This is a genomic window from Clostridium frigoris (assembly GCF_018861865.1).
Taxonomy (GTDB): Bacteria; Bacillota; Clostridia; order Clostridiales; family Clostridiaceae; genus Clostridium_AD; species Clostridium_AD frigoris.
The window spans coordinates 1-47,685 of sequence record NZ_JAHLDV010000027.1; the positions used below are offsets into that span (position 1 = coordinate 1).

The 47,685-nt window shown below is 29.9% G+C and carries 40 protein-coding genes; 20 read left to right on the top strand and 20 right to left on the bottom strand.

The window, feature by feature from the left end:
• Positions 1 to 117: 117 nt before the first annotated feature.
• The 5 genes from KPL37_RS11870 to KPL37_RS11890 all read right to left on the bottom strand — a co-directional run bounded on the left by KPL37_RS11870 (position 118) and on the right by KPL37_RS11890 (position 4,149).
• Complete coding sequence (locus KPL37_RS11870) at positions 118 to 402, bottom strand: hypothetical protein (RefSeq protein ID WP_216149599.1); 285 nt, start codon at positions 400 to 402, stop codon at positions 118 to 120.
• Between the two features lie 134 nt (positions 403 to 536).
• Positions 537 to 1,874, bottom strand: a complete 1,338-nt coding sequence (locus KPL37_RS11875) for a PTS sugar transporter subunit IIC (RefSeq protein ID WP_216149601.1) — start codon at positions 1,872 to 1,874, stop codon at positions 537 to 539.
• 28 nt (positions 1,875 to 1,902) lie between these two features.
• The gene (locus tag KPL37_RS11880; protein ID WP_216149603.1) at positions 1,903 to 3,312 is read right to left on the bottom strand and encodes a GH1 family beta-glucosidase; all 1,410 of its coding nucleotides are present in this window, start codon (positions 3,310 to 3,312) and stop codon (positions 1,903 to 1,905) included.
• Between the two features lie 150 nt (positions 3,313 to 3,462).
• Positions 3,463 to 3,771, bottom strand: coding sequence for a PTS sugar transporter subunit IIB (locus KPL37_RS11885; protein WP_216149605.1), 309 nt, complete (start codon positions 3,769 to 3,771; stop codon positions 3,463 to 3,465).
• Positions 3,772 to 3,819: 48 nt separating this feature from the next.
• Entirely contained in the window at positions 3,820 to 4,149 is a 330-nt protein-coding gene (locus KPL37_RS11890; protein ID WP_216149607.1) for a PTS lactose/cellobiose transporter subunit IIA, read from the bottom strand.
• A gap of 284 nt (positions 4,150 to 4,433) precedes the next feature.
• Here KPL37_RS11890 and KPL37_RS11895 point away from each other — a divergent pair, with 284 nt between their 5' ends.
• The 8 genes from KPL37_RS11895 to KPL37_RS11930 all read left to right on the top strand — a co-directional run bounded on the left by KPL37_RS11895 (position 4,434) and on the right by KPL37_RS11930 (position 13,762).
• Positions 4,434 to 7,100, top strand: coding sequence for a sigma-54-dependent transcriptional regulator (locus tag KPL37_RS11895; RefSeq protein ID WP_216149609.1), 2,667 nt, complete (start codon positions 4,434 to 4,436; stop codon positions 7,098 to 7,100).
• Between the two features lie 263 nt (positions 7,101 to 7,363).
• Positions 7,364 to 8,164: a histidinol-phosphatase HisJ family protein gene (locus KPL37_RS11900; protein WP_216149611.1), complete on the top strand. Its 801-nt coding sequence runs from the start codon at positions 7,364 to 7,366 to the stop codon at positions 8,162 to 8,164.
• A 28-nt stretch (positions 8,165 to 8,192) separates the two neighbouring features.
• Positions 8,193 to 9,281, top strand: a complete 1,089-nt coding sequence (locus tag KPL37_RS11905; protein ID WP_216149613.1) for an ABC transporter substrate-binding protein — start codon at positions 8,193 to 8,195, stop codon at positions 9,279 to 9,281.
• 83 nt (positions 9,282 to 9,364) lie between these two features.
• Entirely contained in the window at positions 9,365 to 10,210 is an 846-nt protein-coding gene (locus KPL37_RS11910) for an ABC transporter permease (protein WP_216149615.1), read from the top strand.
• 4 nt (positions 10,211 to 10,214) lie between these two features.
• Positions 10,215 to 11,018: an ABC transporter permease gene (locus KPL37_RS11915; protein WP_216149617.1), complete on the top strand. Its 804-nt coding sequence runs from the start codon at positions 10,215 to 10,217 to the stop codon at positions 11,016 to 11,018.
• Position 11,019: 1 nt separating this feature from the next.
• Positions 11,020 to 12,036, top strand: a complete 1,017-nt coding sequence (locus KPL37_RS11920; protein ID WP_216149619.1) for an ABC transporter ATP-binding protein — start codon at positions 11,020 to 11,022, stop codon at positions 12,034 to 12,036.
• 67 nt (positions 12,037 to 12,103) lie between these two features.
• Positions 12,104 to 12,916 (top strand): alkaline phosphatase family protein, encoded by an 813-nt coding sequence (locus tag KPL37_RS11925; RefSeq protein WP_216149621.1) that lies wholly within the window; start codon positions 12,104 to 12,106, stop codon positions 12,914 to 12,916.
• A 54-nt stretch (positions 12,917 to 12,970) separates the two neighbouring features.
• On the top strand, positions 12,971 to 13,762 hold the full coding sequence (locus tag KPL37_RS11930; protein ID WP_216149623.1) for a DeoR/GlpR family DNA-binding transcription regulator: 792 nt from the start codon (positions 12,971 to 12,973) through the stop codon (positions 13,760 to 13,762).
• Between the two features lie 140 nt (positions 13,763 to 13,902).
• Here KPL37_RS11930 and uhpT read toward each other — a convergent pair whose 3' ends face one another.
• The 7 genes from uhpT to KPL37_RS11965 all read right to left on the bottom strand — a co-directional run bounded on the left by uhpT (position 13,903) and on the right by KPL37_RS11965 (position 20,515).
• A complete protein-coding gene (gene uhpT, locus KPL37_RS11935) occupies positions 13,903 to 15,309 on the bottom strand; it encodes a hexose-6-phosphate:phosphate antiporter (RefSeq protein WP_216149625.1) in 1,407 nt (468 codons plus the stop codon).
• Positions 15,310 to 15,349: 40 nt separating this feature from the next.
• Entirely contained in the window at positions 15,350 to 16,396 is a 1,047-nt protein-coding gene (locus KPL37_RS11940; RefSeq protein WP_216149627.1) for an ABC transporter substrate-binding protein, read from the bottom strand.
• A gap of 23 nt (positions 16,397 to 16,419) precedes the next feature.
• Positions 16,420 to 17,247, bottom strand: coding sequence for a DUF3919 family protein (locus KPL37_RS11945; protein ID WP_216149628.1), 828 nt, complete (start codon positions 17,245 to 17,247; stop codon positions 16,420 to 16,422).
• A 101-nt stretch (positions 17,248 to 17,348) separates the two neighbouring features.
• Positions 17,349 to 18,770 (bottom strand): sensor histidine kinase, encoded by a 1,422-nt coding sequence (locus KPL37_RS11950; protein ID WP_484793063.1) that lies wholly within the window; start codon positions 18,768 to 18,770, stop codon positions 17,349 to 17,351.
• A gap of 26 nt (positions 18,771 to 18,796) precedes the next feature.
• Positions 18,797 to 19,471: a response regulator transcription factor gene (locus tag KPL37_RS11955; RefSeq protein WP_216149631.1), complete on the bottom strand. Its 675-nt coding sequence runs from the start codon at positions 19,469 to 19,471 to the stop codon at positions 18,797 to 18,799.
• A gap of 46 nt (positions 19,472 to 19,517) precedes the next feature.
• Positions 19,518 to 20,156 (bottom strand): DUF1129 family protein, encoded by a 639-nt coding sequence (locus KPL37_RS11960; protein WP_216149633.1) that lies wholly within the window; start codon positions 20,154 to 20,156, stop codon positions 19,518 to 19,520.
• Between the two features lie 5 nt (positions 20,157 to 20,161).
• Complete coding sequence (locus KPL37_RS11965; RefSeq protein WP_246578253.1) at positions 20,162 to 20,515, bottom strand: PadR family transcriptional regulator; 354 nt, start codon at positions 20,513 to 20,515, stop codon at positions 20,162 to 20,164.
• A 161-nt stretch (positions 20,516 to 20,676) separates the two neighbouring features.
• On the opposite strand from KPL37_RS11965, the gene KPL37_RS11970 reads away from it, so the two are divergent.
• Positions 20,677 to 22,044, top strand: coding sequence for an amino acid permease (locus KPL37_RS11970; RefSeq protein WP_216149635.1), 1,368 nt, complete (start codon positions 20,677 to 20,679; stop codon positions 22,042 to 22,044).
• A 53-nt stretch (positions 22,045 to 22,097) separates the two neighbouring features.
• On the opposite strand, the gene KPL37_RS11975 is transcribed toward KPL37_RS11970, so the two are convergent.
• On the bottom strand, positions 22,098 to 22,742 hold the full coding sequence (locus tag KPL37_RS11975) for a cytidylate kinase-like family protein (protein ID WP_216149637.1): 645 nt from the start codon (positions 22,740 to 22,742) through the stop codon (positions 22,098 to 22,100).
• A 335-nt stretch (positions 22,743 to 23,077) separates the two neighbouring features.
• Between KPL37_RS11975 and KPL37_RS11980 the strand changes: the two genes are divergently transcribed.
• Entirely contained in the window at positions 23,078 to 23,575 is a 498-nt protein-coding gene (locus tag KPL37_RS11980; protein WP_216149639.1) for a cupin domain-containing protein, read from the top strand.
• A gap of 188 nt (positions 23,576 to 23,763) precedes the next feature.
• Here KPL37_RS11980 and KPL37_RS11985 read toward each other — a convergent pair whose 3' ends face one another.
• Complete coding sequence (locus tag KPL37_RS11985) at positions 23,764 to 28,275, bottom strand: AAA domain-containing protein (RefSeq protein ID WP_216149641.1); 4,512 nt, start codon at positions 28,273 to 28,275, stop codon at positions 23,764 to 23,766.
• A gap of 299 nt (positions 28,276 to 28,574) precedes the next feature.
• Here KPL37_RS11985 and KPL37_RS11990 point away from each other — a divergent pair, with 299 nt between their 5' ends.
• From KPL37_RS11990 to KPL37_RS12000, 3 genes are all read left to right on the top strand, one after another.
• Positions 28,575 to 29,375 carry an acetoacetate decarboxylase family protein gene (locus KPL37_RS11990; protein ID WP_216149643.1) on the top strand — a complete coding sequence of 267 codons (801 nt, stop codon included), beginning with the start codon at positions 28,575 to 28,577 and terminating at the stop codon, positions 29,373 to 29,375.
• Between the two features lie 23 nt (positions 29,376 to 29,398).
• On the top strand, positions 29,399 to 30,172 hold the full coding sequence (locus KPL37_RS11995) for an SDR family NAD(P)-dependent oxidoreductase (RefSeq protein ID WP_216149645.1): 774 nt from the start codon (positions 29,399 to 29,401) through the stop codon (positions 30,170 to 30,172).
• A gap of 178 nt (positions 30,173 to 30,350) precedes the next feature.
• The gene (locus KPL37_RS12000) at positions 30,351 to 31,898 is read left to right on the top strand and encodes a PucR family transcriptional regulator (RefSeq protein ID WP_216149647.1); all 1,548 of its coding nucleotides are present in this window, start codon (positions 30,351 to 30,353) and stop codon (positions 31,896 to 31,898) included.
• A 204-nt stretch (positions 31,899 to 32,102) separates the two neighbouring features.
• On the opposite strand, the gene nfsB is transcribed toward KPL37_RS12000, so the two are convergent.
• The 5 genes from nfsB to KPL37_RS12025 all read right to left on the bottom strand — a co-directional run bounded on the left by nfsB (position 32,103) and on the right by KPL37_RS12025 (position 36,935).
• Positions 32,103 to 32,756, bottom strand: a complete 654-nt coding sequence (gene nfsB / locus KPL37_RS12005) for an oxygen-insensitive NAD(P)H nitroreductase (protein ID WP_216149649.1) — start codon at positions 32,754 to 32,756, stop codon at positions 32,103 to 32,105.
• A 67-nt stretch (positions 32,757 to 32,823) separates the two neighbouring features.
• Positions 32,824 to 33,987, bottom strand: coding sequence for an iron-containing alcohol dehydrogenase (locus tag KPL37_RS12010; protein WP_216149665.1), 1,164 nt, complete (start codon positions 33,985 to 33,987; stop codon positions 32,824 to 32,826).
• A gap of 154 nt (positions 33,988 to 34,141) precedes the next feature.
• A complete protein-coding gene (locus KPL37_RS12015; RefSeq protein WP_216149667.1) occupies positions 34,142 to 34,576 on the bottom strand; it encodes a MarR family transcriptional regulator in 435 nt (144 codons plus the stop codon).
• A 210-nt stretch (positions 34,577 to 34,786) separates the two neighbouring features.
• Positions 34,787 to 35,386: a type 1 glutamine amidotransferase domain-containing protein gene (locus KPL37_RS12020; protein WP_216149669.1), complete on the bottom strand. Its 600-nt coding sequence runs from the start codon at positions 35,384 to 35,386 to the stop codon at positions 34,787 to 34,789.
• A gap of 334 nt (positions 35,387 to 35,720) precedes the next feature.
• Positions 35,721 to 36,935, bottom strand: a complete 1,215-nt coding sequence (locus tag KPL37_RS12025; protein ID WP_216149671.1) for a DUF5780 domain-containing protein — start codon at positions 36,933 to 36,935, stop codon at positions 35,721 to 35,723.
• 317 nt (positions 36,936 to 37,252) lie between these two features.
• On the opposite strand from KPL37_RS12025, the gene KPL37_RS12030 reads away from it, so the two are divergent.
• The 7 genes from KPL37_RS12030 to KPL37_RS12060 all read left to right on the top strand — a co-directional run bounded on the left by KPL37_RS12030 (position 37,253) and on the right by KPL37_RS12060 (position 46,555).
• Positions 37,253 to 38,116, top strand: a complete 864-nt coding sequence (locus tag KPL37_RS12030) for a glucosaminidase domain-containing protein (protein ID WP_216149673.1) — start codon at positions 37,253 to 37,255, stop codon at positions 38,114 to 38,116.
• A gap of 216 nt (positions 38,117 to 38,332) precedes the next feature.
• Positions 38,333 to 39,772 (top strand): PTS system trehalose-specific EIIBC component, encoded by a 1,440-nt coding sequence (treP, locus tag KPL37_RS12035; protein WP_216149676.1) that lies wholly within the window; start codon positions 38,333 to 38,335, stop codon positions 39,770 to 39,772.
• 37 nt (positions 39,773 to 39,809) lie between these two features.
• Positions 39,810 to 41,489, top strand: a complete 1,680-nt coding sequence (gene treC / locus KPL37_RS12040; RefSeq protein ID WP_216149678.1) for an alpha,alpha-phosphotrehalase — start codon at positions 39,810 to 39,812, stop codon at positions 41,487 to 41,489.
• Positions 41,490 to 41,593: 104 nt separating this feature from the next.
• Positions 41,594 to 42,304, top strand: a complete 711-nt coding sequence (treR, locus tag KPL37_RS12045; protein ID WP_216149680.1) for a trehalose operon repressor — start codon at positions 41,594 to 41,596, stop codon at positions 42,302 to 42,304.
• A gap of 53 nt (positions 42,305 to 42,357) precedes the next feature.
• Entirely contained in the window at positions 42,358 to 42,837 is a 480-nt protein-coding gene (locus KPL37_RS12050; protein WP_216149682.1) for a PTS sugar transporter subunit IIA, read from the top strand.
• Positions 42,838 to 43,274: 437 nt separating this feature from the next.
• Entirely contained in the window at positions 43,275 to 45,878 is a 2,604-nt protein-coding gene (gene adhE / locus KPL37_RS12055; RefSeq protein WP_216149684.1) for a bifunctional acetaldehyde-CoA/alcohol dehydrogenase, read from the top strand.
• Between the two features lie 41 nt (positions 45,879 to 45,919).
• Complete coding sequence (locus KPL37_RS12060; protein ID WP_216149686.1) at positions 45,920 to 46,555, top strand: redox-sensing transcriptional repressor Rex; 636 nt, start codon at positions 45,920 to 45,922, stop codon at positions 46,553 to 46,555.
• Positions 46,556 to 46,880: 325 nt separating this feature from the next.
• Here KPL37_RS12060 and KPL37_RS12065 read toward each other — a convergent pair.
• On the bottom strand, positions 46,881 to 47,685 hold an 805-nt coding region (locus KPL37_RS12065; protein WP_216149688.1), incomplete at its 5' end, for an IS256 family transposase.

Here is a 47,685-nt window from a genome sequence, read left to right on the forward strand (position 1 = left end):
CTGATAATTATAAATTAGGGATAAAAGTTGCAACTGTTATACCCTGTATTTTATCAGCAGGTGCTCTTTTTTTCAAAGTTCATTTTAATTCATAACAGGAATGCTCCTTATTTTATTCTATTTATATAATCTATTTATAAAATTATTAACCTTCTTAATAGTAAATACTTCTTTTCTAGATAACCCTCTGTCAATTTGTTGATTATGCATTTTCATATCAATATATATAGGCTGTGGTGAAATATGTTTTTCTAAGTCAATAAGAAAGTAATTATATTTTTCTTGTTCAGTTCCAACAAATTTAAAATCAAAGTAATCAGTATAATTAGTTGAGAAATAATATAATATAGTAAAATCATCTTCATATCCCTTTACTAATAATTTATACATTTTTGTGTTCATACTTTTCCCTTCTTAATATTCGTATACATATATGAGCTGTAATCTTTATGATGGTTTTATGATATTTACCCGATATTTCTTATTAAGCAACAATATTTTATAAGAAATATCCGGCCAAAAATTAAATATTGTATTTACATATTTAAATCATTATTTTTTTCTAAAGCAACTGCTTCTTGTTCTGACTTATAGTTAATAGCATCTTGTTTCATAAAGAATGGGAAGTATGCCACACATGACCCTGCTATTATTGTTAATTGCCATAATGCACCCTTCCAACCTTGGAGAATAAAACCTGATATTATTGGAGGAGTTGTCCATGGAACTTCTACAGCAGAAAAAGGAGTTAAAATACCAAATTTTATTAAAAAATAAGTTCCTAGTGCTGTGAACACTGGTGTTAATACAAATGGTATAAACATAAATGGATTCATAACTATTGGGAATCCAAAGGTAACAGGTTCATTTATATTAAATAAAGCTGGTACTAGTGCCAATTTACCTAAAGTTTTTGATTGCCCTGATTTTCCTTTTACAATCATTGCAAGTACAAGTCCTAAGGTTATTCCAGAGCCTGTCATAGTTAAAGTATTCATAAATTGATTAGTTACTATATGCGCACCATTTGCAATAGTTAAAGCACTTCCACTATTAATAATTGCTTGATTCGCTAGCTCATTTGCAGTTAATAATCCTGTCATTACACCACCAACAATCATTGCTCCATGCACACCAAACCACCATAACAAAGGAGTAGCTATTGCAATAAGTAGAGCTCCTCCTAGAGAGTCCGTCGCGCCTTGTAATGGAATTTGTAATACTTTATATATCCATTCAATAAATGTTGTATCTAAAGCATATTTAAAGAACATAAAAACAAACATAGTACCAAGCATAATTACTGCAGCTGGTATTAAAGCTGCAAATTGATTAACAACACCTTGTGGTACTCCTTCTGGCATTTTGATTGTAATTTTCTTAGTTAAGAACCAAGAATATACTGCACCAATTATTAGGCCAACTATAATAGCTGTAACCATACCTTGACCACCTGTCCAGGTTTTATCAATTACATTTTCTACTACTACACTTTTATTATTAATTATAGCAGTAGCAGTAGATTTATTAATACCTAAAAATGTTACTAATGCTAATATTGCAGCAGTTAATGGCTCGTGGCCCTCATTTTTCGTGTAAGCATATGCTATACCCATTGTGGCAGCCATTGCCATTATTGCAAAAGATACACTATAAATTTGCATTAGTGGCATAGTCCAGTTCACACCAAAAATACTTGCTACCCAATCATTAAAAGGTTTATAAGGTATTTGTGCAAGCAATAAGAAAACAGACCCTACCAAAGTTAATGGCAATGTGTACAAGATTCCATCCTTTAATGCAATAACACCCTTAAGATTAACAAATTTCATTACTACAGGTATTACTTTATCCATTAATTTTTCATTCTCCATAATATGTTCCCCCTATATTATTAATAATTTAAAGATTTTCTCCTCTTTCCTCTATTATCTGTTTATACCAATAACCAGATAATTTTATCTTCCTATCTAAATTATTTTTATGATCTACATATATAAATCCGTATTGTTTCTTGTAGCCATTTAACCAACTAAGTAAATCAGTTGAAGACCACGCATAATATCCTTTAAGATTTATGCCCTCGGCTATAGCCTTTTTTATAGCTACTAAATGTTCTTCAATATATTTTATTCTAGGAACATCTACCACTTCATCTTGGATAATCACATCTTCATCACCTAGCCCATTTTCTGTGATATATATTTTTATGTCACCATAATTTGCTTTGAACATTTTTAGTCCCTCTAGGAATGCATCTGGTGCTATTTCCCAACCCCATTTTGTATACTTTTTATCATTCATTTTTACGGTTTTATATACACCATCAAAGGATACATTACCAGGTGCTCCTGTGGAATTATCTCTTGATGACTCTTTTGAATTTTCGAATTTAATATTTTTCATTACCCTTTGAGGTTGATAATAATTTAAGCCAATAAAATCATTATCATCTGCAGCGATTTTTATAATATTAAGTTCCTCTTGTGTCCACTCTGGGGTTAAATTATTTTCATTTAGGTATTTAACTACGTACTGTGGATACTCCCCTTTTAATACCGGATCATAATACCAAGCTATTCCATATTGATTTGCATGATATGCTGCGAATTCATTATCTGGATTGTTATCTATACTAAATGCAGGACTAAAAACATGAGTTATTCCTATTTCACCAAACTGCCTTAAGTTTTTATAAGCAACTACCGCTTTAGCATGAGCAGTAAACACATTATGTGTTGCTTGAAAGTATTTTTTTAAATCATTTTTAATGCCTGGTGGATGTGCACCAGCTAAATATCCCAAACTACAAAAGACAATGGTTTCATTAAATGTAATCCAATGCTTAACCCTATCTCCAAAAGCCTTATAACATACATTCGCATATTTAACAAAAGCATCTACAGTTCTTTTATTAGTCCAACCGCCACATTCTTCTAATACCTGTGGTATATCCCAATGATATAGAGTAACGAAAGGCACAATTCCATATTTTAAACATTCGTCAATGAGATTATTATAAAAATCTAACCCCTTTTGATTAATTTCGCCATCTCCGTCTGGAATTATCCTTGCCCAAGATATTGAAAATCTATAAGATTCAAGCCCAATTTCAGCCATTAGTTTAACATCTTCTTTGTATCTATGATAATGATCTACAGATACATCTCCATTAGTACCTTCAAATGTTTTACCCGGAATTTTGGAAAATACATCCCAATTAGAAATGCCTTTACCATCTTCATTCCATGCACCTTCTACTTGATATGAAGCTGATGCAGCTCCAAAAAGAAAATCATTTGCAAATTTCATAATTACATCCCTCGCTTTTATTATACTTGTAAATATAATTGAATTAACTTAATACATTAGGTATAATTAATAAAAGTGCCTCTTTATGTTACTTATTATATAGTGTCACGCTCATGTCACCAATTATTGTAACAAGGGAGGTGCTTTTAATTACTTATCAATTAATTTAAGTGCACTTTCTAATACTTTTTCGCCATTCATCATACCATAATCTATAGAAGCTATTACAGCAACTGGGATTCCTAATGCACCACATGTTTTTTGTGCCCTTGGTAACACATATCTTATTTGTGGTCCAAGTAACGCTACTGCAACTCCATCTAGATGTTTTGACATCTGAGCTTCTGGAAATGCCTCAATTTCCACTTCTAAACCCTTTGCCTTTGCTGCTTTTTCCATTTTTGTAACTAGTAAACTAGTTGACATACCTGCTGCACAAAATAATGCTATTTTAATCATAATATTGCCTCCTAAAAAATTTATTATTTAGTTCTCATATAATATTTGTTAATTTTCTTTAATTCCTAATAAAGGATTTATAGCTTTTCTTAATTCAATGATTTCACTAATTAGATTCTTTTCTGATATAGATGTCATTAAATGATCTTGTGCATGTACAAATAGAAGTGATACTTGAAGGTTTTCACCTGCAGCTTCTTTTTGTAATAATGAAGTTTGTATTTTATGAGTTTTATCAATCATTTCATTTGCCTTCTCGAGTAATGCATCTGCATCCTCATATTTTCCTTCCTTTGCTTTTGCAAGTGCTTCATATGCAAAAGATCTTGTTTCTCCTGAATTTATAATAAGATCCATTACTACTTTTTCAATTTCCATTTTTGTTCCTCCTCATATTTTAAATTTATAAAATATTTTTCCTAACTTGTTATACTACTTATATAGCAACTTGCGTGCCAAAACACTAAATGACCCGTCGCCGTGTGTAAACGGTTTAAATAATGCAACATTTTGTATAAGTGTATTAAGTTTCCATTAGCGTTTCAATTGATTTTTATTAGTGTTTCAATTGATTTTCATATAGTGTTTCGAAAAACAGAAAAATTGTATAGCATTACTCTACTCCAAAGGTATATAATATTAACAAAATGGGGGTTAATAAAATGAACAGAAAAGAAACCATATATACTTATCTACTAGAACAATCTGAAGATATAGGTGTTGATGCTCAATGTGTGTCAGCGATTTTAAATATTAGCAGAGCTAATGTTAGCCATGAACTTAATAACCTTTGTAAAGAAGGAAAAGTATATAAATCATCAGGAAGACCTGTTCTATTCTTTATTAAAAAAAATCAAAACACTACAGTTAAAGAATGTAAACTAGATGAACTCGTTAAAAATAACATAAGTTTAAAAACAGCAGTTGAACAAGTTAAAGCTGCGATACTATATCCACCTAAAGGGATGAACTGTTTAATTCTTGGAGATACCGGTGTTGGAAAGTCTATGTTTGCTTCTTTAATGTATGAATATGCCAAAGAGATGAAAGTTAAAGAGGATGGATCTCCTTTTATAGCATTTAATTGCGCTGATTATAGCAATAATCCACAGTTACTTACATCACAGCTTTTCGGTGTTAAAAAAGGTACCTATACTGGAGCTGAGTCAGACAAGATTGGACTAATTGAGAAAGCAAATGGAGGAATACTCTTCTTAGATGAAATACACAGACTTCCACCAGAAGGTCAAGAATCACTTTTTACTTTTCTAGATACTGGCTTATTTAGACGTATGGGCGAATATGAAAACAGAAAATCAGATGTATTAATTATTTCTGCTACTACAGAAAATCCAAATTCGGCCTTATTAAAAACATTTACTAGAAGAATTCCTATGATTATAACAATACCAACACTTAAAGATAGAACCTTAGAGGAACGATTTTTCATTATAAAGAGTTTTTTTAGGCAAGAAAGCATTCGTTTAAATAGAGATATACATGCATCCTTAAACACAATTAGATCATTTCTATCATATGATTGTCCTAATAATATTGGTCAACTTAAAAGCGATGTGCAACTGGTTTGTGCAAAGGCGTACTCAGAATTTCTAACAAATATAAAAAGTGATGTAAGGATTAACAGTAGCAGTCTACCTAATTATATTAAAGATGGTTTATATAAAGAAAAGGAACATAGGGTTATCTGGAATAAACTTATAAGTGAGGATATTGAGTATTTTAGATTTTCCAGTTCAGTTGATTTCACTTCCTATGATGATAATAAAGAGAAAAATAGCATTTATGAAATCATTGAGCAAAAACTAGAGGAATTAAAATTAAAAGGTGTTTCTGAGATTAATATTGAAAATATTTTAGAAAAAGACATAACAAAATATTTTCAAAAATGTATTACTGGGGTTTCGGATGATATTAACAGAAAAAACTTACTTAATATACTAGGTAAGGACATATTAAACTGTGTTGATGAAATAAATTATACTATATGTAATGAACTAAAAACTACCTTAAGCGATAATATTTACACTGCATTAGCTTTACATATCAATACATTGATTAAAAGAATAGGTAATAATAAAATTATAGTTAATCCTGAATTAAGTAAGTTAAAATTATTGTATCCTGTTGAATTTAAAGTAGCACTTAAAGCTAAAAAAATAATTGAAGATTTTGTACACCATGAAATTCCTGAAGATGAAGCAGGATATTTGACTATATTTCTAGTTCCGGAAGATCAATATCACCATAAGTTCTTGGAAAAAGTGAAAATTATAATCATAGCTCATGGTGAATCAACTGCAACCTCCATGTCAGATGTGGCCAATAAACTTTTAGGCGAAACTTATGTAATTGGTATTAATGCACCTTTAGAAATTAGTCCATCAAAAGTGTTAGATGATCTGAGAAAAGTAGTTCAAGAGAATTTTAGTTCTAGTGGTTATCTATTACTTGTTGACATGGGTTCACTAACAACTTTTGGAGAACTAATAGAGAAAGAATTTAATATTCCAGTAAAGGTAATATCTCTAGTTTCTACTCTTCATGTATTAGAAGCCGCTAGAAAAGCTTTACTTGGATTCTCATTAGATGATATATATAAAGAAGTTATCTCTGTAAATTCCTACAGGGAATTAAATAGAAATATAAACGAACCCCCCAATGACAAAAATAAGATAATAATAATAACTGCTTGTTTAACTGGTGAGGGCGGGTCTGTGGCGCTTAAAAGCTTTATTAATAATAATTTTAAATTTGATAAAGACGTATTTGAAGTTATACCACTTAACTGCTTAGATATGAATTACTTTAAAGAGCAATTAAAAAAGATACAAAAGGAAAAAGAAATTCTATTTATTGTTACATCCTTCCCTGTTGACTTAGATATAAAACAATATACTATGTTCGATGTAATAAGTATGAAAGTAGCAAAAGAACTTCAAGAAATTATCGATACCAAAACTACCCTTCTTAAAATGCGATTGGTCCTTAAAGAAAATATTGATAATTTGGATGGAGATGTACTTTACACTGATGTAACTCGATTTTTCAATAAAATAACCACAAATTTATCCATATCATTAACAGATGAAAATCTAATAGGCTTAATTCTTCATTTAGCCTTTACTATTAGTAGACTTAAAAAGGGAGACCCCTCAATAGAGTATCCTTATAAAGAGAAACTTATAAACAAACATAAAGAAATATATCAAGTGGTTAAAGAACAAATTGTTTTCTTATGCAATAAATATTATATAAATACAACAGATGATGAAATATGTTACATAATTAATATTTTAGTTGGTAATTAGCTACTATAGTGTTGATATATCCCGCACTTTAATGTAAAAATAAAATTTATATAACTAAACAAATGAATCAAAAGGAGCATTTTTTAGTGTTCTTCTTTTGATTCATTTTTTTATGAAAACATTGAATGTTGCTTTTGTATTTGGGTTAAGTTGTAAAACAACACTAAAACCAAGTTTTTAACAGAAAACAAACATTTGCTTAATGAGGATTTAACAATGAGTTATTATAATGTAATTGTAAGTTGATTAAGAGGAGGTTACAAATGAATATAACGGATCATCATGTTCATACAGAATTTTCAGGTGATTGTGATACACCGATGGAAGTTATAATTAATAGAACTACAGAACTTGGATTAAAGGAAGTAATGTTTACGGATCATATGGATTTTGCTTATCCAAGTACAGATATAAACTTTGAAGTAGATTATAAAAAGTACATAAATGTTTTAGAAAAACTTAGAATTAAATATAAAGAGATGGATATTCTAATGGGAGTTGAAGTTGGTTATCAGCCAGGTTTAAATGAAAGTATAAATGAATTATTAAACTCCTATGACTTTGATTTTGTAATATGTTCGTTGCACGCTTGGAATGGAGCAGCTCTGGATAAGGGTGATTTGTTTAAAGGTAGAAGTCAACAAGAAGGTTACAGAGCGTATTTTGAAAGTCTCAAATATACTCTAAAGAACTTTGATAATTTTGATGTAGTTGGACATTTAGATTTCATAAATAGATATGGGAATTTTGCGAATAAAACAATAAGATATGATGATTATAAAAATATCTTGGATAAAATACTATTAATGATAATAAACAAAGGAAAAGGTATTGAGCTTAATACCTCAGGATTAAGGTACAAGCTAAATTCTATGCATCCCAGTCGTGAAATATTAAAAAGATATCTTGAACTTGGTGGAAGAATTATTACAATAGGTTCAGATGCACATGTATTAAAAGATTTGTATGCAGATTTCGATAAAGCAATATTGCAGCTAAAAGAAATTGGATTTAAAGAGATTACAACATTTAAAAACAGAAAATCAAATTTTATAAAAATATAATTAGAATCAGATATTAGGAGGCGTTATTATGAATTCAAAAAAACTTTTAACTGTAGTCATTGCAGCAATTATTGTTACCACTTCAATGGTTGGTTGTGGAAAAAAAGCAGAACCAAATAAAGCTATAAAACAAAATATTACAGTAGCTGAATTAACTAAACTTGCAAAAAAAGAAGGACAGGTTGTAAGTGTTGGTATGCCTGATAGTTGGGCAAACTGGAAAGGCACATGGAATGATCTAAAAGTGAAATATTCAATTAACCATTCTGATACAGATTTATCAAGTGCTGAAGAGATTGCAAAATTTGAAGCTGAAAAGAAAAATCCCACAACTGACATTGGTGATATTGGTGTGGCTTTTGCTCCAATAGCTGTGGAGAAAGGTTTGACGTTGCCCTATAAGACTTCACATTGGGGAAGTGTACCTGCTTTTGCAAAGGATAAAGACGGTAACTGGATGGCAGCTTATACAGGAACAATGTCAATTTTAACAAATAAAGACTTAGTTAAAAATCCTCCAAAATCTTTCAAAGATATTTTAAATGGTAAATACAAAGTAACTATTGATGACGCTGCTTCTGCCACTCAATCACAATCCGCTGTTTTAGCAGCTGCTAAAGCTTTTGGAGGAGATGAATCTAATATTCAGCCAGGTCTTGATTTCTTTGCAAAACTTGCAAAGCAAGGCAGATTAGTAGTTAACAAAAATGATTTAGCAAGTGTTGAAAAAGGAGAAGTTCAGGTTACTCTTGTTTGGGATTTTAATGCATTAGGTTTTAAAGAAAAGATTGATCCAAAGAGATTTGATGTATGTATTCCTAGTGAAGGAAGTATCCGTACAGGATATTCAACTATAATAAATAAATATGCGCTTCATCCTTATGCTGCAATGCTTACTCGTGAATATATATTTAGTGATGAAGGCCAAATTAATTTAGCAAAGGGATTTGCTAAACCAGTAAGGGAAGATGTAAAGCTTCCAGCTGATGTTAAAGCTAAATTATTACCAAATGACCAATATAAAAATGTTAGCTCAATAGATGATAAAAAATGGGGTAAAACAGTTGAAACTCTTCCTCAGTTATGGCAAGAAAAAGTTCTAGCTAACATTAAATAATTAAATTTTTAGGCAATAGGAGGTAAAGTTCCTATTGCCAAAGTACTATAAAGATTATTTCATTTATAGAGGAAGGTGCATAAATGTTTAAAAATAAAAAATCATTATTATTTATAGTTCAAGCATTAGTACCTTTTGTGGTAATAACTTTATTATTCTTGTTATTGCCAAGTATTCTAATGATGATAGATAGCTTTAAGAATGGAAGTGGCGGTTTTACTTTAGAAAACTATAAAACATCACTTACTAATATGTTTTATCTAAAAGCAATAACCAATAGTATTGGAATATCTTTAATTTCAAGTTTAATTGGGCTTGTAATTGCTTTAATATGTGCTTATTCTATTTCTAATTTTAGTGAAAAAGTACAAAACAGTATTATTACAATTTTAAATATGACTTCAAATTATACAGGTGTTCCTTTAGCTTTTGGATACATTCTGCTTCTTGGAAACACTGGTATATTTGTTCTATTATTTAAACATTTCGGATTAAATTCCTTAAGTAATTTTAATATTTATTCATGGGTAGGACTTATTATAACCTATGTATATTTTCAAATACCACTCGCTATTATGATTTTATATCCATCATTTTTAGGTATAGAAAAAGAGTGGAGACAATCAGCAATGTTACTTGGAGCAAATTCATTTAAGTTTTGGACTAAAATTGGCATACCAGTATTACTTCCAAGTATAGTAGGAACTTTAAGTATTTTATTTGCAAATGCTATGGGTGCTTATGCAACAGCTTATGCTTTAGTAGGAAGAAATTATAACCTTTTAACTATAAGAATTGGTTCTTTAGTAGTTGGTGATATAATGCCTCAACCTGACCTTGCTGGTGCATTAGCAGTAATACTTGGAATAACTACAATAAGTATGATGATGATAAATGAAAAAATGAGTAAATACATTAAGAGAGGATAATATAATGAAAAAGAAAATGTGGTTGCACAAAACAATAATATGGATACTTATGACATATCTTTTACTTCCCATAATAGCAACCTTTATATATTCTATAGCAAGTGAATGGTATAAGACAATATTACCACCATCATATACTCTAAAGTGGTATAAAAGTTTATTTAGTGATGTTAGATTTTGGAATGCTATGGGACGTTCACTGTTTGTGTCTATAGTTCCAGTAATAATTAGTTTGGTCATACTACTTCTAGCAATTTTTGTAGTAACTGTTTATTTGCCAAAATATGAGAAAGTGTTAAAGACTATAGTAATATTACCCTATGTTATACCAGGAGTAGTGCTTGCAATTGCATTAATTAAATTATTTTCCGATACTCTTGGTAATTCAGTATGGCTGCTTATATTTGCATATTCGGTATTTATACTACCCTTTATGTATCAGGGAATTAGAAATAGTTTAAGAACTATAGATGTTAAACAATTAGTTGAAGCTTGTGAACTATTAGGGGCAACAAAGATACAAGCCTTTACAAAAGTAGTTGTTGCAAATATAATGCCAGGAATAAAGGTTTCCGTTTTATTATCATTTTCAACACTGCTAGGTGAATTTACATTAATTAATCTTCTTATTGGAGGACGTTATGAAACAATACAAATAATGCTATATAAAATGCTTAGGGAATCCGGTCATATTTCCAGTGCATTGGTTACAACATATTTTTCAATAATCCTCGTAATATCTTATATTGGACTAAGTTTGAGCAAAGGAATACAAACACGAAAAGTTACAAAAGTAGGGGTGAAATAAAATGAGTTATTTAGTTATAAATGATGTTGAAAAGAGTTTTGGAGAACTAAACGTATTGAAGAAAACTTCATTAAGTATTGAAAAAGGACAATTAGTAACGCTACTTGGTCCTAGTGGAAGTGGTAAAAGTACTCTTCTTAAAAGTATTGCAGGACTTGAGAGCATAGATGCTGGCTCTATTATAGTTGATGGAGAAGATATAACTAGCAAAGAGCCAAGAAAAAGAGATGTAGGAATGGTATTTCAACAATATGTTCTTTTCCCTAATATGAATGTTTATGATAATATAGCCTTTGGACTAAAACTAAGAAAAATGAATAAAAACGATATAGATAAAAAAGTCAAGGAAGTTTTAAATTTAGTTGAAATGCAAGATAAAATGTATTCATATGCTCATGAACTGTCAGGTGGTCAGCAGCAACGTGTCGCCTTAGCACGCTCCATAATATTAGAACCTAAAATATTACTTTTTGATGAACCACTTAGTGCATTAGATAGAAAGATTAGACGGAATTTACAAATACAAATTAAAAAAATTCAAAGAGAGTTGGATATAACAAGTGTATTTGTAACTCACGATCAAGAAGAAGCAATGATTATTTCTGATAAAGTGTATATAATGAATAATGGTATCATAGAGCAAAGTGGAAAGCCAAAAGAAATATATAATAATCCTAAAACTTCATTTATTGCAAGATTTATAGGTAATTATAACGTGCTTAGTAAAGATATTTTTCAGCAAAATTTTAAGAAAGATATAAATACTAAAGAAATTGCAATAAGACCTGAAGTAATACAAATAACTAAAGAAGAACTTGGAAATGATGTAGAATATAATTTGAAAAATTGTGAAATAACGGACGTTTCAATAGTAGGAAGTGTAATAAGATATGAAACTAGAAAAGACAATCTTATTATGAATATAGATGTTATTAACAATGATGTTTATGATATAAAATTAGGAGACAAAGTAAATATATTTGTACCTAAAAAACAATGCATATTTCTTACAGCATAAACAAAGTAGAAGTAATTTAAAGATAGATTGAGATCATAAAGAAGTTATTTTATACAAGGAGGCCACAATGAATAAGGTTATATTAGTATTGCTAGATGGGTTAAATTATGAGACAGGTAGATCAAGAATGGGATTTATGAATCATCTTGTAGAAATGAAAAAAGCTCAATTTTACAAAGTAATATCTGCACTTCCAAGTTTGTCTAGACCACTATATGAGACTATATTAACTGGGACAAACCCAATAGATCATGGAATTACTAACAATGGTATCAATAGAAGATCAAAAGAAGAGAGCATATTTAGTATAGCGCACAAGGCAGAACTCAAGACCGGTGCAGCTGCATACCACTGGGTAAGTGAGCTTTATAACAAATCTCCATTCAATTATATGGAAGATAGAATCCAAAATGATGATGCAATGAACATCCAAAATGGTATATTTTATTTTGATGACGCTTATCCAGATAGTCATTTGTTTTTAGATGGTGAGTATATTAGAAAAACTTATGATCCAGACTTTTTATTTATACATTCTATGAATATCGATTTAGTTGGTCATTTATATTCAAGTGAATCCAAGGAATATAAGAAAAAAGCATTAGAGGTTGATAGTATATTATCAAATTACGTTCTAACATGGATGAAACAGGGATATCAAATTATAGTTACTGCAGATCATGGCATGAACTCTGATTTCAACCATGGTGGGATAGAAGATGATGAAAGACATGTTCCAATGTGGACCATCGGAGAACAATTTGTTTCGGCTGATTGTTATGAAATAAGTCAATTATTGATTTCCCCAACTATTTGTAGAATATTAGGTGTAGCCCCTAGCAAAAAAATGATTAAGGAAAAATTTATAGGGATAAAATAATATATATTATTAGATGTTATAATGAAGATGTGAAAGAATAAATATTGGGTAAAGGTGATTAAATTGACAGTTCTATTAGATGAGAGAAAAAATCGTATATTGTATGAATTAGATAATTATGAGAAAGTATCAGTTACACAACTTGCAAAAAAATTTGGAGTTACTACAGAGACTATTAGGCGCGATTTAGACGCTTTAGAGAGTGAATACAAATTAAAGAGAATTCATGGTGGAGCAATAAAAGTTTCATTTGATAGACAGGAACCTTCTCATATCAAAAAAAGAAATGTATATAGAGAAGAAAAACAAAGAATAGGACGTAAAGCAGCAAGCTTAATAAATGATAATGACATAATAACTATAGATACTGGAACCACAACCTGTGAGATACTTTACTATATTAAGGATAAGAAGAATTTAACGATTTTACTAAATACAGTAGCTGGGCTTAATATATTGATAGATCTAAAAAATAAAGGAGTTTTTGATGGCAAAATAATTTTTCTAGGTGGAGAAATAAATGCTGATCAACTATCATGCGTCGGACCTATAAGTGAAAATATTCTAAAAAATTTTTATGTAGATAAGTCATTCATAGGAGTTGGAGGAGTAAGTTTGCAAAATGGCCTTACCGGCTATGATGTCAATGAAGCCAACTTATCAAAAATGATAATGGAAAATTCAAAGGAAGTTATAATAGTTGCGGATCATTCTAAGATTGGAGTAAGAAATTTTTATAAAATAGAAGATATTGAAAATGTTAATGTTATAGTTTCTGATGTTGAAACCCCTAATGAATGGAGTAATAGTTTAAATGAATATGGAATTGATTGGATTAAAGCATAAAATAGTTTATTATAGGCTGCTCATTAAATCAATGTTAATAATTTAAGGGATATCCTAATTTAGGATATCCCTCGTGAATTTCATTTATATAAGTACAATCATTTCTTTACTAACTCTACTAAATATATACCTTTATTAAACTATGCTACTAATTTTTCTTCTTTTATTTGATTTCTTATTTTCATCTCTTCCCCATAAGCAACAACTAATAGAAGCAAAACTCCCATAATAAGAGCACCATAGAATACTATAAATACATCATTCCATCCATGAAGATGTAGACCGCCAACAGATATACCTGCGGATTTAGGGTCTGCTATTTTTGCTAATACAACCTTAGCTGTAGAGTCTCCAAATAAATATCCAAAAGTACCACTCAAGCCATTAACTACTGCAATAGACTTCTTGGGCGCGAACCCTACCAGTGATATCCCTATTAATAATTGAGGCCCAAATATTAATGAACCAAGAGCAAACAATGAAACATTTACCATTGCAACGCTTGTAGCATATCTATATCCTAGTACTGCAAATGCAGTTAAAAGTAAGCAGAATACTGCAACTATAGCTCTTCTTCCGTTTAACAAGTCAGATATATATCCCCAAGAAAGACTACCTAATAGTGCTCCCATTTCAAAATAAAATATTGTATTTACTGCATCACTCATTCCAAAATGTAATTGCTCTGTAACATACAATGGTGCCCAGTTATCTACTCCAATACGCACTATGTAAACGAAAACATTAGCTACACATAAAATCCAAATCCAAGGATTCTTTAACACATGGGTCTTGAATATTTCAAATTTACTCATATTATCTAATTCATCATCATTTTCATTCTTAGGCTCATTGAATATTTCTTGTGCTGAATTCCAGCCTAATTCCTCTGGTTCATCTTTTCCAATAAATAAAACTATAAACCCAACAGTCATTGCTACTATAGCCGGAACTATAAACATTCCTGCGACTTTACCATGAAAAAATGTATTTGCTCCCCATAATGCTAGCATTCCAGCTAATGCCCCACCAATATTATGTGACATGTTCCAAAAACCTAAGTATCTTCCCCTTTTTTTAGTTGGTGTCCATCTAGTAATTGTTGAATAGGAACTTGGTCCACCTGGAGATTGGAAAAATCCACTTAATCCCCAGAACAAAAGAATAGCTCCAGTAGGCTTTTTACCTGATAATAAAATAATTCCAATTATAAATACCATTGTTGCAGACATGATTAATAAAACTGCTATTATACGTTTTGCATTTTTACCATCAATAAAATATCCTAGAAGAGTTTTACCTATAGCATAAGTTATAGAAAAACTAAAACCTATATATCCAAGCTCTGACGTAGTGAATCCTAACTCCTGCTTTAGCAAAGGTTGTCCAGCTTTAAAATTATTTCTAATTAAGTACATGCTTACATACACAGCGAATAGAACAAAGAATGCTTTTAAAAATTCCTTAAACCATCTTTGTCTTTGTTCTTCAATAGGTACACATGCTTTTACTTTGTGAACACTAAAAAAATCAATTACTTTATTCATTTTTATTCCTTCCTCTCTATATTATAAATTACTCTAAAAACTACTTCAAACTATTCCACATTTTCATTAATTTCTCTCTATCATCACTTGCTTTTCTAAAATCATATTCATCATATATATCTAGCTCATAAAAATTTATACCTTTGTTACTTTTTATATCTTTTCTTGTGGACATACCCAAGGAAATATTTTTTAACATATATTCCATTTCTTTGCTAGTACAAAAATCTATAAAGTATTTTCCTATATCGCCATTAGGTCCATTTTTAATCTTTGAAATTGCATCTATATTCCAACCACCATTCTTAGGTACATTGGTTACTATATTAAATCCTGAATTTTTAACAAGCAGCTGATCTCCAAGAAAATTTATTGCTATTAAATACTCCCCAGTTGCAACCTTTTGAGCCGGTGTATATCCATTAGTTGTAAATTGACCTACATTAGCTTTTATTCCCTTTAATAAAATTTCCGCTTTTTTTTCTCCTAGACTTTGTACTATAGAAGCTATCATTGTATAAGCTGTTCCAGATGTATTAGCATCCGGCATTACAATTTCTTCCTTATATATAGGATTTAATAAATCCGCATAGGTTTTAGGAATTTTTAATCCTTTATGTGAATATTCTGAATCCCATCTGTCCTTATTAACAGCAATAGCCAAAGGCTCCACTTCAAAACCAATCCAGTATCCTTGTTTATCCTTATAGTTTTCTTGTATACTATCATAATTTTGAGAAATATATTTTTCTGAAAGTTTTTCTTTTTTCATTAATGTATGAACATCACAAGATCCCCCCATAAATATGTCTGCCTTAGCATATTTTTTTTCAGACCGAACTCTTGCTACTGCTTCTTGTGTAGACATTCTCATATATTCATATGTGCACCCTGTTTTATCTTTAAAAAGCTCTAAAAGTGCTCTTCCTACTTCATCTCTAGATGCCACATACACTACCAAATGCTTTCCTTTTAAATCTGGATATCCACCTTTGAAAGTTGCTTTCTCAGGTTTTACATTGCAGGAAATCATATTTAAAGACATAACTATTATTAGCACAAACAAGATAAATCTTTTTAATTTCATTTGAAATCCTCCTCAGTTTAAAGTTATAATTTATTATTAACTATTTTTTTGCATATATCCTTGAGTTTCCCTCTCATATATATATGTCTTCCGTTTTCATCACCCATATATTGAACAACAAAAAAGTCATTATAATAGACATCAATATTTACAACATTATAACTTTTAACCTTTAGAAGAGTATCATCATCATCAATATAAATTTTAATATGTGCTAAAGCTTCTTTTTTATCTGTTGTCAAAGCTATAATTTCTTCATCATTTTCAAGCTTTATTGAATTACGTATTACAGTTTTTATACTTTCCTTATCTGCATTACCTAGTTTTTTAACTGAATTATTAGAATCCACAATCGTCATCCGATTACGAAAATTCATAAAATTCACTATGTTAGATGGTGAATATAGATAAGTTAATAAATTGTTTCTTAAACTATTTATTAATGGTAATTTATAACTATCGTTGTATGTATAATTATTTAAAGCTAACACATTACTTATATTAAATGTGTCCTTAGTTCCATTTAAATAATAAACTGTTCCCTTAATACTAATTTGACTACCTTTGTTAACATAGTCTTTCGCACCAAAAGAGTCCTTTGTAATTTCATTTATAGAACTCCATATCTTTTTTATAGAATTCTCATCCTCAAAAACATATTTACCCCATCTTTCGTTCGTAATTTCAATTTTTAAAGGTATAGACATATTGATTTTTTTTACTACCTCCTCTTTATCATGTATTATTGTAGTTTTATTGAAAAAATACCTATAATTAAAATTTGTTATCATAATGCATGAAAGTATTATAATAGTATATGTTGCTATAATCTTAAATCTTGAATTAATCATTTTTACTCCTTGTTATACTTACTATAATAAAGGTTAAATCTATAATAAACGTTTCATAAATGTTTCATAAATGTAACATTTAACGTTTTCATTGATATAATTTACTTTTTAAAAATTATTTTTACTGATGTATACTTTTTAATTTCACTATAGATTTCTATGTTTCCGTCTTGTTTCTTCATTATTTCCTTACATATAGAAAGACCTAAACCATTTCCATTTTCACTTTTAGAATTTTCTTTACTAACCCTATAAATAGGTTCAAAAATCTTATGTAAATACTGTTCTTCTATTCCTATTCCATTATCGATTACAGATAATATTATGGCATTTTCTTTATCTTCCATTTTTATAATAATACTAGTACATTCGCTATACTTTATAGCATTATCTAAAACATTCAAAATCACTTGTTTAGTTTTGTCCCTATCTATAAAAATTTTTACATCAAATAAATCTTTTATTATCTCTATATCATATTTATTTAATCTTAGTTGTATAATATTTAAAGTTTCTTCTATAACTTCATTTAAATTATTGTTATTCCTATCCACATTAAATTCAGTCTTGTCAAGCTTTGACATGTCCAGAAGCTCCTCTACTAACCTTAACAGCCTTTCTCCTTCCTCTTTTATATAAGCTAAACTTTCATCTATGTCTTCCTTATCCTGAAGTCTAGGTATTAATTCTGAATATCCTATTATAGCTGTTAATGGTGTCTTAAATTCATGAGTAACATTATCTAAAAAGTCCTTTTGCTTTTGCTTCTCTTTCTTTAAACTTTCTATAGAAGCTCTTATACTTTCAGACATCACATTAAAAGTCTCAGCTAAGTCTTCTATCTCATCTCCACTTTTAATCTCTATTTTACTGTCATATTTTCCTGATGCAACCTTTTGCGATATAACCTTTAACTTTTTTATAGGTCCTGCTATGTTCTCCGAAAAAAGATTACTCAATAACCAGGATATTAAAACTGATATTGATGCTATAATTCCCATAATTATAAACATATTCTTTATGATTTTTTGTCCACTATCTACTGGATAAATATATCTTACGCATCCCAGTGTTCTATCTTTTAAATATATAGGGCTTGAGAATAACACATAGATGTTTCCATCAATATTTTTTACTACATAAGCTTTATCACCCCTTAAAGAATTAGTTATATCCTCATCATAAAGATTAACGCTGTTCATAACTGAATCTGCTAAAATATTTCCATTCTTATCATATGTTTGTATTCTAAAATTTAATTTATTAGATAGAAATGTGTTAATAAGGGGTGCTTTATTAAGAAAGTTAGTTTCCACATCTGTTTTATTATCTTTTTTAATATAGTTTGCTATATATAACTGAGCACTATAACTTTCCTGTGTTAAGAAGTCAATGGCACTTTTTATAACATTACTATATAGATTATTGATAATTATTATATACATAAAAGTTATAGCAGGAATTAGTATACCCATGTTCATAAGCATAATCTTAGTTTTTATCTTTAATTTTACTTTTTTCACTAAAACACATCCTTAAAATATTTTTTTTACAATTCTAGTCTATAGCCTACCCCATACAAAGTATTTAAGTTCTCTGAATATGGGCTTATTTTTTTTCTCAGCCTTTGTATTAAAATATCTACAGCTCTAGTATTACCTTCGTACTCATATCCCCAAACCCTATCTAAAAGCTCTTCTCTTGTAAAAACCTTATTGTGATTTTCCATCATTAGTAGCAAGATATCAAACTCCTTATAAGTAGTCACAACTTCTTTTCCATCTACAAATACCTTTCTTTCATCCTTTAAAATTCTTATAGCCTTTATATTTATCTCATTTTTTTTAGCTTTTATTTCTTTTTTCTTAATTCTTTTTGTTATGGCCTTTATTCTTAAAATAAGCTCTGTGCTATTAAATGGTTTTGTTATATAATCATCTGCACCCAACTGAAGACCTAAAAGCTTATCATTTATTTGGCACTTTGCAGTAAGCATTATCACTGGAATGTCACTATCTATTTGCTGAAATTTTTGTATAATTTCATGTCCACTTATATCTGGCAGCATAATATCTAATATAACCAATTCTGGTTTTTCTCTCTTAAATTTATCAACAGCATCCGTCCCTGTCATACTTATAATCACTTCATATCCCTCAAGTTTCAAATTCATCCTAATTAAATTAACTATACTTTTCTCATCATCTACTACTAGTATTTTCATAAAAATAACCACCTTCTATTAATTTTATCTGTATTATCACCTAACATTATACAAAATAATTATACCATTTAAACTTATTATCTAATCTTTTACATATAATATGATTTATTAAAATGAAAAATACACATATAATTGCCACGTAATATCCATTAAGCTGTAAATTACAATATTTTATTATTATAAGTTCTATTGGAAATAAACATAACATGGATCCTGAGACTATTAAAAGTATACATATAATCTTATTTTTTAAGCCTTTAAATTTCAAACACAACTTTTTGTAAAAGAAATTTAATATGTATTTATAAAGAAACCATGTAAGTAGCACTGTTACGATAGTGCTTGATTCAACCTCTAATCCAAATGCTTCAAATAAAAAAGTTATTATAAGTAAAAAACATAAATCTATGTTCATTTTTTTTAAAACATATAACAATTTAACGCTCTTATTATTATAGGATTTTACTATATCTTCACAAAAGCTTTTAATATCATTTCCAACTATGTCGCTAATAGGTGTTCCATTCTCTTGTGCAGATAGTAACATGTCCTTCATATCATCATCTACCTCAATCGAAAACTTATTTTCAGGAGAAATATTACAACTTTGCAGATAACTCATAATATCAAAATGAGTTATTAAGTAATCTCCAGTTAATTTGTTATTAAAGATAGGATCTTTCACCTTTATCACTCCTCTAGAATTTTATTCACATTTACATACAATGCGTCCCAATATACCTTAAAATTATTAAGTTCTTTTATACCCTCCTCAGTTACATTAAAATATTTTCTAGTCATTCCATTTTGCTCTTTTCGTTTTTCTGATATTATTAACTCTTTTTTTTCTAATCGCAATAAAAGTGGATATACTGTTCCTTCTACCATATCTTTAAATCCGTTATTTTTTAACTTAATTAATAATCCATACCCATAAGTTTCTTCTTTAGAAATTATACTTAAAATACACCCTTCTAAAATACCTTTTAATACTTGAGTGTTATTTCCCATTTTATCACCGCCTATAATTACTATGTAATACATAGTATATTCCAAGTATAAACACCTTTACTATGTATTGCAATGTATATTACAAACTTTACTGTGATTTCATTTTTAGAGTATAATAGGAAATAGTCTTTCTCTATTTTAAATATACAAGAGGATGAGAATTTTAAAATAAACTTTATTAAGGAGAATATATTATGAGTACCACTGATAAAGAGTTAAATCCAGGCAAACTAAATAGAAATTTAAAAAACAGACATATTCAAATGATTGCACTCGGAGGTGCTATCGGAACCGGCCTTTTCTACGGGTCTGGTACTACTATTAAAATGGCTGGACCAGCAATTTCACTAGCTTATGTTATTGGCGGAATTATCATTTACTTGATTATGCGTGGACTTGGAGAAATGTCTGTTCATAATCCTGTATCTGGTTCATTTAGTTATTATGCAAATGAATATTGGGGAGAATTCGCAGGATTTTTTTCAGGTTGGAACTATTGGTTTAATTATATAGTTGTAAGCATGGCTGAATTGTCGGTGGTTGGTATCTATGTAAATTATTGGTTTCCAAACATACCAATATGGCTTTCAAGTGCTATCTTTTTAGTAGTAATTACATTAATTAATGTTGCAAGTGTTCGCGCATATGGTGAAATTGAATTTTGGTTTACAATTATTAAAGTTGCAGCAATTATTTTAATGATTGTTTTTGGTATATTTATTGTATTGTTTGGAATAGGAAATCATGGAGCAGCTACTGGCATAAGTAATCTTTGGACACATGGAGGATTCATGCCAAATGGAATCTGGGGTGTTCTCACTTCACTAGTAGTTGTTGTATTTTCTTTTGGTGGAGTTGAACTAATAGGCATCACTGCTGGAGAGGCTGATAATCCGTCGATTACTATACCTAAGGCAATAAATCAAGTTGTATATAGAATACTTATATTCTATGTAGGCGCATTATTGATTTTGATGTGTCTTTACCCTTGGAATATGGTAGGTACACAAGGCAGCCCATTCGTATTGATTTTTTCTAAAATGGGTATATCAAGTGCTGCTACAATTTTAAATTTTGTAGTTTTAACAGCTGCACTTTCAGCTTATAACAGCGGCCTATACAGTAATGGTCGTATGCTTTACAGTCTCGCGCTTCAGGGAAATGCTCCAAAAATGCTAGCAAGAGTAAGCAAACGAGGTACTCCATATGTAGGAATACTTGTTTCCTCATTATTTACAGCAATAGCAGTTATATTAAATTTTCTAGTACCAGGTAAGGTATTTCTATATTTAATATCAATTGCAACTATCGCAGGAATACTCAACTGGACAATGATAATGGTTACTCAAATTAAATTCAGAAATAAAATTGGTCCTATCGAAGCCCAAAAACTTGAATTTAAGCTTCCATTCTTCCCTTATTCAAACTATATTTGTATAGCCTTTATGGCTATGATTGTAGTACTTATGGCTTTTTTACCTGATTTTGTATATGCTTTATATTTGTGTCCGGCTTGGGTTATAATATTGTATATTGCTTATAAGATAAAAAAAAGGCTGTAAATATTTAATTCACTAAAAAAGAAGGTTAAAATAACCTTCTTTTTTAAACTACATTATTTGGCTTTTAATAATTCATCGCCAAACCTTTCTTTCAGATACTCCATTATTAAGGCTTCACTTTTTTCCATTCCCAATCCACTTGTATTTATTGACAAATCATACCTGCACGCATTGTACATATCTGTTTCTGTAAACACCTTGTAATATTTTAATCTTTGCTTATCAATTTTTTCGTTTAAGTATTGTGCTTCATCTCCTGATATATTATACGATTCCCGAGTGCGTTTTTTACGATAATCCACATCAGCATGCAAAAAAATGCTTACATGTCTAGGATGGTTGCGAAGAATATAAGATGCTGCTCTTCCTATTACTACTGCTGACTTTTCATTAGCAACTTTTATAATAACATTTGACTCTGCTTTATGTGCTTTATCATCTGTAATTATTTCTACGTCTGAAAAAGATGCAAGGTTACCATGTTCAGAATATGACAATATATTTTTCCATATGCCATCTTGCTTCTCATCATATGATTCCAGCTCTTCAACAGAAGTCTTCAAGTTTTTTGCTGCTTCTCTCACTATCTCATCATCATAATATGAAAATTTCAACTTTTCACTTAGTCTTTCACCAATTTCTTTTCCACCGCTTCCACTCTGACGATCGATTGTTATTATAATATTTGATTTATTCATATTTATCCCCTCTCGCATGTAAGAATTAATTAATATAAATATACCACAATTGGAATATGCTGTACAATATTATAAATATAACTGCCCCCATCTAATAAACATTTAGAACAACTTCTTAATGAAGTCAATTTCTATGTCCTTACATACATACTTGATAAACTGCTGAATCTTTCTTCTACATTAGGTAGTAAAACACATATTTAATTCTAGTTTTGTTTGTTATGTATTGCTTACTAATTGATTCAAATAAATTAATATGATACAATATATGCATTATTTATATTTAAACAATTATAATTCATAGACAATATATTTTTATGAGAAGGAGACAAATTATGTACTCATCACAATACTTTATTGACACATTAAATATGCAGCCTCATCCTGAAGGTGGTTTTTTCAAAAGTAGCTTTGACTCTTCTGAAAACATTAGTTCAAATGAATTAAGAACAAAATTTGATGGTGAAAGAATACTTTGGACTAGTATTTATTTTTTATTAAGAGATGGAGAAATTTCAAGTTTTCATAGATTAAAATCAGATGAAATGTGGTACTATCATTCAGGTTCTCCTCTTTCAATATATATGATAAGTCCAAAGGGAGAACTTGTTACTAGGCAACTAGGTCTTAATATAAAAAATGGAGAAGTTCCACAATTTCTAGTACCTAAAAATTATATCTTTGGTTCTGCTATGAATAACTCAGGTTACTCTCTTGTTGGCTGTATGGTATGCCCTGGGTTTGACTTTAAAGACTTTGAAATATTTGAAAGAGCTGCTCTTTTAAATAAGTACCCACAATATAAAGATATAATAATTAAGCTTACACAATAGATATTGCTTGCTCTTACTACGTAACATTAAATCTAAAATTAAAAGCCATGTAATGGATATTTATTCCATCACATGGCTGGTTTTCACCATATATTACATCAAGCAAAGCATAGGCATTCTGATAGTACTTTCTATTTTTCTCCTTCTTCTGGAACAATACAAATAAATTCTAATTTACTAAATTTTTATCACTGCGTAACATCACATATCCACAAATCTCTTATCTCATCTGCCCTAACAATAATTCTTTCCTTAAGTCCACATTTCTCCTGGGTTAATTCATCTAATTTTTCATTAGGGTATATTTCAAGATCATTCAATTTACGAATTACATTCTCCATGGTAGCATCTTCGCCGCTAAAGAATTCACTCCCACGAATCCTAATAAACCGCCATCCAAGCCTTTCAAGAATTCCTTGACGATTCATATCCTCTTCTAATTTATCTTCACCATGCCACTGTTCACCATCACATTCAATTGCTACTTTTTTATTTTTATAAATGGCAACCATATCTATTCTAAACGAACCAACTTCCCATTGTGGTGAAATATTATATCCTCTTTCAATAAGATATTTCATCACTCTCTTTTCAAACTCTGATTCTGCCTTTAATACATTTTTTTCAAAGTCAATTTGTCTTGATTTATAATCTTTGCAATATTCGATTAACCCTTTTCTAATATCACCACTCTTTAAATCATTATCTGAATCCATAGAATAAACAAGCCAAAGCTGATCTTTCGCACGACTTACTGCAACATTATATCTTTTTTTATACAAATTATCAGTTCCATATGAGTTTAATCTCATAGGGCCTTCACCAGCATTTGCATCAACCATTGATAAAAAAATAATATCTCGCTCATCGCCTTGAAAATTTGCTGGATTACCGCATAATATATCTCTTTTATCGTACTCAATTGGTGCCATTTTACTCTGCAATAACCTATCTATAAGTGTTGCTTGCTTTTCTCCTCTTAAAGTTATTACTCCAAATGTTTTACCTTTATACTCTTCATTTTCACAGCAAGCTAATATTAAAGATACTACCGCTTCAATCTCTTTTTGATTTGTTTTCTTATCAGATATAGCATCCCGAACTCTATATGTTATTATTGGTGGTTTTGTTTTAACCTCGCTAGTTTCCCTAAGTGCTTTTATTTGACCATTGTAAGATAAAATATTAGAATACTCAATAATTTCTGGTACACATCTAAAATGTTCCTTTAATCTAACTGGTTGATATCCTGATGCTTGTGCAAGATCATATATTGAAAATTTACCTGAGTATAGGAAATGATTGGGCATGTCATATAAATATTCTTTGACCAGTCTTTCCATTTCTTCAGTCTTTTCTCCAATAGCCAGTGGGCTAACCTGTTCATTATCACCAACTATAATTACTTGTTTACCTAAATATAGCGCAACTAATGCCATAACATCAGCCTGACTTGCTTCATCTATAATAACAACATCAAATTTATTTTCCTTTGGATTAAAGTTTTCTACCACTTTGTTTAATGGCATAATCCAAACTGGAACTGCACTCTGGCACTGGGGCATTAGCTTCCTTGCTTCTGCTTTTAATCTCTCGGTATTTTTACCTTTTCCCGCACCTATCTTTCTTATTAATTGTCTCCAACCCTCAATTGCTTGTATTTGTTTTTTATTATTGTTGAATTCATCCAATTTATATAACCATGCTTTGTTAAATGCTAACTCTGCTGTATTATTTTTAAATGATTCTTCTAAAAAAGCTATGCTCTGCTGAACCTCATCTATAGACATTTTATTTCTATAGTTAATCTCTTCTACAAATTGACAATATAGCCAAGCCTCTTTAATATTAGTCGGAGCTTTGGCTTTTCCAAATTCACCTTGTCTTTCTGTAATTTCATGTGCAAAGGCAGGCGCAGTTATCGCTAGTTTATGTAATAACTCCCTTCTTCTTTCAATATACTTGCCGAGTTCCTTTATTGCTTTTATCGACTCATAACACTCGTTGTATAAATCTACATCTTCATTTATTACAGCTGTTTGTAATCCATTAATTATTTTACTATTATAATTTTTAGAAAATTCATTAACGACATTCTCAATTTTCTTTTTATTATTGTTTATTTCATTGTATTGTATTCTATATATTTGTGCCTCTATAATTTCTATTAATTTTTTACCAAGGTCTAACTTTATATGTCTAAGATTACTAAATTTATTACTAGACAGATCAGGTTTACTTTTTAATCTCTCAAGTTTTATACCACATGAATCTATATCCTTAATTATTGGATTCCATTTTTTTTCATACCAATTTATATTGTCTTCAATTATTAAGCAATATTTTTTGCAGGTTAACTCAAAATTATCTCCCATATCATCAACTTGCTCTGCACCTAAAACTGCAATTTGTCTATTCCATCTATTCTTCAATTTTCCCCTTGCCACAATTAACCTACGATAATTATTTAATGCTTTAAATTCATTCGTTTTAGTCGGAACATTACCATTCACTCTACAAGCATTTATAAAATTCTTTAATGGCTTATTCAAAAATAAATTTACCCTTGTAATCTTTCCACCATTTTCAAGTTTCTCAATTATAGATTTTAATAGAATATCTACATCACTACCGAGCTCTATATCAATAAACTGAGGATTATATGTTAGTATACTTTCTGAGCAATCAATAGATAGTTTGTAAGTTACGTTAATTTCATCTATTAATAAACTCCAACTATTTTTTAAGGTGTCTTCTTTAGCCGACTGAATAGTTTCTAATACCCAAGGAGTATTTATATCTATACTCACTAATGCTCCATTTATTCTGTCCCGAGTGGCGTTAAGCTGAGATATCGTATATTTAACCGCTACTTCACTATTCCAGTATTCTAGGCCACTTGATAATTTTTCACTGCTAAAAGTATTCTTCTGACTTATTATTTCATTAAATTCAATTGGCGTTATTAATTCACTTAGATTAGGCAATTTATTATCGTATTCTTTTTCCTCTTCTAAGTTTATTTTAATGTTGCTAGAATATACCTCGCTAATTTCCTCGCAACTTAATGATAAACTTTTACCTAAAATTATAGGGGTAGGCATCCAAGCTGCATCACTTCTATGCTTATTAATATACTTTGCAGCGTCAATTGGTTTATATTCTTCCCCAGAAACAATAATCGCTCTATATTCGTTAATTCTTGCATTCTTCAAATCCATCTTAAGATTATTTAATTTATCAATAATTTCTTTTCTTTCTTTTCCTAAACTATCAACCTTCAATTTTAAATCGCTGGGTTCTAATGTAGACCTATTTTCATTAATAACATCTAAGCTATTCTCCATTTCACGTCTACCTTCTGTAGTAGCTAATAAACTTAGACATAATGATTGTAGCTCCTCTACCACCTTTTCCTTTAAAACGGATAAAGCCTTTTCACTGTAACTGGTAATTAATATACTCTTGCCTTGTGATAATAAGTGACCCACCATATTAGCAATTGTATGAGTTTTTCCTGTACCTGGAGGTCCTTGAACTAAAACTGCTCCATTTCTCTCTAGGTGCTTTGCTACTGCTAATTGTTCTGCATTAGCTGGCTTTGTTAATAAAATATCTTCATCTATTCCATTCACACTTAAAAAATTATTTTCAGGCTTGTTACTTTGCTCTTGTACCTTTAGATTATCATTTTCAATTCCAACTATATCACATAAAAAACCTGGTACTAATTCTGCATTACCAATGTCTTCTATTATTGAATCTATAGCTACAGCAAACCCAAGGTTTCTTTTCCGTGCAAACAATACAGGTCTCCTATAAATTTGCGGATAATTTCTTGCCTTTTCATATTCCTCTAAATTTTCTAAAAATTTTCCGTCTGATGCTAGTGCATGTGAAAGTCTAGTTAAAAATGAATTGCTTTCAGAGATCTCATAAGGTGTAAATTGACTAGTTTCAAACTCTTCATATATGCTTGATAATAGCTCATAATTAGACTCGGTTATATTACTAAATATACTCTTATATAGCTCTGGTCCTCTTTCCTGCGATATATTAATTTTAAACTGTGGTATATTTGCATCAAACACTAAATTTACAGTCTGCAATAATATCGGATGGTTTATTTCTTTATTTCCGCAGTAACTTAAAATACCATCACCTAGAACTAATTCTAAAGCTTCTGCTTCCTTCTTTAAAATTGAATAAAGTGAGTACAATTCATTGTACACAGCATCAGCTTTTCTTGCAATGCTCTCTTCCTGAGCCCATTTCGATCTTAATTCTTTCCATATATTAAGTAGATCTAATCGATCCTTATCTTCTTCTAAACTTATTGTTACAAGCTTACTCTCTTCATTATTATCAGCATCTAGCTCATATTCGATTTTCTCTATGTATTTCTTTACTTGAGCTTCTTTACTTATATCATTCCAGCCTTTTTCTAACCAATCTTTAATTTCTTCTGGTGGAAGAGGGCATTCTCTTAATTTTGGTTTATCAATACTAAATAGAGTTTCACTATCATAGTTAAAATTATATATATTATTTTTTATTGTTTCATGTTCTGGAATACTATCCATCCATTTTATCCATTGTTGGTTATTCACATCCACCATTACTGGATTCTTTATATTATTAAATTGTTTTAAAAATTCAAATAACTTAATTACTTTCTTTTTCTCTGAACTATCCATCATTCTCCACTGCCCCTTACATCGATTTTACTTAATACACAACTAATTTATCTATACATTTCAATTAACTATCTCTTATATCTATTCTATATTGTACCTTATATTCCGACTTAATCCCATATTAATTATATTATTAATTAATACTATAGTGCATTACGCACAATGATTACACTGATTTTTATGTCTTTCTAATATATTAAACTTAAGGCTTAATATGTTATATTGTTGATAGTTACTTATGGAGATGTTATATAAGAGAAATAAAACAGCTTCTAAATATAAAATACAGGGAGGTACTATTAATGAATAGTTTTATAAAAGATCCAAAAGATATAAAAAAATACAGTAGTAAACCTACAACTTTTTACGATGCTGAAACACTAGCAGTTTATTGGGAAACAAAACCTGAGATTATTGCGCGTATACTTCCAGCACCACTAAAACCTGCTAAAAGACCTTTGGTACAGGCTTTTGTAGCTAATTATCCTAAAACCAATTTTTGCCCAGCATACAAGGAAGCAGCTTTATTGGTGCTAGCTGATTTTAATGGTAAACTTGGGACCTATTGCCTTGCAATGCCTATAAGTGATGGCATGGCTATGGGACTTGGAAGAGAAATTTATGGCTTTCCAAAGAAAATGGCAGACATTGAACTTAAGAAGGATGGAGACAGCGTTTACGGAAGTGTATCTAGAAATGGAATAAACTTCTTTAATATAAATGCAAATCTTGATGGTAAATTTAATGCTAAAGATGGACAAGAAATACTTAAAGATAGTTATGGAAATGGATTACCTGTATTCAACTTCAAATATTCTAAATCACCAGATGGCAATGGATTTGATTTAAACCCACTACTTGTAGAGCAAGGGGTAACTGAGGATACCAAAGTTCATAAGACAGGTAATTTCGAAATGAATTTAAAAGACTCTCCACACGATCCATGGGCAGAATTAGAAGTTGTAAAGATGTTAGGTTGTGATTACACTGTAGGAACTAAAGTTCTGTTAAGAGGTTCAGTTTTGGCAGAAGTAGACCCAATGGGATTTTTACCTTACTCAGCTTCAAAATGGGATTGGTGGGAAGATACTCTAGTAAAATAATATAAAAAAGGAGGATTTTTATTATGAATAATTTATTTGATTTAACAGGTAAAGTTGCAGTTGTAACAGGAGCTTCTAGCGGAATAGGTATGGAAATGGCTAAAGCTTTTGCTTCACAAGGTGCAGATGTAGCAATAATTGCGAGAAGATATGATAGACTTGAACTTTTAGCTAAAGAAATTGAATCTATGGGCAGAAAATCACTTGCTGTAAAATGCGACGTTACAAAAGAAGAAGAAGTAAAGAGTGCTGTAACTACTATTTTAGATAAGTTCGGTAAAATAGATATACTACTTAATAATGCTGGAGTAGCTTCGTCAGGCTCAGTAGAAAATATAGAAGAAGCAGAGTGGGATAGAGTTATAGATACAAACGTTAAGGGTATGTTTTTAATGTCAAAACACGTTGTAAAACATATGAAAGAAAGAAAATACGGCAAAATTATTAACACAGCTTCAATCTGTGGATTAATTGGTAGTATAGGAAAATCTGCTCCGCTTCATGCTTATAATGCTTCGAAGGGTGCAGTAATTAATTTAACAAGAGGTATGGGCGCAACATTTGCTCAGTATGGTATAACTGTTAATGCAATTGGACCAAGCCTTTTCAAGACTGAAATGACTGAAAGATCATTAGGTAATGAAAGTTTTTTAAATATGTATAATTCAATATGTCCTGCTGGAAGACTTGGAAAACCAGGCGAATTAAATGGCGCAGCTATTTACTTTGCTTCAGATGCTTCTAGTTATACAACAGGTCAAACCTTATTTGTTGATGGTGGATGGACATCAATTTAAAAATATAGCTATACTAAATTAAGAAGATGATTTCTGAATCAACAGAAATCATCTTTTTTAATCCCATTTGTTCAAAGTAAATGTTGAAAGATAGTGTTTTATAAATATTATTGATGTACAATTAAAACATATACACATTATACTATCGATAATGTGATTGTGTGATGAGGTGAATATCATGAGTGTTAGCTTTAATAATATTAGCAAACAGTTTTTTAAAAATTCAATTAATATTCACTTAAATGGTGAAACTAACATTTTATTTAATGATGCAAAATTACTTGCTAGTAATCAAAGCGTCTTTTTTAAAGATACAATCTATGTAGGAAACACTTCCACTTTTGCAAAATTGCTAACTAACTTCAAAGAAAATACTTTTGTGTTAATTAATGATAATAAAATGTGTTTTTCGAATTTGACTTCCTATGGACTGAATATAATTGAACTAAAAAGTTCTGAGGATATATTTGAAATATTTAATAAAACAAGTGACTTATTTAAAGAGAATACCATTGAAAATCAAAATACTTCTGTATTATTAAAATCAGCTTTTTCTGGAAAAGGAATTGATGGGATAATTGAGGTTGCAGCATCTTTATTAAATAATCCTTTGATTTTTGTAGATTCCAACTATAAAGTACTTGCTCATTCAGATATTAAATACATTACAGACCCTCTATGGCTAGAAAATTTAAAAAATAGATACTGTACCTATGACTTTATAGCAGGAGCAAAAAAACTAAAAAGTGTACAAAAATCTATTAAAGAAGATCATGTATTTGAAGTAATGACTAATTCTAGTACCTGCCTTGCGCTTTTATCAAGAGTTGTTATTGATGGAAAGCATATTGGTACCATAATATTACTTGCATGTAGAAAATCTTATTCTATAGCAGACAAGGATCTTTTATCGTTAACAAGCAAAATTTTTGGTGAGGAAATGAAAAAAAATAATCTTTATAGAAATGCTGATAATTTGGCTTATTCAGAATTGATCTACGATGTGCTTAATGACAAAATTAGTAGTAGTAAAGTGTTAAAAGATCGTATGAAAAGCGCGGACATAATATTAAGTGAGACACTTGCTTCATTTGCCATAGATATTTCAAAATATAAATTCATAAAAAAATATCATAACTATTTAAATGATAATTTGAGCTTATATTTCCCTATAAGCAATACTGTTTATTATAAGGACTGCGTTATAATTATCTGTGATTATGATAAATTTAATGTTACCACAAAGAAATTTGATGATTTCAAAATATTTTTAAAAGATAATGCACTAAAGGCTGGGATGAGTAAATGTTTTACAGACGTGTTGTCATTTAAAAAATATTATAAGCAGTGCTTAAGCGCATTAAAAATTGGAGAAGTTATTGCTCCTGAAAATTCATGTACTTTATATTCCGATATTCAATTTTATGACCTGATTTCTTTAACCTGTAATCAAATTGATTACCGTGAATTTTACCATCCATCCTTAGTTAAACTTATGCAATATGACAATAAAAACAACTCTGATTTATTCAACACACTTTATATATATTTAAAAAACAATCAACATTTATTAAAATCTTCAAGCGAACTATTTATTCATAGAAATACAATGAGTTATAGAATTAAAAAAATTTTTCAATTAGTAGATATAGATCTCTCTTGTAGTGAAACTGTTTTTAACCTTATGCTTTCATATAAAATTATAGCTTATTTGAAATTGTTTTAAAAAATGTATGACGCCTCAAATGTTTACATAAATCGGATGTGTCAGCAGACTGCTTGCTTTGAAATGATTAAAGAGCCAACTAAGATAAAATCTCAGTGGGCTCTTTTGTATAACTCATTTATTTTAAAAAAACTGTTTCAATATGTGATATCACATTAGTTAAATCTATCTCTTTTAGGATAGACATTGCAAATTCTTTATCTATTAGATGATAGTAATGATTTCATCCTCTTTTAATCTAGATTTAGGTAATTCAGCGTTAAAATCATTATCACTGCGATAACCTAATCCGACAATAGTAATTGCTGTATATCCTTTTTTACGCAAACCTAACTCTTCATCTAAAACTTTTGCATCAAAACCTTCCATTGGTACAGCATCAATGCCAAGAGCTGCAACCCCTAATAAAAAACTACCAATATTTAAATATACTTGTTTATCCATCCACGCTTGTAAATCTTTCTCATCCTCACGATGTATATTTACAAATTTAGAACGTCCCATATGTTGGTTATTTTTAAATTCTTTCTCAGTAAAACGACCATCAGCATCCTCTTTTTCTAATACATGAAGTAAATATTCTTCATCCATATCAATTCTTGAACAAAATACAACAACTTGAGGTGCATCTACCACTTTAGCTTCATTAAAATTAAAAAAACCTTGAGTGCTTTTACTAATTTGCTTTTTACCTTCATCTGTATTTGCAATTACAAAATGCCATGGTTGACAATTAACACTAGATGCACTAAGTCTTAAAAGCGCCTTAATTTTGATGGAATCCTCATCAGAAATTTTCTTTGTAGAATCAAACTCCTTTACAGAATAACGTTTGTTTAAAATTTCAATTAAGTTCATATTCTTTTCCCCCTCTTATTTCTATATCTTTTTTATTATTTGCTCATTATAAATATTTCAGCATTTTTTAGAAAGCAGCTTTATATATATTTAGTACATCTCGTGAATCTAGAGGTTTAAAGCTTCCAAGTTTTCCGCGCATAGTAGCTTGTTTTGCCATTTCTTCTAGTTTTTCTTCCTTAATTCCAACTTCTCTTAAAGTGGAAGGTATTCCTAATGATAAAAAGTGCTCTCTTGTCTTTTTAATAGCACTATGAGCTATTTCATATTTGTCAGAGCTAGCATCAAGTCCCCAAACATTAACTCCATATTCAACAAACTTACTTACTGTATTATCATTTAGTGCATACTCCATCCAATGTGGTGTTAAAATTGCAAGTCCAACTCCATGAGTAATATCATAGAATGCACTTAACTCATGCTCCATTGCATGAACACTCCACTCTGTTTCTTTTCCGTAACTTAACAAACCATTTATAGCAAGACTTGAAGCCCACATTAAATTAGATCTTGCTTCATAATTTGTAGGATCAGACATTGCTATTTCTCCATATTTTATACAAGTTTTAAGAAGTGCTTCCGCCATTCTATTTTGCATAAAAGCTTCATTTGTATTACTAAAGTACACTTCAAAAATATGACTCATTATATCAGCTGTACCTGCTGCTGTTTGATTTTTAGGCACTGAAAATGTATAAGTAGGGTCTAATATTGAAAATTTAGGTGCCATATCCTCATTACCAGTGGCTATTTTTTCACTAGTTTCTATATTTGTAATTACTGCTCCTGCATCCATTTCAGAACCAGTCGCCGCTAATGTTAGTATAGTTGCAATTGGAAGAACTTTATTTATTTTTCTTGGATCAAGTACAATGTCCCATGCATCACCCTCATAATAATATCCAGCTGCTATTACCTTTGAGCAGTCAATTACACTTCCTCCACCTACAGCAAGTATAAGATCTACTTTATTTTCTCTGCATATTTCAATTCCTTTTTTTACGCTTGATATTCTTGGGTTAGGCTCTACACCTGATAATTCGAAAAAATTTATTTTATTTTTGTTAAATATATCTGTAATTTTACCATATAATCCACTTTTCTTTATGCTACCACCACCGTAAACAAGCAAAACTTTAGAACCATACTTCTTTACGTTTTCTGCAAGTTTATCTATTTTATCCTTTCCAAAAAATATTTCTGTCTGTATTGAATAATCAAAATTTAACATTTTATAATCCCCTTTTTTTAAAATCGCTTTTTTACAAACATTCATTTCCTTACTCTTATAACTCTTAAGGTTTTGTTCATTTTAATAATATCTTTTATGCTATAAATTATATTGTTACGTACGTGTACGAACTATGCTCTATTGAAAAAAGCTTTTACAGCATTCTTTCAAGGTTGCTTAAAGCTTTTTCTATGTCATTTTCAAAAGTATTCCATTGATCTTTATCAAAATTCTTTTGTAATAAATTTAAAAATTCATCTTCAATTTCATATAGTTTTTTCTTAATAAGATTAGCTTCAGGAGTTAAACTTATGTATACACTCCTTTTATCTTCAGAACAACTACACTTTTTTATTAATCCTTGATTCTCATACTTTACAATAATATCTGATAAAGAAGATTTAGAAATTTTCCAAATATTTGCTATTTCATTAAAAAGCAATGGAGTTCCATCCCCTGAAAGAATATAAAATAGTGGAACATGGTTCCGCAAAATTGGCAATCTTTCTTCATTTATTCTTTTTATAATATATTTATCAGAAATATTACAAATATCATTAATCCTTCTAATAATACACTTATCTTGCATTTTCTCACCTCATTCGTTCGAGTATGAACTTGTTTGTAAACTGACTTTAACATAAGTATCGAGTGTTGTCAATTACTATTTCATTTAAAATATCAAATACCCTGTAGTAAATTATTCTTACAAGAAACTCGCTTTACAGCGAGTTCTTATTACTTTAATTATATATTAAATTTGAATCCGAGAGTGTACATAGCATTAAAATAAATAGTATTATTTGGTATTAATTAAATTTTGTAAAATTATCTCAGCTATTTTATGGCTTGATTGAGGATTTTGACCAGTTATAAAATTTTTGTCTACAACTACTTTCTCGGTAAAATCTGCACCTTTATCAATAATTGCTCCTTGCTGCCTTAATCTACTCTCTACTGCGAAAGGAACTTTATCTGATAAACCAGCAAGCTCTTCTTCAGTATCAGTAAAAGCAGTTAAACTTTTACCATCTACAAAATATTTTCCATCTTTATTTTTAATGTTAGCAAAAGCTGCAACGCCATGACATACACCAGCTACAACATCCCCATTATTATAAGTATCTAAAATTAATTTTTCTATGTTTTTGTTATTTACAAAGTCAATTAAAGGACCATGACCACCTGAAAATAATATAGCATCATAAGAATTTTTCATGGTAGTCTCTAAAGATTGTGTATTCTCTAGTAATTTGTAGGCAACTTCGTGTTCACTCGGAATCCCATTTGGGATAGAATTTTTATCTAGCACTACTTTCCCACCTAAAATTGAAGCTATGTCTACTTCTAATCCGCTTTTTTGAATACATTGTATGGTTCTGCAAGTTCCTCTAACCATAACCCAGTTGGATGTCCATTCATATTGTTTTCACTTGTAGATATTAATAATATTTTTTTGTTCATATTTTTTCTCCTTTTTAATATATTCTTTTATTATTTGATTGTAAATCGTTTTGATCCCAATTGCAATAACAAATTTAACTATTTTTCCATTTATTACTTTAATTGTTAATTCAACGACATTTCTACATATTGGTTTAGATACTGTACTCAATCTGTTTTTTCATATCTTAAGACATAAGAAAACCCACAACTAATTAATTTTAATTAGTTGTGGGTTTTACGTGATAAAATTGGAGAGCATTCATGAATAAACTTTATACCATTGTTTTCTATTTTAACTGCTTTCCTAAATGCTCTTCCTTCCAATAATCATAATAATCATTTGTCCATTTGCTTCCATCATAATATTCAACCTCTATAACACAAGCAATTATTTTATTAATTGTTCCATAATCTGTATACAAATTCCATACATAATCTTCTCCAAAGGATTGACCAGGTTGAATATTTGCTGAATCTACTTTCCCTTGAAAAAGTTGATTTTCTCCTGCAAGCGTTCCTGATTCAAGAGGATATCCATTACTATCATACATCAGAATTCCAACGCTATATTTTTTTATAACTTTATTAGTTTTATTTTTAACTATAACTTTGGCTTCATCATTAAGGTTAAAGTAATCTGAAACAACATTACAACTAAGTACATCAACTTCTTGTTTTCGTATAAATCCTTCCATCTTTTGTTTTCTTTCAGCCTCTACTTTAGTAGCTTCTAACTTTTCATATACTGATGTTTTAGCAGTTAAATCTGTATCATTAGGTAAAATAGTAATAGCTTCAGACAATACTCCTACCACTTTTTCGTACTCTTTATTATTGGCGAAATTTTCAACACTCTTTAATACTTGATTCTTATATTGTTTCTCATTATTTTTGATTTGTACTTTTGCACTTTCATAATTTTTATCATCCGATATAACACTCTTATACTCTTTTATTGCATTTATAAAATCTTTGTTTTTTATGAATTCTTCTCCTTTTTCAAATGCAATTCTTGAATTGTTAAGATTATTAGTTTTAGTAATTGAATTATTAACCTCACTAGATACTAATCCGGTCTCCTTTATTATCTTAAGTTTACTGTTTACTTTAACATAATCTATTTCATCATTTACAAATAATTTTTCTATTTTAGTAATTTCATCCTTCAAAAATATGTTTATATTATTTTCTCTATCGAAATTACCTCTAATTTTATCATCATAAATTTTAACTGCTTCTGCCTGTTTATTATTTTTAATATCACTTTTAAATTTAGATATAGGGTTATTAAAATATATAATTCCAGTGACCATACAAATTATTATTACTAAAACTGAACATGCTATAATCGATTTCTTTTTATTACTAAATGATTTTATTTTAACTATAATATTTATTAATTGATTGCCTTGTTTTTTATTATTCTGTGATAACTCTGCTCCACAGTTGTTGCAGAACAAACTTTCTTCTTTATTTTCAGAACCACACTTGGGACACACCATTTTTAAATTCCTCCTATTATTTACATACAACTTGACTATACTATATATACCCCTCTCCAAACTAATTTAACTCACTACCACTGCATTCACAAAAGGCACATACTATAAACGCTTTCTAGACCATTTTAGTTTCAATAAAAACAGTAATGGTATAAATTACATTTACCATTGCCACTTAAATCAGAGACATAAAAAGCAAAGATAGCCACAGGCAACAAATATTTGGTTTGTTTTAGAACAAATGTATCGAAAAATGAAAAACAAATAAAACTAGTTCCTCCATATATATAAGTTAAAACCCTAAGGAGGAATTACTAATGAACAAAACTCAAATAATTGAAAGCCTGGTGCCAGGAGCTTTACTCTCCTATGAAAAACACAGCATATTCCCATCTTTAACTATAGCTCAAGCTATACTTGAAACCGGCTGGTTAAATCATGTTAAATGTAACAACATCTTCGGCATCAAATGGACAAAAAACTGTGGATATGAAGTCCAAGAATTTAACACTCATGAGTTTATAAATGGTATAAACACACCTATGGTATGTAAGTTTAGAAAATATAACTCAATTGGTGATAGCCTACTAGACCATGGAAAACTTTTAAGTTATAGTAGGTATAAGTCAGTAATAGCATCTAAAACCTACACTGAAGCCTGCATAAACGTTTATAATTCAGGCTACTGCACCGATGCTGAGTACCCTAAAAAACTTATAAACATAATTGAGCAAAACAAGCTTTATATTTATGATGCTGCACCTATCAGTAAACATTCTAACAGTGATGATTCTGAAAACATAAAATATTTTCAAAGTTGCTTAATTAAAATGAAGATTAAAGATATTAATAATAATGTTTTAGTAATGGATGGTTTAAGTGGCATACTTACCACTAGTGTTGTTAAAAAGTTTCAAAATATAGTAGGCATTACTTCAGATGGCATATGTGGATCAACTACTCTAGCTGCAATTAAAATAATTATGAATAAGCCTACTTGCAGTATTAATAACACTACAAATAAATTAGCTATAAGATACCTCCAATATAGGGTTGAAACCAATATTGATGGCATTTATGGATCTGTTACTAAAAGCTGTGTTGAAAAATATCAGAAAAACAACAAATTAGTAATTGATGGGATTATAGGTAAAAGTAGCTGGCAATATCTGCTCTCTTAGATTATCAATTTGTTCACGAGCTCTTGAAATTTTTACAATGCTCTAAGAGTAATTTAGATAAAATTGTCTGTGTAGCTTTTTAAAATAAATCAAAATAAAAATAGGCCACATGCTGGATATTAAATCCAACATGTGGCTTTTTTTCAACATGTATAAACAAGTGTTGACTTACTTGTTTATACATGTTATTCTATTACCATAAAGGGGGAGTTAAAAATGGGAATTTCAAAAATATCAGTAGAAGAAATTATTGAAGCTGTTGGTGGTAAAGATAATATATCCGCTACAACTCATTGCGTTACCAGATTAAGGTTTGCTTTAAAAGATGAAAAGAAAGTAGATAAGACTAAGCTTGATGAAATCGATTTAGTAAAGGGTTTCTTTTCTAGTAACGGTCAATTTCAAGTGGTTATAGGTCCGGGACTCGTTGACAAGGTTTATGACATACTTATCGAGATTACTGGAAATCAAAGCGCAACAAAGCAAGAAGTTAAAGATATAGCATCAAAAAATATTAATTTACTTCAGCGTCTCGTGAAAACGTTATCCGAAGTATTTATACCTATACTACCAGCTATTGTGGCTGCAGGTTTATTAATGGGTATAAATAATCTCCTCGCAGGTAAAGGTATCTTTTTCGCCAATCAGGCATTGATTGATGTTCATCCTGAACTTCGTGATATTTCAGACATTATAAATCTTATAGCTAATACTTCCTTCACATTTTTGTCAGCATTAATTGGTTGGTCAGCAGTTAAAAAATTTGGTGGAAATCCACTTCTTGGTATTGTTCTAGGATTAATGCTTGTTCATCCCTCATTACTAAACGCTTATAATTATGGAGACGCTGTAACAAAAGGGACAGTACCATATTGGAACTTGTTTGGACTAAAGGTTGCTAAAGTAGGATATCAGGGACAAGTTTTACCTGTATTAGTTTCATCTTACTTTCTAGCAAAAATAGAAATTGGTTTAAATAAACGTATTCCAGATTCTATTAAATTATTATTAGTTTCACCTATAGCACTCCTCGTTACAGGCTTCGTATCATTTATTATAATTGGACCAATAACCTTTTCACTGGGTAACGAAATTACTTATGGTTTAGTTTATATATTTAGTCACTTTCCAGTAATAGGTGCGGTTATATATGGTGGTTTCTATTCAGTACTGGTTATAACGGGTATGCATCAAATGTTCCTTGCAGTAGATATGCAACTTATAGCAAGCACAGGAGGAACTTTTCTATGGCCTATTCTTGTTCTTTGTAATATTGCACAAGGTTCTGCAGCTTTAGCGATGATGTTTATAACTAAAAACGAAAAAATAAAAGGATTAGCTTTTACATCTGCTATTTCAGCTTACCTTGGAATAACTGAACCAGCTATATTTGGAGTTAACTTAAGATTTAAATTCCCATTCTTTTCTGCTATGATTGGTTCAGCGTTAGGTGCTGTGGTCATAACAGTAAATCATGTTAAAGCTCCGTCTATAGGAGTTGGTGGATTACCTGGCTTTTTGTCAATATTTCCACAACAATGGGGTATCTTCTTTATAGGTATGATTATAGCCATAGTGGCTCCTTTTATATTAACTTTTATATTCTCAAATTTTAGTAATATTAAAATTCCAACTTTTAAAAATAAAAAATCTTAAAAAACATACAATCTTAATGCAAACGGAGGTATTACCTATGAATGAATCTTGGTGGAAAAAGTCTGTTGTATATCAAATTTACCCAAAAAGCTTTAAAGATACAACAGGAAATGGAATAGGAGACTTACAGGGGATTATTGAGAAACTTGATTACATAAAAGCTTTGGGTGTAGATGTAATCTGGATAACTCCTGTTTATGAGTCTCCACAAAAGGATAATGGTTATGATATAAGTGACTATTATAAGATAGATTCTCAATATGGAAGTATGAATACCTTTGAAAATCTATTAACGCAAGCTCATAAAAGAGGCCTAAAAATAATATTAGATATGGTTGTTAATCATACGTCTGTAGAAAATTCATGGTTTAAGAAATCTTCTGAATCTAAAGATAGTCCCTATAGGGATTTCTATATTTGGAAAGATGGTAAAGACGGTAAATGTCCCAACAATTGGAAATCTAAGTTTGGAGGCAGTGCCTGGGAGTATGACCAAACATCAAAACAATATTACCTTCACCTTTTTGACGTTACTCAAGCAGATTTAAACTGGGAAAATCAAAAGCTTAGAAAAACCATATATGATATGATGGATTTTTGGCTAAGTAAGGGAGTAGATGGCTTTAGATTAGATGTAATTAACTTATTATCTAAAGACCAGACTTTCCCAAATGACACTTTAAATACGCCTACAGAAGATGGGCGTAAATTTTATACAGATGGCCCTAAAATCCACAGATTTTTAAAGCAGCTAAATAAAAATGTATTTTCAAAATACAAGGATATATTAACAGTGGGTGAGATGTCTTCTACCACTATAGATAACTGTGTTAAGTATACAAAACCAAATGAAGAAGAATTAAATATGAGCTTTAGTTTTCATCATTTAAAAGTAGATTATCCAAGTGGGCAGAAATGGGAACTAGGAGAATTCGATTTTATAAAACTAAAAAAAATACTAACTGACTGGCAATATGGGATGATTAAAGGTAATGGATGGAACGCACTATTTTGGTGTAACCATGATCAACCAAGAGTAGTATCTCGTTTTGGAGATGACAAAGAGTACCGTAATGAGTCTGCTAAAATGCTAGCGACTACTCTACATCTATTGCAGGGAACCCCATATATATATCAAGGCGAAGAAATAGGAATGACAAATCCAAATTTTAATAAGTTGCAGGATTATAGAGATGTGGAATCCTTAAATGTTTATGATATATTAAAAGCTAAAGGTAAATCTAATAAGGAAATTATGGACATACTTAAGCAAAAGTCTAGAGATAATTCAAGAACTCCAATGCAATGGGATGATTCTAAAAATGCAGGATTTACTGATGGAACTCCATGGATAAATGTATCAAAAAACTTTTCACATATAAATGCCTCTAGTGCATTAAAAAATAAAGATTCAATTTTTTATCACTATAAAAAGCTAATAAGTTTAAGAAAAAACTATGATATAATCGCTTATGGAGATTTTCAGTCTATATTGGATAATGATCCTCAAATCTTTGCATATATCAGGCGGTATAATAACAGAAAATTATTGGTTGTAAGTAATTTTTATGCTAAATATGCCACATTTATTCTTCCCAGCGATGTGGCTATGGAAGGAGAATCTCAAGTATTAATATCTAATTATTCGGATACAAAAAACAATATAAATGAGCTATCCCTTCGTCCATACGAATCTGTAGCTTTCTATATAAAATAATATATAATAATGTAGATATTACCAATAAATCCACCATAAGTGATAGTAATTCACTATTTTGATATGTTATACTTTATATGAAAATAGTTGATGGGGGCTTATTAATGGATAAAAAATATATATATATACACGAAAAAATAAAAAATGATATACTAAGTGGTAATTATAAACCAGGTGAAAAGGTTCCTTCTGAAAATGAATTTTGTAAAATTTACAGTACAAGTCGTGGCACGGTTAGAAGAGCTTTAGATATGCTATCAGAAGAAGGCTTAATAAATAGTGTCCATGGTAAGGGATCTTTTGTTTTAGAGAACAATCAAATTGCTTTTTCGTTTGGAAAACTGGAGAGTTTTGCTGAAGTTTCTAGTATTAATAGAAATGAATTTATTACCTCTGTACCATTATTTGAAGAGGTAATAATAGATAGTGCTTTACATGAAAAAACTTGTTTGGCAGAAGGAAAAAAGGCTTACAAATTATATCGCACAAGAAGCTTAAATAATGAGAATATTATCTTAGATATTAATTATTTTCTAAAAGATAACGTTTTAAATCTTACAAAAGAAATTGCAAAAAAATCTATTTATAAATATATTGAAGAAGATTTGAATACTAAAATAGGTTTTGCTAAAAGAATTATAAAAATAGAACCTGCTAAGTCTATTGATAAAAAAAGCCTGAATATGACGACCTATGATTTCGTAGTAGTGGTGAAAAACTATGTATACTTAAATGACGGAACCCAATTTGAATATACAGAATCAAGACATCATCCTGAGCGTTTTGAATTTTTAGATTTTGCTAGGAGAAGATAATAAAATAAGTATGAATAATAAGAAACTAATAAACAGAAGGAAGGTTAAAAAATATGTTTAAATTCTTAAAAAAATCGAAGTTTGAAGTTGTATCCCCAGCTAGTGGAATATTAAAGAACTTATCAGGAGTGCCTGATGAGACGTTTTCATCTAAATGCTTAGGAGATGGCTTTGCTATAGAACCTTCAACAGGAGAAGTATATTCTCCTGTTGAAGGTAAAATAACAATGATTTTTGAAACATTACATGCCGTGGGTTTAAAATGTAATAATGGTATAGAGGTTTTACTACATATTGGAATAGATACTGTTTCTCTTAACGGTAAAGGATTTCAATCTTTTGTTACTATTGGCCAGCAAGTTAAAGCTGGTGAGTTACTTATAAAATTTGATTTAGAAACTATTAAAAGCAAGGTACCATCTACTGACATCATTGTAGTATTTACAAATGGAGAAACCTGTCAGCTTATGAAAGATTCTCAAAAGGTTACTAATGGAGAAATGGATATAGTAGATATTTTACAAAAAAAATAAAAATTTAAATAACTATTAGTAAGGGGAAACTGTCAATAGATAGTTTCCCCTTACTAAATTTATACACCTAAAATATTGTTGAATTTTTCAAATATATTTTTTATTTCAATTAATTTATTTATAACCCTAGTCGTTGTATCTTTTTCATATGGTATATATGTATAAATTAAAATGAATGTAAACGTAAATATGATACGAATTTATTGTTAAATATTTGACAAAGATATTATGCTGATCTATACTGACCTAGAACTTAAGCAAGTTATAATTCATAACATTACCAATAATACTACATAATTAAAATTTAATTACTAATATTCTTTAACCAATTGTTATATAACCTTAATTTATCTTTAAATACGATACATATATGTGTTAAATAATTATCAATATAATCTGATTTGAAATAATATAAATTTAAAAAGGAGTATATATATATGAAATTAACAAATGTAGAAGAATTAAATAAAAAACTTAAAAGTGTAAAAGAAGCTCAAAAGAAATTTTCCACTTATACTCAAGCTCAAGTGGATGAGATTTTTAAAAAAGTAGCAATGGTAGCATTAGAGGCTAGAATATCCCTTTCTAAAATGGCAGTAGAAGAAACTGGTATGGGATTATTAGAAGATAAGGTAATCAAAAATCATTTTGCAGCAGAATATATCTACAATAAATATAAAGATGAAAAAACATGTGGTGTTATCGAAAGAGATGAAACTTATGGTATAACAAAAATTGCAGAACCAATAGGTGTTGTAGCAGGTATAGTACCAACTACAAACCCTACATCAACAGTAATTTTTAAATCATTGATATGTTTAAAAACAAGAAATGGTATAATATTTTCTCCTCATCCAAGAGCAAAAAAATCAACAATAGCAACAGCAAAATTGCTTTTGGATGCTGCAGTTAAGGCAGGAGCCCCAGAGGGAATAATAGGTTGGATAGATGAGCCTTCTATAGAACTTTCACAAATACTTATGAGTGAAGCTGATGTGATACTTGCTACAGGAGGCCCAGGGATGGTTAAATCGGCTTATTCATCAGGAAAACCAGCTATTGGTGTTGGACCAGGAAATACACCAGCAATAATTGATGAAAGTGCAGATATAGAAATGGCTGTGAGTTCAATAATACTATCCAAGACATATGACAATGGTACAATATGTGCTTCAGAGCAATCTATAATAGTACTCGATTCAATATATACTAAAGTTAAAAATGAACTTATTAAAAGAGGAGCATACATATTAAATCAGGATGAAATAGATAAGGTTAAAACGGTTATGTTTAAAGATAATAGGATAAGTCCAAGTATAGTTGGAAAATCTGCTTGTGACATAGCCAAGTTAGCAGAGGTTAATGTACCGGAATGGACAAAGGTGCTTATAGGAGAAGTTAAATCAGTTGAACTAGATGAACTATTTTCAAGAGAAAAATTATCAACAGTATTAGCTATGTATAAAGTAAAAAGTTTTGATGAAGCTTTAGAAAAAGCAGAAAGACTAATTGAACTCGGTGGTTTGGGACATACATCTTCATTGTTTGTAGATTCTTTGAGAGAAAAAGAAAAAGTAGAAAAATTCAGTTCTAAAATGAAGACCGTAAGAACTTTTATAAATATGCCTTCAGCTCAAGGGGCTAGTGGTGATTTATTCAACTTTAAGATCGCACCTTCATTTACCCTAGGCTGTGGATTTTGGGGCGGAAATTCAGTGTCAGAAAATGTAGAACCTAAACATTTGTTAAATATAAAAACAGTAGCAGAGAGAAGGGAAAATATGCTTTGGTTTAAAGTACCAGAAAAAATATACTTCAAATATGGATGCTTAGAATCTGCACTTAAAGAATTAAAGAATATGGGCAAGAAGAAAGCATTTATTGTAACTGATAAAATGCTTTGTGAATTAGGATATGCAGATAAAATAACAAAAGTTCTTGAGAAAATTGATATAAGTTTCAAAGTATTTTCAGATGTTCAGTCGGATCCTACACTTGAATGTGCTTATGAAGGGGCTAGACAAATGCTTGAATTTGAGCCAGATACCATAATAACAATCGGTGGAGGATCAGCTATGGATGCAGCTAAAATCATGCAAGTGTTATATGAGCATCCAGAAGAAAAATTTCATGATCTAGCAATGAAATTTATGGATATAAGAAAGAGAATACACCATTTTCCAAAGCTTGGGATTAAGGCTATGTTAGTAGCAATACCAACAACTGCCGGTACTGGTTCAGAAGTAACACCATTTGCAGTTATAACAGATGAGAAAACAGGAATGAAATATCCACTTTCTGATTATGAATTAACACCTAATATGGCAATTGTAGATGCAGAGTTTATGATGAATATGCCAAAAGGTCTAACTGCAGCTACAGGAATAGATGCATTAAGTCATGCTATTGAAGCCTATGTATCTGTCATGGCTACGGATTATACAGATGGATTAGCACTTCAATCTATAAAAATGATATTTGAATATTTACCAACATCATATAGTGAAGGAACTACTAATATACTTGCCAGAGAGAAAATGGCGCATGCATCTACAATAGCAGGTATGGCATTTGGAAATGCATTTTTAGGAGTATGTCATTCAATGGCACACAAATTAGGATCACAACACCATATGCCTCACGGTATTGCTATTGCTGTATTGCTTGAGGAAGTAATTAAATTTAATGCAGTAGATATTCCAGTAAGACAAGCTTCATTCCCACAAAACAAATATCCCGATGCAAAGGAAAGATATGCTGCTATTTCTAATTTTTTAAATCTAGGCGGGAATACAGATGATGAAAAAGTAGCTTTATTAATAAAATCAATTACTGATCTAAAAAAAGAATTAAATATTCCGTTGACTATAAAAGATGCTGGGGTTAAAGAAGAAGATTTCTATTTAACATTGGATGATATGTCTGAGAAAGCGTTTGATGATCAATGCACTACCGCTAATCCTAGATATCCAATGATAAATGAGATAAAACAGGTATTTATAAATTCATTTGGTAAAACTAAAACAGTAAAAGTTAAATAATTTAAACTCTAATTATTATTTTTCAAAGGAGAGTTAACATTGTGGAAAATCAAAATAATATACCACTGCTGGTTATTAGACGGATGACTAAATACCATAAATATTTAATGAAACTTGTAAATAATGATGTGGTTTCAATATCCTCAAAGAAATTTGGTGAAATAATTGGATTTACAGCTAGTCAAATAAGACGAGACCTAAATTATTTTGGAGATTTTGGGACACAGAGACTAGGGTATAATGTTAAAGATTTATTAATTGAAATCAACGGTATATTGGGACTCTTAAAAAAACACAATATGATAATAATAGGAGCAAATAATATTGGGAAAGCTATTGCTAATTATACTAGATATGAACAATTAAACTTTAAATTAGTTGGTATTTTTGATGTTAATCCAGAACTTATAGGATTAACATTTCAAAATATTAAAGTGCTAGACATAGACAACTTAGTAAGCTTCTTAAAGGAAATACCAACAGACATCGGAATAATTTGCATATCAAAGAATTATGCACAAACAGTTACTGACATGATGGTAGAAAATGGAGTTAAGTGTATATGTAACATTACACCTGTGGATTTAAATGTACCAAAAGAAATAATTTTAGAAAATATCAATTTAACTAATAGTTTGTTAACACTTAAGTGTTTAATGAATGCTAGGACATATTGATAATAATGTAACTCATTGGCTGAGGGTGTAAATTATTTTGTGTATTCTCTTTCTTTAAGCAAAATAATTGAATTATTTAATTATGAAAAACTGTTAATATAGTTTATAGATATTGTTACTTTGTAATTACTTTTCAGTATATGATTTCCATTTATAGCTATTAATATACCCTCTAAATATTAGGTTAGGGCAGTGTTGAGATGTGAATTGAGTCGTTATTGAAGAATAATACATTAACGGATTATCTTTGGGTGATCCGTTTTACTTATTTAACAGGAAAATTTAAGCTATACCTCTTAGGGGTTTGAGGGACGGAGTCCCAAAGCTACGCTCCTTCATTTAAGACCTCACTAAATAATATATTGAGCTGGCTAATAACAAGGTCCCAATTTTCATATGCTCTAGTCCATTTCTTACTTACCTTTTCAGTTGCCAAATATAGCATCTTCATAAGACTATCATCGTTCGGAAATATAAGCTTTGTCTTAGTTACTTTTCTAAATTGACTGTTAAGGCTCTCTATAGCATTTGTGGTATATATAATTCTACGAATATAATCTGGAAATGCAAAGAAAGTTATAAGATTATCCCAATTATCTTCCCAGCTTTTTATTGCATTTGGATATTTACTACCCCATGTTTCTTTTGCAGACATTAAATTTTCAAGTGCAAGATCTTCATTCACTGCGCCATAAACAGCTTTCAAATCTTTTGCAAACGCCTTCTTGTCTTTATATGGTATATATTTCATACTTGCTCTCAATTGGTGAATTATACAACGTTGTATCTTTGCAAAGGGATAGACAGCCTCTATTGCTTCTTTAAAGCCACTTAAGCCATCTATACAAAACAACAAAACGTTCTTCAAGCCTCTATTTCTGAGGTCATTAAGTACTGAAAGCCAGAACTTACTACTTTCATTTGTTCCTATCCAAATACCAAGTACTTCTTTTTCTCCATCCATATTTACACCTAGCACAACATAAGCTGCCTTGATTATAATATGCTTGTCGTCACGCACTTTATAGTGTATTGCATCCAAAAAAACAAATGAGTATGTTTTTTCAAGTGCCCTATTTTGCCACTCTGTAACTACAGGCATAATCCTATTTGTTATATTCGAGACCATT

What these genes read in the sequence shown, in the direction of transcription:
- treP (WP_216149676.1), top strand. Translation starts at nt 38,333, where the DNA reads ATGGGAATTTCAAAAATATCAGTAGAAGAAATTATTGAAGCTGTTGGT.
- KPL37_RS11875 (WP_216149601.1), bottom strand. Translation starts at nt 1,874, where the DNA reads ATGGAGAATGAAAAATTAATGGATAAAGTAATACCTGTAGTAATGAAA.
- KPL37_RS11945 (WP_216149628.1), bottom strand. Translation starts at nt 17,247, where the DNA reads ATGATTAATTCAAGATTTAAGATTATAGCAACATATACTATTATAATA.
- KPL37_RS11880 (WP_216149603.1), bottom strand. Translation starts at nt 3,312, where the DNA reads ATGAAATTTGCAAATGATTTTCTTTTTGGAGCTGCATCAGCTTCATAT.
- KPL37_RS11965 (WP_246578253.1), bottom strand. Translation starts at nt 20,515, where the DNA reads ATGTATTACATAGTAATTATAGGCGGTGATAAAATGGGAAATAACACT.
- KPL37_RS12025 (WP_216149671.1), bottom strand. Translation starts at nt 36,935, where the DNA reads ATGGTGTGTCCCAAGTGTGGTTCTGAAAATAAAGAAGAAAGTTTGTTC.
- KPL37_RS11920 (WP_216149619.1), top strand. Translation starts at nt 11,020, where the DNA reads ATGAGTTATTTAGTTATAAATGATGTTGAAAAGAGTTTTGGAGAACTA.
- KPL37_RS11900 (WP_216149611.1), top strand. Translation starts at nt 7,364, where the DNA reads ATGAATATAACGGATCATCATGTTCATACAGAATTTTCAGGTGATTGT.
- treR (WP_216149680.1), top strand. Translation starts at nt 41,594, where the DNA reads ATGGATAAAAAATATATATATATACACGAAAAAATAAAAAATGATATA.
- KPL37_RS11975 (WP_216149637.1), bottom strand. Translation starts at nt 22,742, where the DNA reads ATGAATAAATCAAATATTATAATAACAATCGATCGTCAGAGTGGAAGC.
- KPL37_RS11905 (WP_216149613.1), top strand. Translation starts at nt 8,193, where the DNA reads ATGAATTCAAAAAAACTTTTAACTGTAGTCATTGCAGCAATTATTGTT.
- nfsB (WP_216149649.1), bottom strand. Translation starts at nt 32,756, where the DNA reads ATGAACTTAATTGAAATTTTAAACAAACGTTATTCTGTAAAGGAGTTT.
- KPL37_RS11955 (WP_216149631.1), bottom strand. Translation starts at nt 19,471, where the DNA reads ATGAAAATACTAGTAGTAGATGATGAGAAAAGTATAGTTAATTTAATT.
- KPL37_RS11985 (WP_216149641.1), bottom strand. Translation starts at nt 28,275, where the DNA reads ATGATGGATAGTTCAGAGAAAAAGAAAGTAATTAAGTTATTTGAATTT.
- KPL37_RS12050 (WP_216149682.1), top strand. Translation starts at nt 42,358, where the DNA reads ATGTTTAAATTCTTAAAAAAATCGAAGTTTGAAGTTGTATCCCCAGCT.
- KPL37_RS11885 (WP_216149605.1), bottom strand. Translation starts at nt 3,771, where the DNA reads ATGATTAAAATAGCATTATTTTGTGCAGCAGGTATGTCAACTAGTTTA.
- KPL37_RS11890 (WP_216149607.1), bottom strand. Translation starts at nt 4,149, where the DNA reads ATGGAAATTGAAAAAGTAGTAATGGATCTTATTATAAATTCAGGAGAA.
- KPL37_RS11895 (WP_216149609.1), top strand. Translation starts at nt 4,434, where the DNA reads ATGAACAGAAAAGAAACCATATATACTTATCTACTAGAACAATCTGAA.
- KPL37_RS11990 (WP_216149643.1), top strand. Translation starts at nt 28,575, where the DNA reads ATGAATAGTTTTATAAAAGATCCAAAAGATATAAAAAAATACAGTAGT.
- KPL37_RS11925 (WP_216149621.1), top strand. Translation starts at nt 12,104, where the DNA reads ATGAATAAGGTTATATTAGTATTGCTAGATGGGTTAAATTATGAGACA.
- KPL37_RS11995 (WP_216149645.1), top strand. Translation starts at nt 29,399, where the DNA reads ATGAATAATTTATTTGATTTAACAGGTAAAGTTGCAGTTGTAACAGGA.
- KPL37_RS11870 (WP_216149599.1), bottom strand. Translation starts at nt 402, where the DNA reads ATGAACACAAAAATGTATAAATTATTAGTAAAGGGATATGAAGATGAT.
- treC (WP_216149678.1), top strand. Translation starts at nt 39,810, where the DNA reads ATGAATGAATCTTGGTGGAAAAAGTCTGTTGTATATCAAATTTACCCA.
- KPL37_RS11970 (WP_216149635.1), top strand. Translation starts at nt 20,677, where the DNA reads ATGAGTACCACTGATAAAGAGTTAAATCCAGGCAAACTAAATAGAAAT.
- KPL37_RS11980 (WP_216149639.1), top strand. Translation starts at nt 23,078, where the DNA reads ATGTACTCATCACAATACTTTATTGACACATTAAATATGCAGCCTCAT.
- KPL37_RS11915 (WP_216149617.1), top strand. Translation starts at nt 10,215, where the DNA reads ATGAAAAAGAAAATGTGGTTGCACAAAACAATAATATGGATACTTATG.
- KPL37_RS11940 (WP_216149627.1), bottom strand. Translation starts at nt 16,396, where the DNA reads ATGAAATTAAAAAGATTTATCTTGTTTGTGCTAATAATAGTTATGTCT.
- KPL37_RS11910 (WP_216149615.1), top strand. Translation starts at nt 9,365, where the DNA reads ATGTTTAAAAATAAAAAATCATTATTATTTATAGTTCAAGCATTAGTA.
- KPL37_RS12020 (WP_216149669.1), bottom strand. Translation starts at nt 35,386, where the DNA reads ATGGTTAGAGGAACTTGCAGAACCATACAATGTATTCAAAAAAGCGGA.
- KPL37_RS12015 (WP_216149667.1), bottom strand. Translation starts at nt 34,576, where the DNA reads ATGCAAGATAAGTGTATTATTAGAAGGATTAATGATATTTGTAATATT.
- KPL37_RS12000 (WP_216149647.1), top strand. Translation starts at nt 30,351, where the DNA reads ATGAGTGTTAGCTTTAATAATATTAGCAAACAGTTTTTTAAAAATTCA.
- uhpT (WP_216149625.1), bottom strand. Translation starts at nt 15,309, where the DNA reads ATGAATAAAGTAATTGATTTTTTTAGTGTTCACAAAGTAAAAGCATGT.
- adhE (WP_216149684.1), top strand. Translation starts at nt 43,275, where the DNA reads ATGAAATTAACAAATGTAGAAGAATTAAATAAAAAACTTAAAAGTGTA.
- KPL37_RS12010 (WP_216149665.1), bottom strand. Translation starts at nt 33,987, where the DNA reads ATGTTAAATTTTGATTATTCAATACAGACAGAAATATTTTTTGGAAAG.
- KPL37_RS12030 (WP_216149673.1), top strand. Translation starts at nt 37,253, where the DNA reads ATGAACAAAACTCAAATAATTGAAAGCCTGGTGCCAGGAGCTTTACTC.